50 protein-coding genes and 1 tRNA gene (2 of these 51 cut by a window edge) are annotated in these 57,518 nt (G+C 71.3%); 25 read left to right on the top strand and 26 right to left on the bottom strand.

All coding sequences use genetic code 11. The features are described 5' to 3' along the window. Together ABZ865_RS20750 and ABZ865_RS20745 are read right to left on the bottom strand one after the other, a co-directional pair. Positions 1-1,996 carry the 5' portion of an FtsX-like permease family protein gene (locus ABZ865_RS20750; protein WP_361232015.1) on the bottom strand. The gene continues 590 nt to the left of window position 1, outside the view, so 1,996 of the gene's 2,586 nt are visible here — the first part of the coding sequence; the start codon lies at positions 1,994-1,996; its stop codon lies off the left edge, out of view. Continuing rightward, entirely contained in the window at positions 1,993-2,781 is a 789-nt protein-coding gene (locus ABZ865_RS20745; RefSeq protein ID WP_361232013.1) for an ABC transporter ATP-binding protein, read from the bottom strand. The genes ABZ865_RS20750 and ABZ865_RS20745 overlap by 4 nt, the downstream gene beginning before the upstream one ends. 467 nt (positions 2,782-3,248) lie before the next feature. Between ABZ865_RS20745 and ABZ865_RS20740 the strand changes: the two genes are divergently transcribed. From ABZ865_RS20740 to ABZ865_RS20730, 3 genes are all read left to right on the top strand, one after another. Next, on the top strand, positions 3,249-4,760 hold the full coding sequence (locus tag ABZ865_RS20740; protein WP_361232011.1) for an MFS transporter: 1,512 nt from the start codon (positions 3,249-3,251) through the stop codon (positions 4,758-4,760). 252 nt (positions 4,761-5,012) lie between these two features. Further along, positions 5,013-5,537, top strand: coding sequence for a DUF485 domain-containing protein (locus ABZ865_RS20735; RefSeq protein ID WP_361232009.1), 525 nt, complete (start codon positions 5,013-5,015; stop codon positions 5,535-5,537). A 146-nt stretch (positions 5,538-5,683) separates the two neighbouring features. Further along, positions 5,684-7,264, top strand: a complete 1,581-nt coding sequence (locus ABZ865_RS20730) for a cation acetate symporter (RefSeq protein ID WP_361232298.1) — start codon at positions 5,684-5,686, stop codon at positions 7,262-7,264. A gap of 66 nt (positions 7,265-7,330) precedes the next feature. Here ABZ865_RS20730 and ABZ865_RS20725 read toward each other — a convergent pair whose 3' ends face one another. The 5 genes from ABZ865_RS20725 to ABZ865_RS20705 all read right to left on the bottom strand — a co-directional run bounded on the left by ABZ865_RS20725 (position 7,331) and on the right by ABZ865_RS20705 (position 14,184). Continuing rightward, positions 7,331-8,221 (bottom strand): cellulose-binding protein, encoded by an 891-nt coding sequence (locus tag ABZ865_RS20725; protein ID WP_361232007.1) that lies wholly within the window; start codon positions 8,219-8,221, stop codon positions 7,331-7,333. 233 nt (positions 8,222-8,454) lie between these two features. Further along, positions 8,455-9,015 (bottom strand): dihydrofolate reductase family protein, encoded by a 561-nt coding sequence (locus tag ABZ865_RS20720; protein WP_361232005.1) that lies wholly within the window; start codon positions 9,013-9,015, stop codon positions 8,455-8,457. A gap of 118 nt (positions 9,016-9,133) precedes the next feature. Beyond that, entirely contained in the window at positions 9,134-10,219 is a 1,086-nt protein-coding gene (locus tag ABZ865_RS20715; protein ID WP_361232295.1) for an RNA polymerase subunit sigma-70, read from the bottom strand. Beyond that, on the bottom strand, positions 10,119-13,178 hold the full coding sequence (locus tag ABZ865_RS20710; RefSeq protein WP_361232003.1) for an SUKH-4 family immunity protein: 3,060 nt from the start codon (positions 13,176-13,178) through the stop codon (positions 10,119-10,121). Before ABZ865_RS20710 ends, ABZ865_RS20715 begins: the two co-directional genes overlap by 101 nt. Positions 13,179-13,188: 10 nt before the next feature. Further along, entirely contained in the window at positions 13,189-14,184 is a 996-nt protein-coding gene (locus ABZ865_RS20705) for an SMI1/KNR4 family protein (protein ID WP_361232001.1), read from the bottom strand. A 348-nt stretch (positions 14,185-14,532) separates the two neighbouring features. Here ABZ865_RS20705 and ABZ865_RS20700 point away from each other — a divergent pair, with 348 nt between their 5' ends. Both ABZ865_RS20700 and ABZ865_RS20695 read left to right on the top strand, forming a co-directional pair. Beyond that, positions 14,533-15,048, top strand: coding sequence for a YwqJ-related putative deaminase (locus tag ABZ865_RS20700; protein WP_361231999.1), 516 nt, complete (start codon positions 14,533-14,535; stop codon positions 15,046-15,048). 128 nt (positions 15,049-15,176) lie between these two features. Beyond that, complete coding sequence (locus tag ABZ865_RS20695) at positions 15,177-15,671, top strand: SUKH-3 domain-containing protein (protein ID WP_361231997.1); 495 nt, start codon at positions 15,177-15,179, stop codon at positions 15,669-15,671. A 69-nt stretch (positions 15,672-15,740) separates the two neighbouring features. On the opposite strand, the gene ABZ865_RS20690 is transcribed toward ABZ865_RS20695, so the two are convergent. Then, the gene (locus ABZ865_RS20690) at positions 15,741-17,063 is read right to left on the bottom strand and encodes a histidine kinase (RefSeq protein ID WP_361231995.1); all 1,323 of its coding nucleotides are present in this window, start codon (positions 17,061-17,063) and stop codon (positions 15,741-15,743) included. A 168-nt stretch (positions 17,064-17,231) separates the two neighbouring features. Here ABZ865_RS20690 and ABZ865_RS20685 point away from each other — a divergent pair, with 168 nt between their 5' ends. From ABZ865_RS20685 to ABZ865_RS20650, 8 genes are all read left to right on the top strand, one after another. Next, on the top strand, positions 17,232-18,092 hold the full coding sequence (locus ABZ865_RS20685) for a hypothetical protein (RefSeq protein WP_361231993.1): 861 nt from the start codon (positions 17,232-17,234) through the stop codon (positions 18,090-18,092). Between the two features lie 14 nt (positions 18,093-18,106). Continuing rightward, positions 18,107-18,179, top strand: a tRNA-Gln gene (locus tag ABZ865_RS20680). 128 nt (positions 18,180-18,307) lie between these two features. Further along, entirely contained in the window at positions 18,308-19,756 is a 1,449-nt protein-coding gene (glmU, locus tag ABZ865_RS20675) for a bifunctional UDP-N-acetylglucosamine diphosphorylase/glucosamine-1-phosphate N-acetyltransferase GlmU (RefSeq protein ID WP_361231991.1), read from the top strand. A 139-nt stretch (positions 19,757-19,895) separates the two neighbouring features. Further along, on the top strand, positions 19,896-20,876 hold the full coding sequence (locus tag ABZ865_RS20670; RefSeq protein ID WP_361231989.1) for a ribose-phosphate diphosphokinase: 981 nt from the start codon (positions 19,896-19,898) through the stop codon (positions 20,874-20,876). Between the two features lie 208 nt (positions 20,877-21,084). Next, positions 21,085-21,684 carry a 50S ribosomal protein L25/general stress protein Ctc gene (locus tag ABZ865_RS20665; protein WP_361231987.1) on the top strand — a complete coding sequence of 200 codons (600 nt, stop codon included), beginning with the start codon at positions 21,085-21,087 and terminating at the stop codon, positions 21,682-21,684. A gap of 92 nt (positions 21,685-21,776) precedes the next feature. Beyond that, positions 21,777-22,379 (top strand): aminoacyl-tRNA hydrolase, encoded by a 603-nt coding sequence (pth, locus tag ABZ865_RS20660; RefSeq protein ID WP_361231985.1) that lies wholly within the window; start codon positions 21,777-21,779, stop codon positions 22,377-22,379. 52 nt (positions 22,380-22,431) lie between these two features. Beyond that, on the top strand, positions 22,432-22,935 hold the full coding sequence (locus ABZ865_RS20655; protein ID WP_361231983.1) for a hypothetical protein: 504 nt from the start codon (positions 22,432-22,434) through the stop codon (positions 22,933-22,935). A gap of 137 nt (positions 22,936-23,072) precedes the next feature. Then, positions 23,073-23,759 (top strand): LPXTG cell wall anchor domain-containing protein, encoded by a 687-nt coding sequence (locus ABZ865_RS20650; protein ID WP_361231981.1) that lies wholly within the window; start codon positions 23,073-23,075, stop codon positions 23,757-23,759. Between the two features lie 69 nt (positions 23,760-23,828). Here ABZ865_RS20650 and ppc read toward each other — a convergent pair whose 3' ends face one another. Further along, positions 23,829-26,561 carry a phosphoenolpyruvate carboxylase gene (gene ppc / locus ABZ865_RS20645; protein ID WP_361231979.1) on the bottom strand — a complete coding sequence of 911 codons (2,733 nt, stop codon included), beginning with the start codon at positions 26,559-26,561 and terminating at the stop codon, positions 23,829-23,831. A 307-nt stretch (positions 26,562-26,868) separates the two neighbouring features. Between ppc and ABZ865_RS20640 the strand changes: the two genes are divergently transcribed. Then, positions 26,869-27,876, top strand: a complete 1,008-nt coding sequence (locus ABZ865_RS20640; protein WP_361231977.1) for a fatty acid desaturase — start codon at positions 26,869-26,871, stop codon at positions 27,874-27,876. Continuing rightward, positions 27,873-28,550 carry a TetR/AcrR family transcriptional regulator gene (locus ABZ865_RS20635; RefSeq protein ID WP_361231975.1) on the top strand — a complete coding sequence of 226 codons (678 nt, stop codon included), beginning with the start codon at positions 27,873-27,875 and terminating at the stop codon, positions 28,548-28,550. Before ABZ865_RS20640 ends, ABZ865_RS20635 begins: the two co-directional genes overlap by 4 nt. Here the strand turns inward: ABZ865_RS20635 and ABZ865_RS20630 are convergent. Together ABZ865_RS20630 and ABZ865_RS20625 are read right to left on the bottom strand one after the other, a co-directional pair. After that, positions 28,547-28,909 carry a glyoxalase gene (locus ABZ865_RS20630; RefSeq protein ID WP_361231973.1) on the bottom strand — a complete coding sequence of 121 codons (363 nt, stop codon included), beginning with the start codon at positions 28,907-28,909 and terminating at the stop codon, positions 28,547-28,549. The genes ABZ865_RS20635 and ABZ865_RS20630 overlap by 4 nt on opposite strands. A 2-nt stretch (positions 28,910-28,911) precedes the next feature. After that, positions 28,912-29,724 (bottom strand): trans-aconitate 2-methyltransferase, encoded by an 813-nt coding sequence (locus tag ABZ865_RS20625; RefSeq protein ID WP_361231971.1) that lies wholly within the window; start codon positions 29,722-29,724, stop codon positions 28,912-28,914. Positions 29,725-29,828: 104 nt separating this feature from the next. Here ABZ865_RS20625 and tamR point away from each other — a divergent pair, with 104 nt between their 5' ends. Continuing rightward, entirely contained in the window at positions 29,829-30,326 is a 498-nt protein-coding gene (tamR, locus tag ABZ865_RS20620) for a MarR family transcriptional regulator TamR (RefSeq protein ID WP_361231969.1), read from the top strand. On the opposite strand, the gene ABZ865_RS20615 is transcribed toward tamR, so the two are convergent. Next, positions 30,285-31,058, bottom strand: a complete 774-nt coding sequence (locus ABZ865_RS20615) for a response regulator transcription factor (RefSeq protein WP_361231967.1) — start codon at positions 31,056-31,058, stop codon at positions 30,285-30,287. The genes tamR and ABZ865_RS20615 overlap by 42 nt on opposite strands. A gap of 240 nt (positions 31,059-31,298) precedes the next feature. Here ABZ865_RS20615 and ABZ865_RS20610 point away from each other — a divergent pair, with 240 nt between their 5' ends. Continuing rightward, complete coding sequence (locus ABZ865_RS20610) at positions 31,299-31,754, top strand: N-acetyltransferase (protein WP_361231965.1); 456 nt, start codon at positions 31,299-31,301, stop codon at positions 31,752-31,754. Between the two features lie 7 nt (positions 31,755-31,761). On the opposite strand, the gene galK is transcribed toward ABZ865_RS20610, so the two are convergent. Genes galK through galT form a run of 3 tightly spaced genes read right to left on the bottom strand, consistent with a single transcriptional unit; the run spans position 31,762 to position 34,936 of the window. Next, complete coding sequence (gene galK, locus ABZ865_RS20605) at positions 31,762-32,916, bottom strand: galactokinase (RefSeq protein ID WP_361231963.1); 1,155 nt, start codon at positions 32,914-32,916, stop codon at positions 31,762-31,764. Beyond that, positions 32,916-33,878, bottom strand: a complete 963-nt coding sequence (galE, locus tag ABZ865_RS20600; RefSeq protein WP_361231960.1) for a UDP-glucose 4-epimerase GalE — start codon at positions 33,876-33,878, stop codon at positions 32,916-32,918. The genes galK and galE overlap by 1 nt, the downstream gene beginning before the upstream one ends. Then, positions 33,875-34,936, bottom strand: coding sequence for a galactose-1-phosphate uridylyltransferase (galT, locus tag ABZ865_RS20595; RefSeq protein ID WP_361231958.1), 1,062 nt, complete (start codon positions 34,934-34,936; stop codon positions 33,875-33,877). The genes galE and galT overlap by 4 nt, the downstream gene beginning before the upstream one ends. A gap of 195 nt (positions 34,937-35,131) precedes the next feature. Here galT and ABZ865_RS20590 point away from each other — a divergent pair, with 195 nt between their 5' ends. Both ABZ865_RS20590 and ABZ865_RS20585 read left to right on the top strand, forming a co-directional pair. Beyond that, the gene (locus ABZ865_RS20590; RefSeq protein WP_361231956.1) at positions 35,132-36,823 is read left to right on the top strand and encodes a sodium:solute symporter family protein; all 1,692 of its coding nucleotides are present in this window, start codon (positions 35,132-35,134) and stop codon (positions 36,821-36,823) included. 21 nt (positions 36,824-36,844) lie between these two features. Then, positions 36,845-37,183 (top strand): hypothetical protein, encoded by a 339-nt coding sequence (locus ABZ865_RS20585; protein WP_361231954.1) that lies wholly within the window; start codon positions 36,845-36,847, stop codon positions 37,181-37,183. A gap of 12 nt (positions 37,184-37,195) precedes the next feature. On the opposite strand, the gene ABZ865_RS20580 is transcribed toward ABZ865_RS20585, so the two are convergent. From ABZ865_RS20580 to ABZ865_RS20565, 4 genes are all read right to left on the bottom strand, one after another. After that, positions 37,196-37,882 (bottom strand): LuxR C-terminal-related transcriptional regulator, encoded by a 687-nt coding sequence (locus ABZ865_RS20580; RefSeq protein WP_361231952.1) that lies wholly within the window; start codon positions 37,880-37,882, stop codon positions 37,196-37,198. 199 nt (positions 37,883-38,081) lie between these two features. Then, entirely contained in the window at positions 38,082-39,944 is a 1,863-nt protein-coding gene (locus tag ABZ865_RS20575; RefSeq protein WP_361231950.1) for a PQQ-binding-like beta-propeller repeat protein, read from the bottom strand. Between the two features lie 148 nt (positions 39,945-40,092). Beyond that, positions 40,093-41,892: a PQQ-binding-like beta-propeller repeat protein gene (locus ABZ865_RS20570; protein ID WP_361231948.1), complete on the bottom strand. Its 1,800-nt coding sequence runs from the start codon at positions 41,890-41,892 to the stop codon at positions 40,093-40,095. A gap of 245 nt (positions 41,893-42,137) precedes the next feature. Then, positions 42,138-43,946: an ABC-F family ATP-binding cassette domain-containing protein gene (locus ABZ865_RS20565; protein ID WP_361231946.1), complete on the bottom strand. Its 1,809-nt coding sequence runs from the start codon at positions 43,944-43,946 to the stop codon at positions 42,138-42,140. Positions 43,947-44,103: 157 nt separating this feature from the next. Between ABZ865_RS20565 and ABZ865_RS20560 the strand changes: the two genes are divergently transcribed. Then, entirely contained in the window at positions 44,104-44,697 is a 594-nt protein-coding gene (locus ABZ865_RS20560; protein WP_361232292.1) for a Uma2 family endonuclease, read from the top strand. A gap of 5 nt (positions 44,698-44,702) precedes the next feature. On the opposite strand, the gene ABZ865_RS20555 is transcribed toward ABZ865_RS20560, so the two are convergent. The 6 genes from ABZ865_RS20555 to rsmI form a co-directional block, all read right to left on the bottom strand. Next, positions 44,703-45,596: a 4-(cytidine 5'-diphospho)-2-C-methyl-D-erythritol kinase gene (locus ABZ865_RS20555; RefSeq protein ID WP_361231944.1), complete on the bottom strand. Its 894-nt coding sequence runs from the start codon at positions 45,594-45,596 to the stop codon at positions 44,703-44,705. Continuing rightward, positions 45,593-46,489: a 16S rRNA (adenine(1518)-N(6)/adenine(1519)-N(6))-dimethyltransferase RsmA gene (gene rsmA / locus ABZ865_RS20550; RefSeq protein ID WP_361231942.1), complete on the bottom strand. Its 897-nt coding sequence runs from the start codon at positions 46,487-46,489 to the stop codon at positions 45,593-45,595. The genes ABZ865_RS20555 and rsmA overlap by 4 nt, the downstream gene beginning before the upstream one ends. A gap of 76 nt (positions 46,490-46,565) precedes the next feature. Next, on the bottom strand, positions 46,566-47,972 hold the full coding sequence (locus tag ABZ865_RS20545; protein WP_361231940.1) for a ubiquitin-like domain-containing protein: 1,407 nt from the start codon (positions 47,970-47,972) through the stop codon (positions 46,566-46,568). 125 nt (positions 47,973-48,097) lie between these two features. Next, positions 48,098-48,988, bottom strand: coding sequence for a TatD family hydrolase (locus ABZ865_RS20540; protein ID WP_361231937.1), 891 nt, complete (start codon positions 48,986-48,988; stop codon positions 48,098-48,100). A gap of 75 nt (positions 48,989-49,063) precedes the next feature. Then, positions 49,064-49,465 (bottom strand): hypothetical protein, encoded by a 402-nt coding sequence (locus ABZ865_RS20535; protein ID WP_361231935.1) that lies wholly within the window; start codon positions 49,463-49,465, stop codon positions 49,064-49,066. Between the two features lie 238 nt (positions 49,466-49,703). Then, entirely contained in the window at positions 49,704-50,552 is an 849-nt protein-coding gene (gene rsmI, locus ABZ865_RS20530) for a 16S rRNA (cytidine(1402)-2'-O)-methyltransferase (RefSeq protein WP_361231933.1), read from the bottom strand. 116 nt (positions 50,553-50,668) lie between these two features. On the opposite strand from rsmI, the gene ABZ865_RS20525 reads away from it, so the two are divergent. From ABZ865_RS20525 to ABZ865_RS20515, 3 genes are all read left to right on the top strand, one after another. After that, entirely contained in the window at positions 50,669-52,411 is a 1,743-nt protein-coding gene (locus ABZ865_RS20525; RefSeq protein ID WP_361231931.1) for a phospholipid carrier-dependent glycosyltransferase, read from the top strand. Between the two features lie 132 nt (positions 52,412-52,543). Beyond that, complete coding sequence (locus ABZ865_RS20520) at positions 52,544-54,184, top strand: penicillin-binding transpeptidase domain-containing protein (RefSeq protein ID WP_361231929.1); 1,641 nt, start codon at positions 52,544-52,546, stop codon at positions 54,182-54,184. 96 nt (positions 54,185-54,280) lie between these two features. After that, complete coding sequence (locus ABZ865_RS20515) at positions 54,281-55,942, top strand: penicillin-binding transpeptidase domain-containing protein (protein WP_361231927.1); 1,662 nt, start codon at positions 54,281-54,283, stop codon at positions 55,940-55,942. Here the strand turns inward: ABZ865_RS20515 and ABZ865_RS20510 are convergent, their stop codons facing one another. Then, complete coding sequence (locus tag ABZ865_RS20510; RefSeq protein WP_361231925.1) at positions 55,943-56,287, bottom strand: SsgA family sporulation/cell division regulator; 345 nt, start codon at positions 56,285-56,287, stop codon at positions 55,943-55,945. 147 nt (positions 56,288-56,434) lie between these two features. Here ABZ865_RS20510 and ABZ865_RS20505 point away from each other — a divergent pair, with 147 nt between their 5' ends. Then, complete coding sequence (locus ABZ865_RS20505; protein ID WP_361231923.1) at positions 56,435-57,478, top strand: energy-coupling factor ABC transporter permease; 1,044 nt, start codon at positions 56,435-56,437, stop codon at positions 57,476-57,478. Position 57,479: 1 nt separating this feature from the next. Then, positions 57,480-57,518, top strand: the start of a protein-coding gene (cbiQ, locus tag ABZ865_RS20500; RefSeq protein WP_361231921.1) for a cobalt ECF transporter T component CbiQ. The gene runs 723 nt beyond the window's last position; only the first 39 of its 762 coding nucleotides appear in the window; the start codon lies at positions 57,480-57,482; its stop codon lies beyond the right edge, outside the window.

Raw genomic sequence — 57,518 nt, 5'->3', positions numbered from 1 at the left:
CGTACATCGCGCCCTTGTCGATGACCACGTCGTCGCTGGTGATCGCGCGGACGGTCAGCTTGGCCGTCCTGCCGTCCTTGAAGCCGACCGTGACGGTGGAGCCGAGTTTGATGCCGTGGTCGTTTGCGAAGCCCTCGGGGACGGACATCGAGTCGGGCTTGTAGGCGTCGGCGAGGTTGCCGGCGGCCGTCTTGGTGCGGACATCCTGTGCGTAGGTCGGGTCGGCCGCGTTGATCGTCTCCTTCTTGGCGACCTTGCCGTCCGGGGTGCCGAGGGTGACGTCCAGGAGCTTGTACTCGGTGACCCGCTCCAGGCCCGGCGTGTCCTTGACGGCCTGGACCGCCTGCTTGTTGATGACGTCGCCATTGTCGTTGTCGGCGGCGACGATGAAGTCCGTGCCGACGGTCTTGTCGAGCTGGCTGGTGGCGGAGGCCACCATGGAGGAGCCGACCACCGACAGGCAGGCCACCAGGGCCAGGCCGATCATCAGGGCCGCGCCGGTGGCGCCGGTGCGGCGCGGGTTGCGCAGGGCGTTGCGCTCGGCCATGCGGCCGACGGGGCCGAAGATCCGCAGGACGACCGCGCCGAGGACGCGGACCACGCCGCCGGCCAGCAGCGGGCCGATGACGACGAAGCCGATCAGGGTCAGCACCACGCCCAGACCCAGCCACGAGGAGCCGTCCTTGGCCTTGTCGGCGTGGGCGGCGGCGTACAGGCTCGCGGTGCCGGCGCCGGTGAGGGCCAGGCCGATCAGGGCCCGTACGATCCCGGCCTTGGCGTCGGCCGGGGTGCCCGCGTCGCGCAGGGCGGCCATCGGGGAGATCTTGCCGGCGCGGCGGGCGGGCAGGTAGGCGGACAGGACGGTGACGATCACGCCGAGCAGCAGGCCCACCGCGGGGGTGGTCCAGGCGACGGTCAGGTCGTCGGTGGACAGGTGCATGCCCATCTGGCCCATGAGCTTCATCAGGCCGACGGCGATGCCGATGCCCGCGCCGACGCCGAGCACGGAGCCGATCACGCCGAGCAGCAGCGCCTCGACGAGCACGGACCGGTTGACCTGCCTGCGGGAGGAGCCGATGGCGCGCATCAGGCCGATCTCCCGGGTGCGCTGGGCGACCAGCATGGAGAAGGTGTTGATGATCAGGAAGATGCCGACGAGGAAGGCGATCCCGGCGAAGCCGAGCATCGCGTACTTCATGACGTCCAGGAAGGACTTGACGTCCTTCTGGTTGGCGTCGGCGACCTCCTTGGCGGTCTGCACCTTGTAGGCGTGGCCGAGTTCGGCGGTCACGTTCGCCTTCAGCCGCGCGTCGGTCACGCCCTTGGCGGCGGTGACGTTGACGTTGGTGTACACACCGGTGCGGCCGACCAGGGTCTTCTGGGCGGTCTTCGTGTCCAGGTAGAAGATCGCCGCGCCGGGGTTGGTGACGGTGAAGGTGGCGATGCCGGACACGCGCGCGTGGAACGTGCCGACGGCGCTGATCATGCCGATCTCGTCGCCGAGCTCGAGGTGGTGCTTGTCGGCGGTGTCCGCGTCGACCATGACCTGGTCGGAGCCCTGGGGCGCCCGGCCGGAGGTGATCTTCATGGTGCGGGCGTCGTTGCCGTTCCAGCTGCCGACGATGGTCGGGGCGCCGCTGCTGGGCGAGAGCTTGTCCAGGTCGTGGTCGACGACGGTCACCGAGGTGGAGAACACCGTCCCCTCGGCCTTCGCGACGCCCTCGGCCTTGCGGACCTCGCCGAGCACGGAAGCCGGCATGACCGGCGGCTTGCCCGTACGGGAGGTGGTCTGACCGGTGTCGGAGGAGCCCTTGGCGCTGACCGTCACGTCCGAGGCCGTGGCCTGGAAGAGCTTGTCGAAGGTGGTGTTCATCGTGTCGGTGAACACCAGGGTGCCGCACACGAAGGCGACCGACAGCAGTACGGCGACCGCCGACAGCGCCATGCGGCCCTTGTGCGCGAAGAAGCTGCGCATCGAGGTCTTCATGACGGTCATGACGTGCGCCCCCGGGCGTCGAAGTCCTTCATGCGGTCCAGGACCTGATCGGCCGTCGGCTGGTACATCTCGTCCACGATCCGGCCGTCGGCGAGGTAGAGCACACGGTCGGCGTAGGAGGCGGCGACCGGGTCGTGGGTGACCATCACGATGGTCTGGCCCAGCTCGTCCACCGAGCGGCGCAGGAAGCCGAGGACTTCGGCTCCCGCGCGCGAGTCGAGGTTTCCGGTCGGCTCGTCACCGAAGATGATCTCCGGGCGGGCGGCGAGCGCGCGGGCCACGGCGACGCGCTGCTGCTGGCCGCCGGAGAGCTGGGTGGGCCGGTGCTTGAGCCGGCCGGCCAGCCCGACGGTCTCCACGACCCGGTCCAGCCACGCCTTGTCCGGCTTGCGCCCGGCGATGTCCATGGGGAGCGTGATGTTCTCGATCGCGTTCAGCGTCGGCAGCAGGTTGAACGCCTGGAAGATGAAGCCGATCCGGTCCCGGCGCAGCTGGGTGAGCTTCTTGTCCTTCAGGCCGGTGATCTCGGTCTCGTCCAGGTAGATCTGACCGCCCGTCACGGTGTCGAGACCGGCGAGGCAGTGCATCAGCGTGGACTTGCCGGAGCCCGAGGGGCCCATGATCGCGGTGAACTGGCCGCGTGCGATGTCCACGTCGACGTGGTCGAGGGCGACGACACGGGTCTCGCCGGACCCGTACGCCTTCACGACCTGCCGCGCCCGCGCGGCAACGGCCGTAGGCCCTCCAGTACCCCCGTGCCTGGGAATGGTCACAGCCGATGTCACGGTATGTCTCCTATGTCGGTTGACGAGTCTGCGGATGGCACCGGCAGACCGGTGTGTTCGTTCGGGTACGACGACGAGTCTGGCGGGAGGGGAGGGTGCCGCGCGCTGGTGCGGAGCCCCCTCTTGAAGGGGGGTAAACCCCACCCTCACTGGTGCCGTCAGCCGCCCCCCAGCGGCGTAAAGCCAGGTTAAGGACGACCCGGGGCCGGTCTCGTCCTCCGGGGGGACGAACCCTCCCCGAGCCGTAGTACGGAGAGACCCCTAGGGGAGGTCCACCGCCGGGTGGACGCTCCCTCAGGGTCGGCTCCACCCACCGGCCCAGCCAGCCTCCACCCTCCCGTCGCGTCAGGGTCAAGTCGCGCCCCTCGTGGGAAGCTGTCGTACCGGGATACGTGCATGGGGCATGGGCCGGGGCGGGGGTGTGACGCGCTCGCCCTGGCGGCGAGGAGCACGGGAGGGGATTTCCGGTGGGGAGTACGACACCCGCGATACGCGGCGACGCCACGACACGGCAGGACCCCCGCAAAAGAGGCGCGGTCGTCGCCGCGCTGATGCTCGCGATGGCGCTGGCCGCACTCGACGCCACCATCGTCTCCACCGCCGTACCGCAGATCGTCGGCGACCTCGGCGGGTTCTCCGTCTTCTCCTGGCTGTTCTCCGGCTATCTGCTCGCCGTCACCGTCACCCTGCCCGTCTACGGCAAGCTCTCCGACACCTTCGGCCGCAAGCCGGTCCTGGTCGCGGGCGCCGCCGTGTTCCTGCTGGGCTCGCTGCTGTGCGCCGGCGCCTGGAACATGGCGGCGCTGATCGCGTTCCGGGTCGTACAGGGGCTGGGCGGCGGGGCGTTGCAGGGAACGGTGCAGACGCTGGCCGCCGACCTGTACCCGCTCGCGGAGCGCCCGAGGATCCAGGCCAGGCTGTCCACGGTGTGGGCGGTGTCGGCGGTGGCCGGTCCGGGCCTCGGCGGAGTGCTGGCCGCGTACGCCGACTGGCGCTGGATCTTCCTGGTCAACCTGCCGATCGGCGCGGCCGCGCTGTGGCTGATCGTGCGCCACCTGCACGAACCCGAGCGCGAAAAGGCCGCACGCGCGCGCGTGGACTGGGCGGGCGCGCTCGCGGTGTTCGCGTGCGGCGGGGCCCTGCTGACCGCGCTCGTGCAGGGCGGGGTGGCCTGGGCCTGGCTGTCGGCCCCCTCGCTCGCCCTGTTCGGCGCCGGACTCGCCCTGGCGGGCGCGGTGGTGTGGGTGGAGCGGCGGGCGGCGGATCCGATCATCCCCGGGTGGGTGTGGCGGCGCCGTACGATCGCGGCCGTCAATCTGGCGTTCGGCGCGCTGGGGCTGCTGATGGTGGCCCCGTCGGTGTTCCTGCCGACGTACGCCCAGTCGGTGCTCGGGCTCGGGCCCGCGGCCGCCGGCCTGGTGCTGTGCGTGTGGACGCTGACCTGGTCGGGGTCGGCGGCCGTCAGCCAGCACGTGTACCGGCGCATCGGCTTCCGCGACACCGCGCTGCTCGGCATCGGCATGGGCGCGCTGATCCTGCTCGCCTTCCCGTTCCTGCCGTATCCCGGGTCCTGGTGGCAGCCGACGCTGCTGATGCTCGCGCTGGGCGCGGTGCTCGGGCTGTTCCAGCTGCCCCTCATCATCGGGGTGCAGTCGACCGTGGGCTGGTCGGAGCGGGGCACGACGACCGCTTCGGTCCTGTTCTGCCGGCAGACCGGGCAGACCGTGGGCGCCTCCGTGTTCGGCGCCGTCGCCAACGGGGTGCTGGCCGCGCGGCTGGGCGGGACGGGCGACCTGGAGTCCGTCACGCGCGCGCTGGACGCTGGTACGGCCCCGGAGGCGACGCGGCGGGCGATCGCGGCGGCCGTGCACGCGGTGTACTTCGGCGCGGCGTGCGCGGCGGCACTGGCCTTTCTAGTGCTGCTCGTGGTCGCACCGCGGAGGTTTCCGGTGCGGCAGGAGCAGGGGCGGCAGGAGTAGAGGGCCGGGAGGAGCGGGGGACCGCCCGGGTACGGGTCCCGCCCCGTGGCGCTCCGCCCCAGGTTAACGCGGGTAACACCCGGCGTCGGGGCCTCCGTCGACCCCTTTTCCGACTAGTAAGCGCATACCGACCGGCCAGTTGGGCGAAAACGCCGCGCGGCACCGACCCCGCGAGTAGCGTGCGTGACTCCGCATACCCCCCACTCCCTGCGGTCCGCCGCCACGGACCCGAGCCGCGCAAGGAGCACCGGGATGTCCTACAACCTGCCCTACGACCCACCACACCCCTCGTACTCATCACCCCCCTCGCGCCCCTCGCCCCCCTCCTACTCATCGCACCCGTCGCACCCACCGCAGCCACCCTCGTCCCCCTCCCCCGCCCACCACGCCTACCCCGGCCACCCCACCTACCCCTGGCAGCCGCCGCCCCCGGCGCCGTCCGTCCCGAACCCGGCGCCGGTGCGCGAACCCCTCGGGCACCACAGCGATTTGCGCCTGCTGCGCCGCGCGTACCGCTGGCAGCGGCGCACCGCCACGCTCACCGCGCTCGGCTACTTCACGCTGTTCCTGATCCTGTCCGCGTTCGCCCCGCACGTCATGACGGGCACGGTCGCCGACGGCATCCCCGCCGGGCTGCTGCTGGCCCTGATCCAACTCCCGGTCACCTGGCTGGCGATCGCCCTGTACGAGCACACCGCGCGCCGCCACGTCGACCCGCTCGCGGACCGCATCCGCAAGGAGGCCGAACTGGACGCACGGCGAGGAGCCGCCCGATGACCGGCCTCCCGACCCTCGCCGCCCTGGCCGCCGGCTCCCCCGACGCACCCGGCGCTGCCGGCCCTTCCAGCTCTTCCGGCTCTTCCGGTTCTCCCGGTCTGACGGACCTGACCGGCTTCACCGGCTTCAGCGGCACGGCGCAGGCGATGTCACTGGTCGCCTTCACCACCGTGGCCACCGTCACCCTGCTGCTGTGCGTGATGACCGGCCCGGACCGCGACGACCTCGACGAGTTCTACACCGGCTACGGATCCCTCTCCCCGATGCGCAACGGCCTGGCCATCGCCGGCGACTACATCTCCGCGGCCAGCGTCCTCGGCACGGGCGGGGTGATCGCCCTGTGCGGCTACGACGGTGTCGTCCTCGCCCTCAGTACGGCCCTGTCGCTCATGCTGCTGATGTTCCTGCTGGCCGAACCGCTGCGCAACGCGGGCCGGTTCACCATGGGCGACGCGCTCGCCCGCCGGCTGCCGGGCCGCGGGGTGCGCATCGCGGCCTGTGTCGTGACGATCGCCGCGCTGCTGCCGTTGATGCTGGTCCAACTGGCCGCCACCGGGCAACTGATGGCGTTCGTGCTCGGCTTCTCGAGCGAGGCGCTGGAGACCGGCTGTGTCGTGGGACTCGGCGCGCTGATGATCAGTTACGCGGCGATCGGCGGCATGAAGGGCACCGCGCTCATCCAGATCCTGAAGATCGTGATCCTCCTCGGGTCGGGCGCTGTGATCGCAGCCCTGGTGCTGAACCGCTTCGACTGGGACCCGGGCGCCCTGTTCGACGCGGCGGCGCGGCAGAGCGGGGCCGGACCGGCCTTCCTGCGCTCCGGGCTGGAGTTCGGTACCGGCACCCGCTCCCGCCTGGACATGATCGCCTCGGAGCTGACCGTCGTGCTCGGCGGCGCCTGTCTGCCGCACGTCACCATGCGCATGTACACCGCCTCCAGCGCCCGCCAGGTGCGCCGCTCGATGTCCTGGGCGGTGTCGATCGTGGCCCTGTTCGTGCTGGTCCTCATGGTGGTGGGGTTCGGCGCCACGGCCCTGGTCGGCCGTACGGCGATCGCGGCGGCCGACCCGCAGGGCAACACGGCGTATCTGCTGGGCTCGCGGGCGGTGTTCGGCGCCGAGGTGTCGACGGCGGAGACGTTCCTGTTCACCCTGGTCACCACGGCGATCTTCCTGACCATGCTCGCCTCGGTGGCCGGGATGATCCTCGCCTGCGCCAACTCCCTGGCCCACGACGTGTTCGCCGCCCGGGTGCAGGAGATGCCGGCCCCCCGGGAGATGGCCCTGGCCCGCGTCTCGGCGCTCGCCGTGGGCGTGCCGACGATCCTGCTGGCCACCCTGGTGCAGCATCACAGCCTGCAGCCCCTGGTGACCCTCTCCTTCTGCCTGGGCGCCTCCGCGCTGGCGCCCGCCCTGGTGTACGGCCTGTTCTGGCGCCGCTACACGCGCAGCGGGCTGATGGGCACGCTCATCGGGGGCTCGCTGACCGTGCTGCTGCTCATGCCGGGCACCAATCTCGTCTCCGGCTCGCCGGTCTCGGCGTTCCCGCAGGCCGACTTCAACTGGTTCCCGTTCACCACGACCGGCATCGTCTCCATTCCGGCCGGCTTCTTCTTCGGCTGGCTGGGCACGGTCCTGTCGGGCCGGCGGAAGGCGGAGGAACAGCGGCACCAGTACGAGGCGGTGGAGGGGTGGATCCTGGCGGGGGCGGTACGCAGGGGGAGTTGAGAGCGGCCGCTCTGCGAGGGGTCCCCGCGCCAAGGTCTCCTGCGCCGGGGGCGCCGCGCCCGTCGGCTATTCCAGCGCCGCCGCCTTGCCGCTCAGCGTGATGATCCGGTGCCGTACCTGGTCCATCTGGGCCTGGACGTGGTCCCAGGTCTCGCTGTGCTCGCGCAGCACGCGTTCCGTCTCCTGGGCCGTGCGGTCCGCGTGGTGGCGGGCTTCGGTGCCGATCTCGGCGGCACGCGCGTGTGCCTCCTCCTCGAGGCGGCGCGCGGACTCCTCGGCCTCGCCGAACGCCCGCTCCGCCTCCGCCAGGGCGGCCTGCGCGCGGGAGAGCCGTTCGGCGTTCCGGGCCTCGAACGCGGCCTCCCGTGCGGCCTCCTCGCGCTCGGCGGCGGCCCAGCGCTCGGCCTGTTCCCCGGCCTGCGCGGTGAGGACGGTGGTGGTGTGCTGTCGTACCTCGCGCAGTACGACGAGCGCCTCCCCGCGCCCCTGCTTCACCTCGCGCCGGGCCTCGATGCGCAGGGCGTCCGCCTCGGCGCGCGCTGCGATCAGCCGCCGGCGGGCGTGTTCCGCGGCCTCCGCGCGGAGCGCGTCCGCGGCTTCCTCCGCCGCCCGGCGCACGCCGAGGGCCTCGACCTCCGCCTGCGCGACCTGCTCCCGCGCCGCGCGCCGGGCCTTCTCACGCACCTCCGCGGCCTCCTCCAGCGCGAGGTGGAAGAGCCGTTGTGCGCGCTCCCCGAGCGTCTCGTACGCCTGCGGCGCGAGCCCTGCGACGACCTCGCGCAGCCGCACGGCCTCCGCCTCCATGTCCTTGGCGAGGACGGTCAGCCGGGCGGCGCGCTCCCACGCGGCGTCCCGGTCCCGCGACAGCGCCTGCGTGTAGGCGTCGACCTGGTCGGGGCGGTAGCCGCGCCCCCGGACGGTCACGAAGCCGTGCGGCGTATTCGATGCGCTGCTCACCCTGGGAACCCCTCTCCACCGGACATACACGACAGGACGATTTCGCGCATATCTTGATGGATAGGGCATAAGTGTTCACAACGCGACACTCCGCAGGCATGTCACGGTCGGCATCGGACTTCATCTGCCCGGAACGCGCACGCCGTGAGCACGCCGTGACCGACCCGGCGACCCCGCACCCGGCGAGGGCCGCCGTCAGCACCTCTCCCGCACATCACCCCCGAGGGTGATGCTCATGCTGCGGACGGCCTCAGGTACCGGGTGAGGACGGCGGCGCCGACCCGCTCCGCCGACACACACTCCAGATCGGCGGGCGGACCCCCCGCCGGGAACAGCCGCCGGCCCTCCCCCAGCACGACCGGGAACGTCAGCAGCCGGTACTCGTCGACCAGGCCGGCCCCCATCAGCGCCTGCACCACCGAGAGGCTCCCGGTGACGACCACGTCCCGCCGCTCGGCCCGTACGGCCTCCACGAGATCGCTCTCCACCAGGCGCGAGGGAGACCACTTCGACACGTCGGGCGCGGTACGGGAGACGACCAGCTTCGGTACGGCGTTCATCCGCGCGGAGAACGGGTCCTCCCGCCCCGGCCACAGCCCCGCGAACAGCTCCCAGGTCGTACGGCCCAGCAGCAGGACCCCCTCGTCCAGCACCCTGCCGAGGCGGAACTTGTCCCCGGCCACGGCCTCGGGGCCGTGCCGGAACGCCCAGCCTCCGTACGGCGTTCCCGCGGACCCGTCCGGGTCGGACACGATCCCGTCCAGGGTGATGAACTCGATGACGACGACACTCACGGCACTGGTCCCTTCGCTCGGCTGCTTCACCGGTACGTACCGGCGGCACCCCACGGACTCATCGCGCCCGGCGGAAAGTCGAGGAAAAAACCCCGGCGGGGTCCGACAGACCGAGCCGTCACCCCAAGGGGACCTGCGGGAACGCGGCCAGTACGCGTGGGTCCGCGAACACGACGTTGCGCGCGACACGGCCACCCGTGACCGTCAGGAGCTGGAGGGTGTGCAGACGGTGGCCGCCGCCGGGCTCGGGAGCGTACGCCGCGAGCGCCGCCTGCGTGTTGGCCGCCACGCGCTCCATCCGCCAGCCCGTGCCGCGCAGCGCGAACACCCGCTCCATGAACCGGCCGTAGTCGCGACGGCCCCGGTACCACAGCGGCACCGGCGGCATCTCCAGGACCGCGTCCTCGGTGAGCAGCCGTACGAGCGCCGGGACGTCGGCCGCCTCGAAGGCGCGCACGTACCGCTGGACGACGGCCCGCACCTCGGGATCGCCCGGCTCGGTCACCTCGCCGGCCCCGCCGGCCCCGCCCTCGCGCGCGAGCGCCGAACGGGCCCGTTGCAGCGCGCTGTTGACCGCGGCCACCGACGTCCCCAGCTGATCGGCGACCTCGGCGGCGGAGAACTCCAGCACCTCGCGCAGCACCAGCACGGCCCGCTGCCGCGCCGGCAGCAGCTGCAGCGCCGCCACCAGCGCGAGCCTCAGGTCCGCGCGCGCCTCCAGGTCGAACCGCGCCTCGGGGAACGGCTCCAGCCACGGCACGTCGAGCGCCGGCGTGAGCGGTGCCCCCGGATCCTCGCTCGGCGCCCCGAGCCCCGACGGCAGCGGGCGGCGGGCCCGGCCCTCGAGCGCGGTCAGGCAGGCGTTGGTCGCGATCCGGTACAGCCAGGTCCGCACGGACGCGCGCGCGGGGTCGTACCGGTCCCTGGCCTTCCAGGCCCGCAGCATCGTCTCCTGCGTCAGGTCCTCGGCCTCGTGGAAGGAGCCCAGCATGCGGTAGCAGTACGCCACCAACTCGCCCCGGAACGGCTCCAAGTCCACCCGCCCATCTTGCCCTCCACGCGCGCGTGAAGGGCAAGATGTGACCCGATTCCTGGGACGCGGACTACAGCAGTCCGTCCCACATCTGCTCCAGCAGCACCGACCACCAGCTCTCCGGCGAGCCGAGCGCCGCCGGGTCCAGGGCGGCCAGCTGCGCCTGGAAATCGACGGTCCAGCGGCCCGCCTGCTCCTGGTTCAGCCCGAACCGCAGCCGCCACATCCGGCCCAGCAGCGCGAGACAGCGCACGAACTCCGGCAGCCCGGTGTTCACGAACTGCGGCGGCACCGGAGCACCGCCCGGACCCGCCTCCACCGGTACGGCGACGATGTTCGCGGTGCCGTACTGCACACAGATCGCCCGGCCGAAGTCCGTACCCATGACCAGGTACGAGCCCGCGTCCGCGGCCGGCTGCACACCGCGCTCGGCCGCCAGCTCCGCCAGCGTCGGCACCGGACGGCCCGGCTGCGCCTGCGCCCAGAAGAACGGGCCCATGTCCACCGGCAGACCGGCCACCACCAGCGTGTGCGCCACGACCGGCGGCACGCCCTGGCGCGACACCGCCTGCTGCTCGAACCGGAAGACCCCCGGCCCGAACACCGCGGCCAGCTCCGGCCCGATGGCCTCCGGCGGGACCGGCGGCGCCGCCTGCACCGGAGGCAGCGGCGCCCGCACCGGCCCGGGCCGCGCGGGACCGTCCGCCACCTGGTGCAGCTCACCCTGGTGCGCGAGCAGTTGCTGCATGCCCTGCTGACGGCTCGCGTGGTCCGTGCCGTACGGCGCGATGCTCGTGATCCGCGCCTGCGGCCACTGCTCCCGGATCATCCGCGCGCAGTACGCGCCCGGCAGCTCGCACGACTCCAGCTCCGTGTGCAGCTCCAGCACCTGGTCCGGCGGCACGTTCATCGAGCGCAGCTCGTGGAAGATCTGCCACTCCGGGTGCGGCGTGCCCGGCGCCGAACGCCGGATCAGCTGCTGCTCCGAGCCGTCCTGCGCGCGGTAGCGCAGCACGGCCTGATAGCCCGGTCCCACCGTCGGCTGCCCCTGCTGCGGGTAGCCGTACGCCGGGGGCTGACCCGGCATCGCCCCACCCGGCGGCGGCATCGCGCCCGGCGGCATCCCGCCCGGCGGCATCGGCTGCGGGGCGCCCGGGAAGCCGGGGGCGCTGGGCGCGCCCGGCATACCCGGGGCGCCGGGAGCGCCGGGGCCGGGCGGCGGGGGCGGAGGCATGCCAGGACCGCCCACGGGGGGCGCGGCCAGCATGGTCTCGGCGTGGTGCACGGCACCCTGCCCGACACCCTGCCCGGCTCCCGGAACACCGGGGACGCCAGGCGCACCGGGAGCACCAGGCACGCCCGGTGCCGCCGGAGGCTGGGGTGCGCCGGGGGCGGCAGGAGGCTGCGGCGCGCCGGGGGCGTGCGGCACGCCCGGGGCGCCCGGAGCCACGGGGGCGCCGGGCGGGTTCGGCATACCCGGGGCGCCCGGAGACTGCGGCGAGCCCCCTCCCATCTGACTCGGGTCGGCCAGCATCGTGGCCGCGTGGTGCACACCGCCCGGAGGCGTGCCACCAGGAGCACCCGGCGCACCGGGCGGGTTCGGGGCACCGGGCGGGTTCGGGGCACCCGGAGCATGCGGCGCGTCCGGCGCCCCGGGCCCGTCCGGCCCGAGGGACGACACCAGTTGCGTCGGCACGTAAGCGCCCGCGGGCGCACCAGGCGCACCAGGCGGAGGCGGAGTGGCCGTGCCCCCCGGGCGCGCGCCCGGCGCACCGGGGGCGCCCGGCGGCGGAGGCGGCGTACCCAGCCCACCGCGCCCCTTGCGGGGCGGCGGCGCGGCCTTGCTCGTCGCGGCGTCGGCGATGTCCCCCGCGTTCGGCGCGAGCGGCCGGCCCGCGGCACCCGGCCCGGTCGGCGGCTGCGACGCGTCCGGCGCACCGCCCGGCCCCGGCGGATAGCCGTACCCGGGAGCACCCTGCGGACCGCCCGGGACACCCGGCTGCGCACCGGGACCCTGCGGATAGCCGTACGTCGGCCCAGCGGGCGCGGGCGGAGGCGTACTTCCCTGCGGCACACCGGGAACAGCCGGGGGCACACCCGGAGTTCCGGGCGCGGCGGGGTACGCGGGAGCGCCCGGCGGAGGCGTACTTCCCTGCGGCACACCGGGAACGGCCGGAGGCGCACCCGGAGTTCCGGGCGCCGGCGAGTAGGCGGGCCCGCCCTGCACAGGCGCTCCCGACGCGTTCGAGGGGTCGAACGCGGGCGCGACCGCCGTGGCCGGCAGTTGGCTGCCGCCCGACATCAGCGCCGTCTTCGCGTCCGGGGCGGCCGTCGGCGGCTGCCCGGGCACGTCGTCCACATCGCTCAGCGGCGGCGCGAACACCGTCGCGGGCAACGGCACCGAACGGTCCTCGCCCGCATCCGCGTTGGTGTCCGTACCGGCCCACGGCGTGGCCCCGGCAGGCGCCTCCGGCGCACCGCTCCCGGTGCCACCGGGCGTACCCACGCCGCCCGTTCCAGCCGGCGCGGGCACCCCGGCCCGCGTCTCGGCAAGGCCACCGCCCACACCGACAGAACCGGAACCGACACCGGAACCGACACCGGGCCCAGCGCCGACATCGGCACCAGCACCCGCACCCGACGCATCCGCACCCGCGACCGAATCCGCCGCACCCGAGCCCGAGCCCACGCCGGAACCCGCACCCGAGCCCGCGTCCACACCCGAGCCCGACGTCTCACGCCGCCGGTCCGGAATCCCCAGCTTGTCCGCCGCCTCCTGCAACCACTCCGGCGGACTCAGCAGGAACGACGTCTGGTTCAGATCCACCCGGGCCGGGGCCGGCGCCGGCACCGCGTCCTCGACCTCGTCGGGGCGGCCGTACTCCTCCTCGTACCGGCGGATCACCTCACCCACCGGCAGCGCCGGCCACAGCGTGGCCTCCCCGCTGTCCCGGGCGATCACCAGCCGCTGGCCGCCCGCGTCCGAACGCGGCCCCTCCGCGCGGTCCTCGCCCCACACCACGAAGCCCAGCTCGAACTCCCGCACCCGCACCTCACGATGCTGGTACGCCGGGACGTCCCCGTTGATCCACTCCTCGGCGCGCTCCTGCGCCTGTGCAAACGTCACCATCGCCCGAAGCTCACTCCCCCACCGACGCCGTGGACACCGGGACGGCGCGCGCGAAGCCGCCGTCCACCATCAGGTTCGCCACCGTCTCCAGCTCCGGCGGATCGCCGGCCAGCCGCGACAGGAACGCGTCGAAGTCGTCACCGCACGGCAGCAACAACCGCTCCACCCGCTCCGCGGGCGACCACGACGGATCCACGTCCCGCACGTCGTCGTACGCGCAGAACCACACCGAACCGGCCCGCTCGCCGCGCACCTTCACCGCGAGCAGACCACCCTGCACGAACGCGACGCCCAGGTAATCCTTCGTCAGATGGTCACGCAGACACTTGTTCACATACACGAGGTCGTTGACCGCCGCCTCGTCCCGCACCGTGAAGAACGGCTGGTCCAGCAGCAGCCCCAACTGGGCGTCCAGCGCGGCACCCACCGGCGCGCACCCGCCCGCCGCCTTCAGGAACGTGCGGTAGGCACCCGGCAGGCGATAGCCGAGATCCTCCTCGACGCCCTGCACCTGCGACTCCGTCACCGCCACACCGGACTTCGGCAGCCCGAAGTGCGCCGGACGCGTCTCGTTCAACGGCCGCGTACCGCGCTTGGCATGGTCCACCGACGCCGTCGCCACACCGCCGTGATGCCGCAGCAACGCCTTCACCTCGACCGGAACCAGCTCCAGCCGCCGCGTGCCCGCCACGTGATGCCACGTCCAGCCGTGCGGCGTCGCCACATCCGGCACCGTGTCCCACAACTCGTGACCCGACGCCGCCAGCGCCGCGTTCGCGGACACGTAGTCCGTCAGCCGCAACTCGTCGACGCCGAAACCCTCCGGCGGCTCGGCGATCTCCGCCGCCGCGCGCGCGTAGGGCGCGAAATCGGGGTAACCGCGCTCGTCGACCCGTACCCCTCTGGGGTGACGCGCCGCCCGCACCGGATCCGGGAAATGCACGACCTGCCCGGCATAGGCCGCGTTCGGCGGCGCGGCTTGCTGCCCGAGCCGACCTGTCGTCATGGCGGTTGCCCCCTGCGGCACTCTGTACGAGCCGACACCGCGCCCTGTCCGGCGCGCCCCGACCCGTATCCGACTGTCTCTCCAACGTCACCGACGCATTGACCGCGCCCATCGCGGTGCCGACAGCCTATGCGGTACGCGCACCCCGGTCACCGGCCCACCGGCCCCCTCCCCACGTCCACCCCACCTCCACCCTCTCTCCACTCCACCCCCTCCGTGACCAGCCGTCACCCCACCGTGACAGCCAGCTCGGACCCTGGCGTGTCGCACCGCCCCAGCTTCCGCACCAGCCACGGCATTTGGCACTCTGTGTCCTTCGGGGGGATGCCCGGGGAGGGGAAGACGATCATGAACACGATGCAGACCGGAGGTAGTGACGTGCGGGCCGGCGACCCTCGCATCGGCTGGAGCGGCACCGACACAGCCCCCGCCCCGACCCTGCTGCACCGCCGCGACGGCATCCTGCCCACCGTCGCCGCCGCCCTCTCCGTCCGCGGCGCCACCCTCACCGGCACCGCCGCCCGCGGCGACCACCCCCCGCCGCTGCACCCCCTCGTCCAGGACTTCCTCGACACCCTCACCAGCACGCAACGCGACCGCTTCACCGGCCGCTGCGCCGAGACCATCCTCATCTCCCGGCACATCGCCGCCGCCGACGCCGCCCGCAGCAAACGTGCCGCCCGCAAACCCATGACCAACGGCGAGGCGCGCAAAACTCTCAAACAGGCCAAGCTCACCGCCCGCCGTATACGCGAGGACGGCGACCCGCTGCACGGCAGCTTCGCCACGCCCTGCCGGGCCTGCACCGCCCTCAGCGCCCACTTCGGCGTCCGCATCGTCGACCCCGCCACAGCCGACGACTAGCACCCCGGCCGACCCGGCTCCCCCTCCGGCGTCTGGTCCCGCCAGGACCCCGGCCCGCCAGGACCCGTATCCGGATCCCCGAACCACCCAGTCACCACGAATCACGACGATCGACGATCGAAGGGCAGATGCACCCCGACCGCGCCTCGACCACCCGCTTCCCCGTCCCCGTCGACGCCGCCCTGCGCGCAGCCGGCTGGCAACCAGGACGCTGGGACATAAAGCAGGCCGAAATCTGGGCCGACACCCTCCGCGAGCACACCTCACCGGCCGGGCACCGCCACACCGTCTTCCCCGCCGCCGTCGAGGCCTGGGCCGAATTCGGCGGCCTGCGCGTCACCCCCACCGGCACCGGCCGTCAGGTCGCCCCCGCTGCCCTCCACCTCGACCCGCTGCACGGACTCCACCTCGCCCGCACCCTGGGCGACCTCGGCCGCGCCCTCGGCACCGAGATCAGCCCCCTCGGCGAGGAGACCGACACCGCCGCCCTCCTCGCCATCGACAGCGAGGGCCGCGTCTACACCGTCGACCACACCGGCGACTGGTACGTCGGCCCCACCATCGACCACGCCCTGACCAGCCTCATCGCCGGCACCGAACCCGTACGCCTCACCGTGGCCTGACCCACCGCCCCGCCTGACCCACCGCCTGGCCTGACCCACCGCCCCGGCCTGCGCCGACGGAATCACCGCCTACGCCGCCGGAATCACCGCCGACACCCGGAAACCCCCCGCATCCGTCGGCCCCGACACGAACACACCGCCCAGCGCCACGACCCGCTCCCGCATCCCCACCAGGCCATTGCCGCCCGACGGCAACCGCGCCGCCGACGCCGACCCCGGCTCCTGCGGCGGCTCGTTCTCCACCTGCATCGCGATCTCCGCCCGCCGATGCGCCAGCCGCACATGCGTCTTCGCACCCGCCGCGTGCTTGTGGACGTTCGTCAGCGCCTCCTGCACCACCCGGTACGCCGTCTGCTCGACCGCCGCCGCGTACGAACGCACCTCACCCTCGACCGTCAGACGCACGACCATTCCGGCCGCCTCCGACTGCCCGATCAGCTCCTCCAGCTCCGACAGACACGGCCCGTCCGCGCCCGCCTCGGCCGCCTCCTCGGCATCCGCCCGCGACGCCGCCTCGGCCGCAGCCAGCCCCACCGCGGCCAACGGCACCGACGCCGAACGCCGGTCCACACCGTCCCCCGCCCGCAGCACGCCGAGCATCTCCCGCAGCTCGGTCAACGCCTGCCGGCCCATGTCCCCCACCAGCGCCGCGTTCTTCACGGCCTTCTCGGGGTCCTTCCGCGCCACCGCCTGCAACGCCGCCGCGTGCACCACCATCAGGCTCACCCGATGCGCGACCACGTCGTGCATCTCACGCGCGATCCGCGTCCGCTCCTCGTTCCGCGCCCACTCGGCACGCTCCTCCGCCCGCTCCGCGAGCAACTGGAGCTCCCGCTCCAGACTGTCCGCCCGCTCCCGCAGGCTCTCCATCAGCCGGCGCCGCGCACCCACGTACAGACCGAGCAGCAACGGCGGAGCCGTCAGTCCGAGGGACGTCGTGATCGAAGCGAAGGGGACGAACCAGTCGCCGAGGGTCAAGTCCCCCCGCGCCATGTCCTGCCGCACCCGCACGAACGTCACGATCATCGTGCCCAGCAACGACATCCCCGCGAGCGCCACGATGATCCGCCGCGGCAGCTCGCACGCCGCCAGCGTGTACAGGCCGACGATGCCCATCAGGAAGCCCATCTGGGCCGGCGTGATCGCGATGGCGACCAGCACGACGGCGATCGGCCACTTCCGGCGCAGCAGCAGCATCGAACCGGCGATCAGCCCGAAGACGATCCCCAGGGACACCGGAATACCCGCGTCCCGGGCGAACGGAATGCCCTCCGCTCCGCACTCCACGGCGGACACCAGCGCGAGGCTCCCGTCGAGCACCGCACTGCGCCACCTGGCCCACCACCACGGGCCGGTCAGGCCCCTGGCATGGTCTTCCCCCGTCGTGGTCATGCCCTCCAGCGTACGGGCGCGGGCAACGGCATTTCCGGTGACTTTCGCCTACTGGCCTGGACCACACTCCGTAACCGGACGAACTCGAAACCCACCGGAATCCCTCGAACTGCTGAACCCCCTCCCGTTCGACCCTGGAACGCGGCGTTCCGGCCGGACGGTATGCGTATGACACATGCACCTGGCAAATACGCCGACTTCGAGGGCCTACGGAAGCAGGCGGTCGCCCTGCGCCGGGCCGGCTACAGCCTCCGGCAGATCCGGGACGAACTGAAGATCTTCAACAACGACATCCTCAACCAGCTGGTGAAGGGGGAACCGCCACCTGAGTGGACCAAGCGGCCGAGGGCCAAGGACGATCTGCGGGAGAGGGCACGGGAGCTGCGGCTGCAGGGATGGACGTACGACCAGATCGAGGCGGAGCTGGGCTGCTCACGAAGCTCGGTGTCGCTGTGGGTGCGGGATCTGCCGAGGCCCGAACCTCGGTACACGCCGGAAGAGCAGCGAGCACTCATGCATGAGGGGCTTGCAAAGCGCCGCGCTGCAGAGCACGAGAAGCGCAAGGAGTCGAAGATCGCAGCCCTCAAGGACATCGGAGAACTGACGGACCGCGAACTGTTCATGGCGGGGGTCGCGCTCTATTGGGCGGAAGGCTCGAAGAGCAAGCCGTACGACCGACGCGAGCGAGCGGTCTTCGTGAACAGCGACCCGGGCGTGATCCGTACCTACCTCGCATGGCTGGACCTGCTCGATGTGGACCGGAAGCGCCTGACCTTCCGCGTACTCATCCATGAGTCGGCGGACGTCGAGGCAGCCCACCGCTACTGGGCCGCCGTCGCCGACGTGGATGTGTCGGTCTTCGCCAAACCGACCCTGAAGAGGCACAACCCCAAAACAGTCCGCAAGAACACCGGTGACGACTACCACGGTTGCCTGGTCATCGTCGTCTCCCGGAGTGCCCACTTGTACAACCGCATCGAAGGCTGGTGGAGCGGAATCGTGGCCCAGGCGCAGGCACGTCTCGGGTAAGGTCTGAAGCGCTGTCCCCCGTGGTGTAACTGGCAGCACACTGGTTTTTGGTACCAGCAGGACAAGGTTCGAATCCTTGCGGGGGAGCCCACAGCACACAAGAGCCAGGCTCGGGCCCTGACCTCACCGTCAGGGCCCGCACTCATACCGCCCGAAACTCCCCCCGGTATCCTTCGGCTGTCACCCCCACCCATCCAGAGCCGAAGGGCAACCCCGTGAGCGCCATTCGCCCGGCAGCCGTCGTCGTTCTTGCAGCGGGTGAGGGCACCCGTATGAAGTCGGCCACACCGAAGGTCCTGCACGAGATCTGCGGCCGTTCCCTGGTCGGTCATGTGCTGGCCTCGGCCCGTGAGTTGGACCCCGCGAACCTGGTGGTCGTGGTGGGCCACGCCCGGGAGCAGGTCACCGAGCACCTGACGGCGATCGACCCGGGTGTGCGCACGGCCGTGCAGGCGCAGCAGAACGGGACGGGGCACGCCGTTCGGATGGCGCTGGAGGAGCTGGGCGGGTCCGTCGACGGGACCGTGGTGGTCGTGTGCGGTGACACCCCCCTCCTCACCGGGGAGACGCTCGCGCACCTCGCCGCCACCCATCACGCCGACGGCAACGCCGTGACCGTCCTCACCGCCGAGGTTCCGGACGCCACCGGGTACGGCCGGATCGTGCGGGACGAGGCGACCGGTGCCGTGACGGCGATCGTGGAGCACAAGGACGCGACGGACGTGCAGCGGGCGATCCGGGAGATCAACAGCGGGGTGTTCGCGTTCGACGGGCAGTTGCTGGCGGACGCGCTGAAGAAGGTGCGGACGGACAACAGCCAGGGTGAGGAGTACCTGACGGACGTGCTCGGGATCCTGCGGGAGGCCGGGCACCGGGTGGGTGCTTCCGTGGCCGCCGACCACCGGGAGATCGCGGGGATCAACAACCGGGTGCAGCTGGCCGAGGCGCGGCGCACCCTCAACGACCGGCTTCTCACGCGCGCGATGCTCGACGGCGTGACCGTGGTCGACCCGGCCTCCACCTGGGTGGATGTGACGGTGACGTTCGAGCAGGACGCCGTGGTGCATCCGAACACGCTGCTGACGGGGTCGACGCAGCTGGGTGAGGGTGCCGAGGTGGGTCCGAACTGCCGGCTGAAGGACACCCGGGTGGGTGCGGGGGCGCGGGTGGACAACACGGTGTCGGACGGGGCGCGGATCGGTGAGCGGGCGTCCGTGGGGCCGTTCGCGTATCTGCGGCCCGGTACGCGGCTCGGGGTCAAGTCCAAGGTCGGTACGTACGTGGAGACGAAGAACGCGTCGATCGGCGAGGGCACGAAGGTTCCGCATCTGTCGTACGTGGGGGACGCCACGATCGGCGAATACTCGAACATCGGTGCGGCGAGTGTGTTCGTGAACTACGACGGCCAGGAGAAGCACCACACGACGATCGGGTCGCACTGCCGGACCGGTTCGGACAACATGTTTGTGGCTCCTGTCACGGTCGGGGACGGTGCGTACACCGCCGCCGGGTCCGTGATCACGAAGGACGTACCGCCCGGTTCGCTGGCCGTGGCCCGTGGTCAGCAGCGGAATATCGAGGGTTGGGTGGCTCGGAAGCGCCCTGGGAGTGCGGCCGCGAAGGCGGCCGAGGCGGCGTCCGGGCAGGGCGGGAGCGAGGGCTGATCGGAAACGGGTGCGCCAAACACGGCGTACCGTGATAAGTGCACACCCGCACCCCTACCAGCTGATACGGCCTCTCATGCCCAGCCGAGAGGTCGCCGAGCAGCCGGCTTGGCTGAGACACCTCTGAGGAGACAGTGCTGTGACCGGGATCAAGACGACCGGCGAGAAGAAGTTGATGTTCTTCTCCGGCCGCGCCCACCCCGAGCTTGCCGAGGAGGTCGCCCAGCAGCTGGGTGTCGGGGTCGTCCCGACGAAGGCCTTCGACTTCGCGAACGGCGAGATCTACGTCCGGTATCAGGAGTCGGCGCGTGGTGCCGACTGTTTCGTGATCCAGAGCCACACGGCTCCGATCAACCAGTGGATCATGGAGCAGCTGATCATGATCGACGCGCTGAAGCGTGCGTCGGCCCGCTCCATCACGGTGATTGTGCCGTTCTACGGTTACGCGCGGCAGGACAAGAAGCACCGTGGTCGTGAACCGATTTCGGCGCGTCTGATCGCGGATCTGATGAAGACCGCGGGTGCGGACCGGATCCTGACGGTGGATCTGCACACGGATCAGATCCAGGGCTTCTTCGACGGCCCGGTGGATCACCTGTTCGCGCTGCCGCTGCTGGCGGACTATGTGGGCGCGAAGGTGGACCGGGACAAGCTGACGGTGGTGTCTCCGGACGCGGGGCGTGTGCGGGTGGCGGACCGGTGGTGCGACCGGCTCGGTGCGCCGCTGGCGATCGTGCACAAGCGGCGCGACAAGGACGTGGCGAACCAGGTGACGGTCCACGAGGTCGTGGGCGAGGTCAAGGGTCGTGTGTGTGTCCTGGTGGACGACATGATCGACACGGGTGGCACGATCTGCGCGGCGGCGGACGCGCTGTTCGCGCACGGTGCGGAGGACGTCATCGTCACGGCCACGCACGGTGTGCTGTCCGGCCCGGCCGCGGACCGGCTGAAGAACTCGCGGGTGAGTGAGTTCGTGTTCACGAACACGCTGCCGACGCCGGGTGAGCTGGCTGCGGATCTGGACAAGATCAAGGTGCTGTCGATCGCTCCGACGATCGCGAGCGCGGTGCGTGAGGTGTTCGAGGACGGTTCGGTGACGAGCCTGTTCGACGAGCAGTGAGGTTTCTGCGGCCCCGCCGGCCTGGTTCGGTGCGGTAGCCGAAGATCCTTTTGAGTGCGGCCTCCCGGTCCGAGTAGACTGCTTCAGTTGCTCGGCGAGGGAGGCCGTACGCGTGTGTACGGCGGTCCGTTATCGACGCGCTCTTCGTAGCAGGCCGTTCGTGGCCGGGTGACCACGTCCGTTCGAGTTTCTACGAGGAGTGATCCACATGTCCGAGGTGAAGATCAGCGCCGAGTCGCGCACCGAGTTCGGCAAGGGTGCCGCCCGTCGTATCCGCCGTGAGAACAAGGTTCCCGGTGTGCTGTACGGCCACGGTTCCGAGCCGCTGCACCTGACCCTGCCGGGCCACGACCTGCTGCTGGCGCTGCGCACGCCGAACGTCCTGATCTCCCTGGACATCGACGGCAAGACCAACGAGCTGGCGATCCCGAAGGCCGTGCAGCGCGACGCCATCAAGGGCTTCCTCGAGCACGTCGACCTGCTGCTGGTCAAGCGCGGCGAGAAGGTCACGGTCGAGGTTCCGGTCGTCGCCGAGGGCGAGCTGGCCCCGGGCGGCAACCTGCTGGAGCACGTCCTGAACGCGCTGCCGGTCGAGGCCGAGGCCACGCACATCCCCGAGGCGTTCACGGTGTCCGTGGAGGGCCTGGCGGCCGGTGCCTCCGTCCTCGCCAAGGACGTCGCGCTGCCGTCCGGTGTCTCGCTGGCCGTCGAGGAGGACGCGGTCGTCCTTCAGGTCCTGCAGGCGCAGGTCGAGGAGGCCGTGGAGGGCGAAGCGGCCGCCGAGGGCGAAGAGGCCGCCGAGGCCTGATCCTCGTCGTCATCGTTTGGTCAGCCGCTGTTCCCGTCCGGGGCAGCGGCTGGCGCATATCAAGGACGCCTGTCAGGGCGTATCAAGGAGACATGGACGTGACCACCCCCGCAAGCGCACCCTGGCTCGTCGTCGGGCTCGGCAACCCCGGGCCGGAGTACGCCATGAACCGGCACAATGTCGGGTTCATGGTGGTGGATCTGCTCGCGGAGCGGATCGGGGGGAAGTTCAAGCGGGCCGGGAAGGCTCAGGCGCAGGTGCTGGAGGGCCGGATCGGTCCCGTGGGTCCCGCGAACCGTCGTGTCGTCCTCGCGAAGCCGATGTCGTACATGAACCTGTCCGGCGGTCCGGTGAACGCGCTGCGGGACTTCTACAAGGTGCCGGTGGCGAACATCGTGGCGATCCATGACGAGCTGGACATCGACTACGGCACGCTGCGGCTGAAGCTGGGCGGCGGTGACAACGGGCACAACGGTCTGAAGTCGATGACGAAGGCGATGGGCGCGGACTACCACCGGGTGCGGTTCGGGATCGGCCGGCCGCCGGGGCGGATGCAGGTCGCGGACTTCGTGCTGAAGGACTTCTCGTCGGCGGAGCGCAAGGAGCTGGACTACTTCGTGGACCGGGCGGCGGACGCGGTGGAGTGTCTGGTGTCGGAGGGGCTGGAGCGGGCGCAGAGCGCGTACAACTCCTGACTTGTCCGCCCATGCGGTGCACCGGAGTTGACCGGCCCGGCCGGGATGGCCAATGATCCCGGCCATGCCTGCCACAGCCACCACTGCTCGCCAGGCCTCCGTGACCGCGTTGCGGTTCGGGCGGGTCGCGGCGATGGGTGCGGTCGCCGCGTTGATCCTGTTCGCCGGGGTGTGGGGTTCCTGGGGGACCGCGCAGCACGTGATGCTGACCAAGGGGCGTGAGCGCGGCATGGTCCGGGTGACGGACTGTACGCACGAGGTGTGCAGCGGGCCGTTCACGCCGGGGTCCGAGGGGGCGCGGGCGCGCGGGCGGGTGGAGATCGCGAAGACGGTCGCGGTGCGCGAGGGTCAGACGTACGACGTGGTCCTGAAGCCCGGCACGGCGGACGCGGTGCGTTCGGGGCCGGCCGGGATCCTGTACGCGTGGCTGCCGCTGGCCGGCGCGCTGGTGCTGGCCTCGGTGGTGGTCGCGGGCGGGATGCGGTTGTCGCGGGTGGCGTGGGTGCTGGCGGTGTCGGGGGTTGCGCTGCTGACGGCGGCTTTCGTGACTCTGTGAGGGGTTGGGGCGTTCTTCACGTCTGTGAGGGGTCAGGGTGTTGCCTGTTCGTGATTGACCGGCGACCTGGCGGAGCTCGAAGCTGTAGCGCCCCCTCCACATCTTCCCCGTTCGCCACTCGAAGATGGACCAACCCCATGCGTACCCTCTTCCGCGCCGGCGCGCTGACCGCCGGTGTTTCGGCGGCGCTGCTGTGTGCCCCCGTCGCTCATGCGACGGCTCCCGGCGACAACGGCACCGTCAAGATCCACGATGCCCGAACCGGCGAGGAACTGCGCCGGAACGAGCCGCACGTGTGCACGTTCTACCTGGACGCCTTCGGCTTCGACGGCGGGCAGCAGGTCGACTGGCACATCGAGGCCTGGGCGCCGACGGCCGCCACGAAGGGTGAGACCGTGAAGTCCGGTGCTCTCACCCTGGACGCGGACGGCCATGGCCGTACCGAGGACATGTCGCTGTCGGACGGACACTACAAGCTGTTCTGGAACTTCGAGGGCGAGAAGGGCGCCGCCAAGCACAAGGTGTTCTGGACGGACTGCTCGGACTCGCAGGGCGGAGGTGGCGGCTCGGAGTCCTCCGCGCCGTCCGCTTCGGAGTCGGCCTCCCCGTCGTCCCCGTCCTCTTCGTCGCCCTCGTCCGGTACGGCGCCCAGCGCGGCCGTCTCGCAGACTCCGGGCTCCTCCCCGTCCGCTCAGGGAGAGGGCGGCGACCTCGCCGAGACCGGCAACGGTGCTCCGGTGGGCCTGCTGTCGGCCGGGGCTGCGGCGCTGGTCGGCGTGGGCGGCTACCTGGTGGCCCGCCGCCGGAAGGCCCAGCGCGGCTGAGGCCGGCGCGTACGCGAGGGTGCCCCCGGGGTCGTGGACCCCGGGGGCACCTTTGTTGTGTCGTGGCTGTCAGCCGGTGTTGCGCAGGCCCGCCGCGACGCCGTTGACGGTCAGGAGCAGCGCGCGGGAGAGCAGCGGGTCCGGCTCGGCGCCCGCGACGGCCTCGTCGCGCTGGCGCTTGAGGAGGGTGACCTGGAGGTAGGAGATGGGGTCCAGGTAGGCGTCGCGGATGGTGAAGGTCTGCTTGAGGTCGGGCTGGGCGTCCAGCAGTTCCTTCTCGCCGGTGACGCGCAGCACCTCGCGGACGGTCAGCTCGTGCTCGGCCTTGATGGTGTCGAAGACGTGCTTGAGCTCGTCGGGGACGAGGGTGTCGACGTAGTGCTGGGCGATGCGCAGGTCGGTCTTCGCGAGGGTCATCTCGACGTTGGAGATGAAGTTGCGGAAGAAGTGCCACTGTTCGTGCATCTCGGCGAGGACCGTGTCCAGGCCCGCCTCGCGCAGGGCCTTGAGGCCGGAGCCGACGCCGAACCAGCCGGGGACGATCTGCCGGGACTGGGTCCAGCCGAACACCCACGGGATGGCGCGCAGGCCGTCGAGGCCGGCGCCGGAGTCGGGCCGGCGCGAGGGCCGGGAGCCGAGGTGCAGGTCGGCGAGCTGGTCCACCGGCGTGGAGGCGAAGAAGTACGACGGCAGGTCGGGGTCCTCGACGAGCCTGCGGTAGGCGGAGTGGGCGGCGTCGGAGACGACGTCCATGGCGGCGTCCCAGCGGGCGAGGGCCTCGTCGGACTGGCGGGGGGCGGTGTGCAGGGCGGAGGCCTGCAGAGTGGCCGCGACGGTCAGTTCGAGGTTCTCCCGGGCGAGGGACGGGATGAGGTACTTGTCGGAGATGACCTCGCCCTGTTCGGTGACCTTGATCTCGCCCTCCAGTGTGCCCCAGGGCTGGGCGAGGATGGCGTCGTGGGAGGGGCCGCCGCCGCGGCCGACAGTGCCGCCGCGGCCGTGGAAGAGGCGCAGCCGGACGCCGTAGCGGTGGGCGACGTCGCGCAGGCGGCGCTGGGCGCGGTGGATCTCCCACTGGCTGGTGGTGATGCCGCCGAACTTGGAGGAGTCGCTGTAGCCGAGCATGACCTCCTGGACGTCGCCGCGCAGCGCGACGAGGCGCCGGTAGGACGGGTCGGAGAGCATGTCCTCGAGGATGGTGTCGGCGGCGCGCAGTTCGTCGGTGGTCTCCAGCAGGGGGACGATGCCGATCCTGGCCCAGCCGGCGTGGAGGTCGACGAGGCCGGCCTCGCGGGCGAGGACGGTGGCGGCGAAGACGTCGTCGGCGCCCTGGCACATGGAGATGATGTACGACTCGATGACCTCGGGGCCGAAGACCTCCAGGGCCTTCTTGACCGTCTGGAAGACGCCGAGGGTCTTGGCGCCGGCCGCGTCGACGGGTGCGGGGGTGGGGGCGAGCGGCCTGCGGGAGCGCAGCTCCTTGGCGAGGAGCTTGGCCCGGTACGCGCGGGGCATGTCGGCGTAGCACCAGGATTCCTCGCCGAGGCGGTCGAAGAGCTGGCCGAGGGCGTGGTGGTGGGCGTCGGCGTGTTCGCGGACGTCCATGGTGGCGAGCTGGAGGCCGAAGGCGGCCAGCGTGCGGATGGTGCGGGCGAGGCGGCCGTCGGCGAGGAGGGCGCCGCGGTGTTCGCGCAGGGAGGTCTGGATGATCCGCAGGTCGCCGAGGAGCTCGCTGGTGCCGAGGTAGTCGCGGCCTGCCTCGTGCGGGGTGCCCGTGGCGAGGCGCTGCTTGGTGTTGACCAGCTTCTGCCGGATGCAGGTGGCCTTGAGCCGGTAGGGCTCCTCGGCGTTGAGGCGCTTGTAGCGGGGGCTGATCTCCGGGAGGCGTTCCAGGTCGTCCTGGAGGGACTGCAGGAGTTCGACGGTGGCGCCGGTGTAGCGGATGGAGTTGGAGAGCAGTCCGCGCAGTTCGTCGATCATCTCCAGGGCGTCGTTGATGCCGTGTTCGTGCTGGAGGATGAGGACGTCCCAGGTGACCTGGGGGGTGACGTTGGGGTTGCCGTCGCGGTCGCCGCCGATCCAGGTGCCGAAGGTGAGGGGGCGGGTGTCGTCGGGGAGCTTGACGCCGACGCGCTCGAGTTCGGCGGTGAGGTCCTCCAGGACGTCGCCGACGGCTTCGGCGTGGAGTTCGTCGAGGTAGTAGATGGCGTTGCGGGCCTCGTCGGCGGGTTCGGGGCGGACGACGCGGAGTTCGTCGGTCTGCCAGACGAGGTCGATGTTCTCGGCGAGGCGGACGTCGTGGCGACGGCGGTCGGAGGTGAGGACGGGGGCTTCCAGGAGCGCGGCGATGCGCCGGAGCTTGTTGAGGACGGACCGGCGCGCGGCCTCGGTGGGGTGTGCCGTGAACACCGGTCGAACGTTGAGGTGGCGGACGGCCTGCCGGAGGTGTTCGGGGTCGGCGTCCTTGAGGCGGTCGGCGGTGCGCGCGAGGAGGCCGCCCTCGGCGGCGCGGCGGGCCCGCAGCTCGCGGCCTCGGTGCACCTGCTCGGTGACGTTGGCCAGGTGGAAGTAGGTGGAGAAGGCGCGGACCAGCTTGGCGGCGGTCTCCAGCTCCGTGCCGCGCAGCAGTTCGGCGGCGGCCTCGCCGTCCTCGCGGGTGAGACGGCGGACCTTCTCGACGAGGTCGAGGAGCTCGGGGCCTTCCTGCCGTACGAGGGTCTCGCCCAGGAGGTCGCCGAGGCGTCGGATGTCGGCGCGCAGCTCGCTGCTGGTCGTGGTGGTCTGGTCGTCGGCACTGCTCACAGGTGCGGCTCCTTGCAGTGTTGAAGCTCGTCTGGGAGGGAACCCGACGCACCATCCGTCACGCGGTTGGTGCCGCATGCGGGCCGGAGCGTCCGGGAAGGATTCAGAGCGGACCGCGCTGTCCGACCGACTTCAAGGATAGGTGTCCGGGTGGACGCGCAGGTTCTCGGGCTCTTGCCGCGGGACGACACGCTGCCATACTTACGACGCCGTAGGTTACGGAGCCGTAGGGAAGTACCGTTCGACTCCCGCCCGGTCCCGGCGGCCCGGCACCCCGCCCCGACCCTCGACCCCACAGGGGACGCGCATGACCTCCAGTTCCAATGTGATCGACGAAGCCCGTAAGGCCCCCGACACAGCCGCTCCCTCCGCCACGCTGGGCGGCGAGCAGAAGGGTTCGATCGAACAGATCACCCTGCTCCTGTTCATCGTCGTGCCGTTCCTGGCGCTGGTGGCGGCCGTGCCGCTGGCCTGGGGCTGGGGGGTGAGCTGGCTCGACATGGGCCTGCTGGTGTTCTTCTACTTCCTCGGCTGCCATGGCATCACGATCGGTTTCCACCGGTACTTCACCCATGGTTCGTTCAAGGCGAAGCGGCCTTTGCGGATCGCGTTGGCGATCATGGGGTCGCTGGCGGTCGAGGGGCCGCTGGTGCGCTGGGTGGCCGATCACCGCAAGCACCACAAGTTCTCCGACGCGGAGGGCGACCCGCACTCGCCGTGGCGGTTCGGGGAGACGGTGCCGGCGCTGATGAAGGGCCTGTGGTGGGCCCATATCGGCTGGATGTTCGACGAGGAGCAGACTCCACAGGACAAGTACGCCCCGGATCTGATCAAGGACCCGGCGATCCGGGCGATCTCCCGGCAGTTCGTGCTGTGGACGGCCCTGTCGCTGGCGCTGCCGCCGCTGATCGGTGGTCTGGTGACGATGTCCTGGTGGGGCGCGTTCACCGCGTTCTTCTGGGGTTCACTCGTACGAGTGGCACTGCTGCACCATGTGACGTGGTCGATCAACTCGATCTGTCACGCGGTGGGCAAGCGGCCGTTCAAGTCGCGGGACCGTTCGGGCAATGTGTGGTGGCTGGCGGTGCTGTCCTGCGGGGAGTCCTGGCACAACCTGCACCACGCCGACCCGACGTCCGCGCGGCACGGTGTGGAGCGCGGGCAGATCGACTCCTCGGCGCGGTTCATCCGCTGGTTCGAGATGCTCGGCTGGGCGTACGACGTGCGCTGGCCGTCACGCTCGCGTATCGATTCGCGCCGCAACACCGGTGAAGGCGACTCCCGGAGCGGGAAGGCGGCCGCCGAGGCGGCATGATTGACGCCGTGGCGACCGACTCCAGCAGCACTCCGAGCAACGACAAGCAGCGGCGGACCCGCCGGACCCGTATGACCGGCGCCGAGCGCCGCCAGCAGTTGCTGGAGATCGGTCGCACCCTCTTCGCGGCGAAGGGCTTCGAGGGCACCTCGGTGGAGGAGATCGCGGCGAAGGCCGGGGTCTCCAAGCCGGTGGTGTACGAGCACTTCGGCGGCAAGGAAGGGCTGTACGCGGTGGTGGTGGACCGCGAGATGCGCCGCCTGCTGGACATGGTCACCAGCTCGCTGACGGCCGGCCACCCGCGGGAGCTGTGCGAGCAGGCCGCCTTCGCTCTCCTGGACTACATCGAGGAGTACACGGACGGTTTCCGCATCCTGGTCCGTGACTCGCCCATCCCCCAGTCGACGGGGTCCTTCGCCTCGCTCATCTCGGACATCGCCACCCAGGTGGAGGACATCCTGGGCCGTGAGTTCAAGTCGCGCGGCTTCGACCCGAAGCTGGCCCCCCTGTACGCCCAGGCCCTGGTCGGCATGGTCGCGCTGACCGGCCAGTGGTGGCTGGACGTGCGCCGCCCGAAGAAGGCGGAGGTCGCCGCCCATCTGGTGAACCTGGCGTGGCACGGCCTGGACGGCCTGGAGCAGAAGCCGCGGCTGATAGGGCACCGGAAGTCCTAGGGGGTGGGCTCCAGGAACTCCAGGCGGTTGCCGACCGGGTCCTCGGAGTAGAAGCGCAGGTGACCGGGGAGATTGTCGTCCCAGGTGACCTTCGCGCCCTTCGCGGTGAGCCGGGCGGCGTACGCCTCGATCCCCGTCACCCGCAGCCCGGGGTGGGCCTTCCTCGCCGGACGGAAGTCTTGCTCGATCCCCAGGTGCAGCTGGACGGGTCCGGCCTGGAACCAGCAGCCGCCGCGTGCGGCAAGCACGGGTGGCTTGGGGATCTCGGTCATCCCCAGGACGTCGACGTAGTACGACCGCAGCGCGTCCTCCGAGCCGGGCGGGGCCGCCAGCTGGACGTGGTCGACGGCGGCGAGCATCCTCAGGCCTCCTTCACGGCGACGGCGAACAGCCGGCGGAAGGGCATGACCGTGCCGTAGGGGGCGCTCGAGTAGGCCTCGCGGAGCAGGTCCCGGTATTCGGTGAGGAACGCGTCCCGCGCCTCGGGGTCGTCGGCGAGCGCGGTCAGGGCGGGCCGCAGGCCGGTGCCCTTCACCCAGTCGAGGACCGGGTCCTCGCCCTCCAGGACGTGGAAGTACGTCGTCTGCCACACATCGGTGGCGCAGCCGAGGCGGGCGAGACGGTCCAGGTAGGCGCCGGGGGTGTGGACGGAGTCCGTGCGACGCAGGACGTCGGCGAGGCGGGACTTCCAGCGGGGGGTGACCGCGAGGTCGCGCATCAGGGCGTGCAGCGGGGCGTCGATGTTGTCGGGGACCTGGAAGGCGAGGGTGCCGCCGGGCTTGAGGGCGGCGATCCAGTCCGGGAAGCGGTCGGCGTGGCCCGGTACCCACTGGAGGGTGGCGTTGGAGACGATCAGGTCGTGCGGCTCGTCGGGGGTCCAGGTGCGGGCGTCGGCGTGGGCGAAGTCGAGGCGGCCGCCGCCCGCCGTGGGGCCCTCGTGCTCGACGTGGGCCTTGTCGAGCATCTCGGGCGAGTTGTCGTAGCCGGTGATGTGGGCGGTGGGCCAGCGTGCGGCGAGCAGGACGGTGACGTTGCCGGGGCCGCAGCCGAGGTCGGCGATGCGCGGCCGGTCGCCGGGGAGGCCGGGGACGCGGGCGAGGAGGTCGGCGAAGGGGCGGGCGCGGTGGCCGGCGTGGCGGAGGTACTGGGCGGGGTCCCAGGTGGGTGTCGTCATGTCAGGTACTTTCCCCGCCCAATTATCTCGATGTCAAGAGACTTGAGAGCGAGAGACTTGAAATCAAGAGACTTCATGTCGACACAACCACTACACTGATCTCCATGGAGGACGAGGTCGATCGGCTGGTCGCAGCATGGCGCCGGGAGCGCCCGGACCTCGACGTGGAGCCGCTCGAGGTGCTCAGCCGGGTGAGCAGGCTGGCCCGGCACCTCGACCGCGCACGCCGGCTCGCCTTTGCCGAGCACCAGCTCGAACCCTGGGAGTTCGACGTACTGACCGCGCTGCGGCGCGCGGGAACGCCGTACCAGCTCTCCCCCGGACAGCTGCTCACCCAGACCCTGGTCACCTCGGGCACCATGACCAACCGGATCGACCGGCTCGCGAAGAAGGGCCTGGTCGAGCGGCTGCCCGACCCGAGCGACCGGCGGGGCGTGCTGGTCCGGCTGACCGACACCGGCCGGGACCGCGCGGACCAGGCGCTGGCCGGTCTGCTGGAGCAGGAGCGGGCGATCCTCGCCGAGCTGTCCCGCGCCCAGCGGACCGAACTGGCCGCGCTGCTACGCCAGTTGACCGCCCCGTTCGACAACATCCCCGGCTAGCGGCAGGTCCGCCGGACCCACCCCGGCCCGCCGGGCGAGCGCCACGGCCGCGAGCGTCGAGTGGACGCCCAGCTTGCCGAGGACGTTCTGCATGTGGGTGCGCACGGTGTGCGGGGACAGGTACAGCCGCTCGGCGACGGCCTTGCGGCCCAGGCCCGCGACCATGCAGCGCAGCACCTCCAGCTCGCGCGGGGTCAGCGACTCCACCAGCCGCTCGCTCTCGGTGCGGTGCTTGCGCGCGGCCGTCAGCTCCTTGAGGACGCCGGTGAGCAGCGCGGGCGGCAGATGGGTCTCGTCGCGCAGCACGCCCCGGATCACGGTCAGCAGCCGGGACAGCGAGCAGTCCTTGGCGACCCAGCCGGAGGCGCCGGCGCCCAGCGCGAGGGCCGCGCGCCGGGGGTCGTCCTTCTCGGCGAGCACCACGGTCCGCACCCCGGGCTGGGCCGCGCGCACGCCCGCGACCAGCGAGATCCCGTCGACCAGACCCTCCTCGTTGCCCTCCTGGACGGGCACGGCCGGCCGTATGCCGGGCAGGGTGCCGCCCAGGTCGGCGTCGACGAGGAGCACGTCGTAGCGGCGGCCCTCGGCGGCGGCGCGCTCCAGGCAGCGCAGCGCGGCCGGGCCGCTGCCCGCGGCGGAGACGTCGACGTCGGGCTCGGCCGCCAGGGCGGCGGCGAGCGACTCGGCGAAGATGCGGTGGTCGTCGACGACCAGGACTCGGATACGAACCACGAAACCCCCACTGGTCCGGTGAGCGGAGATCCGGCACAGGTACGACGCCCAGGGGTGGCCGGAACCGCACGGCCGCCGCCATGCAGAGACTGCTACCCCCACCGCGGGCGTCGTACCCGACTGTCTCGCCCCCTGATCAGTACCGGCCCCCACCGGTACTGCCCCTCAGAGTACGGCTGGGCGCCGACAGCGGAAGGCTCTTTGCAGAACTGGCCGTTCGACACGTTTAAGGTGTGGCGCATGTTTCGTATCGAGGCAGAAGTCGACAAGGAACGACGCGATCTTCTCCGTTCCCGTCTCCGCGACACGAACACCGCGGCGTCCCCGGTCCTGCGCGCCCTGCGCGGCACCCCGGGCGAACGGGAACTCCCCCTCCATGTCTGGGCGTCCGACGAGTCCGGTGCGCTGGCCGGCGGCCTGGTCGGTCACACCTGGGCGACCTGGCTGCACGTGACCTACCTCTGGGTCGACCCCCGCCACCGCGGCACGGGCCTCGGCTCGGCCCTCCTCACCCACGCCGAACACCTGGCCCACACCGAACGCGGCTGCCTCGCCGCCCGCCTGGAGACCTGGGACTTCCAAGCCCCGGAGTTCTACCGCAAGCAGGGCTACGACGTGGTGTGCGTGATCCCCGACTACCCGCCGGGAATCACGGAGTACACACTGACGAAGCGGTTCGGCGGACCGAGGGGCTGACGGAGAATCAGCCGACCCGCCGCGCCCCCGCCGCGGGCACCGCCTCGAACACCCGCGGCGCCGTGAAGCCGGCTGTGGTGAAGGCTTCTTCGAGGGCTTTGGTGAGGGTGTCGACGTCGGTGGTCTCGGTGAGGACGATGGCCGAGCCGCCGAAGCCGCCGCCGGTCATGCGGGCGCCGAGGGCGCCGTTCGCCAGGGCGGTGTCGACGACCAGGTCCAGCTCGGGGCAGGAGATGCGGAAGTCGTCGCGCAGGGAGGCGTGGCCCTCGGTGAGGACCGGGCCGATCGCGCGGGTCTCGCCTGCGTGGAGGAGGGACACGACCCGCTCCACCCGCTGGTCCTCCGTCACGACGTGCCGGACCAGGCGGACGACCTCCTCCTCGTCGCCGAGGCGGGCGAGGGCGGCGTCCAGGTCGGCGTAGGGGATGTCCCGAAGGGCGTCGACGCCGAGCAGGGCCGCGCCCTTCTCGCAGCCGGCCCGGCGCTTGCCGTACTCGCCGCCGCTGTGGGCGTGCTTGACCTGGGTGTCGACGACCAGCAGGCGCAGGCCCTCGGCAGCGAGGTCGAAGGGGATCTGCCGCTGGGACAGGTCCCGGGTGTCGAGGAACAGCGCGTGGCCGTCCTCGCAGCAGGCCGAGGCGGTCTGGTCCATGATCCCGGTGGGGGCGCCGACGTAGACGTTCTCGGCGCGCTGGCACAGCCGGGCCAGCTGCCAGCGCTGCAGACCGAGGTCGTACAGGTCGTTCAGGGCGAGCGCGACGACGACCTCCAGGGCCGCCGAGGAGGACAGGCCGGCGCCGGTCGGGACCGTGGAGGACAGGTGGATGTCCGCGCCGGTGATCGCGTGCCCGGCCTCGCGCAGGCCCCAGACCACGCCCGCCGGGTAGGCCGTCCAGTCCGGGTCGCTCCCCGGGGCGAGCGCGTCGAGCGCCAGCTCGACGACCGGGCCCGGGGCGTCCGCCGAGTGCAGGCGCAGGACGCCGTCGGCGCGGCGGGAGACCGCCGCCGTCACCCGGTGCGGCAGCGCGAACGGCATGACGAAGCCGTCGTTGTAGTCGGTGTGCTCGCCGATGAGGTTGACGCGACCGGGTGCCGCCCAGACGCCCTCCGGTTCGGCCCCGTACAGCTCGGTGAAGCGCTCCCGGACCTGCTGTGCCCCCACTACTGCTCCCTTGCGATGCTCTGCGCGAACTCCCACGCGTCCGCGACGATCCCGGCGAGGTCCGCGCGGGACGGGTTCCAGCCCAGTTTCTCGCGGGCCGTGTCCGCCGAGGCGACCAGGACCGCGGGGTCGCCGCCGCGGCGCGGGGCGACGACCTCGGGGATCGGGTGCCCGGTGACCTGTCGGACGGTCTCGACGACCTCGCGGACGGAGAAGCCGTTGCCGTTGCCGAGGTTGCAGATCAGGTGCTCGCCCCGCCGGGCGGCCGTCAGGGCCAGCAGGTGGGCCTCGGCCAGGTCCGCGACGTGAATGTAGTCGCGGACGCAGGTGCCGTCCGGGGTCGGGTAGTCGTCGCCGTAGACGGAGATCGCGTCGCGGCGGCCCTGGGCGACCTGGAGGACGAGCGGGATGAGGTGCGACTCGGGGTCGTGGCGCTCGCCGTAGGCGCCGTACGCACCCGCCACGTTGAAGTAGCGCAGGGAGACCGCGGCCAGGCCGTGGGCGTTCGCCTCGCTGGTGATCATGTGGTCGACGGCCAGCTTGGAGGCGCCGTAGGGGTTGGTGGGCCGGGTCGGGGCGCTCTCCACGATCGGGACCTGCTCCGGCTCGCCGTAGGTGGCCGCCGTGGAGGAGAAGACCAGCGTGCGCACACCCGCCTCGCGCATGGCGCCGAGCAGGGCCATGGTGCCGGCGACGTTGTTGTCCCAGTACTTCTCCGGCTTCACGACCGACTCCCCGACCTGGGAGGAGGCGGCGAAGTGCAGCACGCCGTCGTAGGAGGAGTCGAGCCACTTGGCGGCGTCACGGATGTCGCCCTCGACGAACGCGGCACCGGCGGGCACGCCCGCGCGGAAGCCGGTGGAGAGGTTGTCGAGGACGGTGACCTCGTGCCCGGCCTCCAGCAGATGCTGGGCCACGACACTGCCGACGTAACCCGCGCCACCCGTCACCAGGTACTTCATGAACTCGCTACCTCTCGCAGTCGCTCGGCCGCGCGCTCCGGCGGCACGTCGTTGATGAACACACTCATGCCGGACTCGGAACCCGCGAGGAACTTCAGCTTGCCGGAAGTGCGGCGGATGGTGAAAAGCTCGAGGTGGAGCGCGAAGTCGTCGCGCGTGACACCGTCGAACTCCTCCAGCGCGCCGAACGGGGCCTGATGCCAGCCCGCGATGTACGGCGTCGGCGGCTCACCCGTGCCGAAGATCCGGTCGAAGCGCCTCAAGAGTTCCAGATAGACCTTGGGGAACTCTGTGCGCGCCGCCTCGTCGAGGGCGAGCAGATCCGGCACCCGGCGCTTCGGGTACAGGTGGACCTCGTACGGCCAGTGCGCGGCGTACGGCACGAAGGCCGCCCAGTGTTCACCCTCAAGGACGACCCGCTCGCCGGCGAGTTCACGCTCCAGGACGGCGTCGAACAGGTTCTCCCCGCCGGAGGCCTCCTGATGGGCGGCGAGCGAGCGGAGCATCAGCGCGGTGCGGGGAGTGGTGAAGGGGTACGCGTAGATCTGACCGTGGGGGTGCCCCAGGGTCACGCCGATCTCCTCGCCCCGGTTCTCGAAACAGAACACCTGTTTGACGGAGGGCAGATGCGACAGCTCCGACGTCCGGTCCGTCCACGCGTCCAGGACGAGCCGTGCCTGTTCCTCCGAGAGATCGGCGAAGGACGCGTCATGGTCGGAGGTGAAGCAGACGACCTCGCAGCGGCCGAGATCGCCGGCGAGGGAGGGGAAGCGGTTCTCGAAGACGACGACGTCGTACGAGGATTCCGGGATCTCGCTGAGTCGCTCGCCCCCGCTCGGGCACAGCGGGCACTCGTCGGCGGGCGGGTGGTAGGTGCGGCCCTGGCGGTGGGAGGCGACGGCGACCGAGTCGCCGAGCAGCACGTCGTGGCGGATCTCGGCCGTGGTGACCGTGGGCTCCAGCGGGCGTCGGTCGACGGCGTCGCGCACGGTGTCGTCCCGCAGGTCGTAGTAGATCAGCTCACGACCGTCGGCCAGTCGGGTCGAGGTCTTCTTCACGGAGGACTCCTTGTTCAGCCCCTAGAGGCGTGTCCCGCACCTGGTCGCTCAACACAACCAAACATAACAAACCACAACTCGACAACACTCGGTACGATCACAATCAAACAAAGAACACCATCAGAAGTGTTCAATTACTGAACGCGGAGGCGTAGGTTCCGCTCTGGATCAGTTCGCGCAACGAAGCGAGTTCTCATGCAAACCCACCCAACCGGCTCCCTCCCCCTGGCGGCGGAGCTACGGCTCCCCACCAACGGGCTGGACTACGCGATCCTGGCGATCTACTTCGTCGTCGTCCTCGGCATCGGCTTCGCGGCCCGCCGCTCGGTGAAGACCAGCCTCGACTTCTTCCTGTCCGGACGCTCGCTGCCCGCGTGGATCACCGGCCTCGCCTTCATCTCGGCGAACCTGGCGGCCACCGAGATCCTGGGCATGGCCGCGAACAGCGCGCAGTACGGCGCCTACACCGTGCACTGGTACTGGGTCGGCGCCATCCCCGCCATGGTCTTCCTGGGCCTGGTGATGATGCCCTTCTACTACGGCAGCAAGGTCCGCTCGGTCCCCGAGTTCCTGCTGCTGCGCTTCGACCGGGGCGCCCACCTGCTCAGTTCGATCCTGTTCGCCTTCGCCGCCATCCTGATCGCCGGCGTCAACCTCTACGCCCTCGCGATCGTCGTCGAGGCACTGCTGGGCTGGCCGCAGTGGGTGGCCATCGTGGTCGCCGGCGCGTTCGTGCTCGCGTACATCACGCTGGGCGGCCTGTCCTCCGCGATCTACAACGAGGTCCTGCAGTTCTTCGTGATCCTGGCCGCCCTCATCCCGATCACCGTCCTCGGCCTGAAGAAGGTCGGCGGCTGGGGCGGGCTGACCGACAAGCTCACCGCGACGCACGGCGCGAACTTCACCACCGCCTGGGGCGGGACCGGCATCGGCCACGTCAACCCGCTCGGCGCGAACTGGCTGACCATCGTGCTCGGCCTCGGCTTCGTGCTGTCCTTCGGCTACTGGACGACCAACTTCGCCGAGGTGCAGCGCGCGCTGTCCGCGAAGAACCTCTCGGCCGGCCAGCGGACCCCGCTGATCGCCGCCTACCCGAAGATCTTCATCGTCTTCCTGGTGATGATCCCGGGCCTGGTCGCCGCCGCCCTCGTCCCGAAGATCGGCACCGCCGGCTCGGGCCTGCAGTACAACGACGCCATCCCCTACCTGATGCAGGAGCTGCTGCCCAACGGCGTGCTCGGCATCGCGGTCACCGGACTGCTGGCCGCGTTCATGGCGGGCATGGCGGCGAACGTGTCGTCCTTCAACACGGTGTTCACCAACGACATCTGGGCGAAGTACGCGGTGCAGGGCCGGGAGGACGGGTACTACGTGCGGTTCGGCCGCCTGATCACCGTGATCGGCGTGTGCGCCTCGATCGGTACGGCGTTCCTGGCCTCGTCGTTCTCGAACATCATGGCGTACCTCCAGACCCTGTTCTCCTTCTTCAACGTGCCGATGTTCGTCGTGTTCATCGTCGGCATGTTCTGGAAGCGGGCGTCCGCGAAGTCCGGGTTCTGGGGTCTGCTCGCGGGAACGACCGCGGCGATGATCAACTACTTCGTCTTCTACAAGAAGGGGATCATCTCCATCCCCACCGACCAGGGCGCCAACTTCGTCTCCGCGATCGCCGGCTTCGTCGCCGGTGCGGTCGTGATGGTCGCGGTGTCCCTGTTCACCCGGCCGAAGCCGGCGGAGGAACTCCAGGGGCTCGTCTACGGCACCCGCTCCCCCGGCATGTCCGAACCGCCCGCGCCCGGTGACGAGGCCTGGTACCGCAAGCCGGCCCTGCTGGGCTGGGGCGCGGTCGTGCTGGCCGCCGTCTGCTACATCCCGTTCTCGTTCTGACGCGGGAGGATCGAGGAAACCATGTCCGCACACCCCGAACACCCCGAGCACCCCGACCGGCACCACCACTACACCGAGCAGGAGGTGGCGCGGGAAGTCGACGAACTGGAGACCAAGTCGGCGACCGCGGCCCGCATCTTCGACCTGCGCCGCATCATCGGTGGCCTGTTCGTGGTCTACGGCGTCATCGTCACGATCACCGGCCTCACGGACTCGCAGTCCGCGATCGACAAGGCCGAGGGCGTCAACATCAACCTCTGGACCGGCATCGGCATGCTGCTCCTCGGGATCTTCTTCCTGGCCTGGCTGAAGTTGCGTCCGGCTCCGCCGCCGGTGCCTCCCGTGGACACCGACGAGTAAGGCCGTACCCCGCTACAGCTCCGGGGACTTGGTGAGTGGGCCCGCCCTGTCCAGGAGGCCCGTACGCGCGGCCAGCGCGGCCGCTTCCAGGCGGGAGCCGACGCCCAGTTTCATCAGGACGCGCTGGACGTGCGTGCGGGCGGTGCTGGGGGCGATGCCCATTCCCGCCGCGATCAGGCGGGTGTCCTCGCCGTCGGCGACCCGCACCAGGACCTCGACCTCGCGCGGCGTCAGCATCTGGAGCAGCCGCTGTCCCTCGTCGTCCGGCTGCGCGGCGGGGTTCAGCAGTTCGCTGAACGCGCCCTGGAGCAACTGCGGAGCCACCGCGGCCTCACCCGCGCGCGCCTTCATGATGGCCCGCTCGACGCCCTCGATGCGTTCGTCGTGTCGTACGTACCCCGACGCCCCGGCCGCGAAGGCCGCCGCGATGCCGCGCGGGGACGGCACCGGGCCGAGGACCAGGACCGCCACCTGCGGCCGGTCCCGTTTGATGCGGACCACCGGGTCGAACGCGCCCGGTTCGGCCGGCGCCGCCGTACCCAGCAGGCACACCTCCGGCGCCCGTGTGATCACCAGCTCGGCCGCACCCGCGGCCGGCGCCGCCGCCGCGAGCACCCGGTGCCCACGCAGCTTCAGCGCCGACGCCAACGCCTCCGCCAGCAAGCGGTGGTCGTCGACGACCATGAGCCGCACTCCCATAGAGCAACCCCCCAGTCCCCCCCCATGGATGCCCCACTATGGACGCCCACCGGTCCACAAGGACAGAGGGCCCCCCGGCACCCCGCCCTTCATGCCTCCCGGAAGCTACACGCTTGTTCGACGTCGCGCTGCCCCTATGCAGAGAAGTGCCCCGGATCGATGAAATCCGGGGCACTTCGAGGTGATTGGGGACGTCCCGTCAGCCGTCCGCGCCGTACGCGAGCACCAAGTACTCCTTGCCGTACGAGACCTTGTGCGCGAACACCGCCGACATGTACAGCCGACCCTGCCCGAAGAGGATCTCCGCGTAGTCCGGGAGCATCGTGGTCTCCGCCTCCCGCTGGTCCTGCTCGGACGGGTTCTGCAGCAGCGTGGTCGCCTTGAAGGAGGAGCCGTCGATGCTGACGACCTGGCCGCCCTTGTCGTACGGCGGGTGCTTGTAGGCGAGCAGGTTGCCGCCGTCCATGCGGAGCGGGTAGATCGTGTAGCCGTCGCCGGCCGGGGCGCGCTGGCCGGTCTGCTTGCCCGTGGTCAGGTCGAAGGCGACGATCTCGTTGGTCTTGCTGTACTGGTCGCTGCTGCCGTCGTGCTCCTCGGTCGGCACGTACAGCTTGCCGTTGCCGGCGACGATCTCCTTGCAGTCCTCGATGCGGGTGATGCCGTCGCAGCGGCCGGCGTAGGAGTCGCCGGGCGCGGAGATGCGGGTGAGCAGCTTCCCGGTCTTGTTGTCGATCGAGAAGTAGTCCGAGATGCCGCTGCCGTCGCCCGCGCTGTCGCCGACGTCGGCGGCCACCACCAGCGGGTCGGTGGAGACGACGCTGGCGTAGTCGATGCCCGGGGCCATCTTGTACTCGGAGATCACCTTGCCCGAGGTGGGGTCGATGGTCTGGATGTGCAGCGTGTGGTTGTCGTAGCTGCCGCACTTGCGCACCGCGACGAGCTTGGCGCCGCCGCCGTACCCGGCGTCGTAGCAGCCGTCGGTCGCCTTGGGCTGCCACAGCACCTTGCCGGTGGGGATGTCGAAGGCGGCGCCGCCGCTGGTGCTGCCGGCCGCGACGGTGTGCTGAGAGACCGTCACGTTCTGGAAGCTGACCGGGTAGTCACCGGTGCCGATGGACTTCGTCCACAGCTTGGTGCCCTTGTCGAGGTCGATGGCCGCGATCTGGGTGCAGCGCGCGATGTCGTTCTTCGACGGCTGGAAGGCGATCGCCGTCTTGTTGTCCGCGGTGACCCGCTTGCTGGCCGCGCAGACCGGGCCGGGCAGCGTGATGGTCCACATCTTGCTGCCGGTGGCGGGGTCGTAGCCGACGATCTCGGAGACGCCGCTCTTGGCATACACCTTGTCGGTCAGCCAGGAGCCCGAGGTGACGACGGTGTCCTTCGACTGGGGCAGCGGGACCTTGAAGAGAATCCTGGCTGCGGGGTCGGCCGGCGCCTTCTCCTTGCCGCCGGAGGACGTGCCGCCGGTGCCGTTCTTGCCGTCCGTGCTGCCCGTGCCGCCGCTGGAGGACGCCGTCTCGTGCTTCTTGCCGTCGTCCCCGGAGGACTTGGCGTACCAGATGCCGCCGCCGACGATCAGCGCGATCACGACGACCGCCGCGACGATGATGAAGAGCGCGGCGTTGTTCTTCCCGCCGCCCGGCTGCGCGGGCTGCGGCTGCGTCGGCATCTGGGGCCCGCCCGGGTAGCCGTAGCCGTACCCCTGCTGCGGGGCGTACGCGCCCGGCGGCGTGGGCTGGGCGTACGGGTTCTGCTGCGCGCCCGGGTAGCCGTAACCGGGCGCCGGGGTCTGGGGTGCCGGCGGCTGGGGCTGGCCGAAGCCAGGCTGGGGCTGGCCGAAGCCGGGCCCCGGCTGGGCCGGCTGGGGAGCCGGGGGCTGCTGCGGGTAGCCATAGCCGGGCTCCGGGGTCTTCTGGAAGCCCGGCGGCTGGTTCGGCGGCGCCGGAGGCTGCTGGGGCGGCGGGGCCGCCGGGGGCTGGGCCGCGGGCGGCTGGTCCTGGGGTGGGCCGAAACCGCCCTGCTGCGGGGGCTGGTTGGGCGGCGGCGGAGGCGGCTGGGTCATGACGGGGGTACCTCGGTGAAGCACTCGGGGCCGGACGGCCGGAGAACGACAGGGAACGACGGAGAACGGAGACGAGCCGGAGACGGCTGCCGAGACGGCGACGGCTGCGGAGACGGCTACCGGGACGGCGACGGCGTCGGGCCGGGGCTCACTTGCCGAAGGCCATCATCAGCTTCTCCTTCGAGTCGTCGTTGCCGGAGAGCCGGGTGGAGGAGATGTAGAAGGTCCCGCCGACCCAGTCGACGGCACTGTCGAAGAAGGTGTCCTCGATCTCCGCCGTGCCGGACGGGTTCTGCAGCAGCTTGGTCGTCGTGTGCGCACCACCGGCGACCGGGATCGACACGATCTGGCCGCCCGTGTCGTACGACGGCTGCACATACGCGATGAGCCGGCCGCCCTCGACCTTCAGCGGCGCCATCGACTCCTCCGTCGGGGACTTGACGCGCCAGCGCTCCTTGCCGGTGGCGAGGCTGATGGCGACGATCTCGTTCGCGCCGCTCGTGGCGTCGGTCGGCAGGAAGAGCGTGTCGGAGCCGACGGCGACGCCCTGGCAGCCCTGAAGGTCGCGTTCGAGGATCGCCCAGCCGCAGCGGGGGGAGAACTTCTCGTCCACCTTGACCTCCGAACGGAACTTGCCGTTGCTGGTGAAGGTGGAGATGTTCCAAGCCTTCTTGTCCTCGTTGGTCAGGTAGACCACGAGCGGGTCGAGGGAATAGGTCCGGGCGACCGTCCAGCCCTTCTTGACCGGCTGCGTCCACTTGACCTTGCCGGTGGCCGGGTCGAGTTCGGAGATCTCGTCGTGCTCGTTGCTGCCGGCGGCGTCGCAGGAGGCCACCTGGACCAGCTTGGCGCCGCTGCCCGCGAACGCCGTCGGGAAGCAGTCGTTGCCGTACTTCTTCTTGTCGTACAGCTTGTGGCCGGTGTTGATGTCGTACGCGGTGCCCGACTGCGAGCGGCCCACCATCAGGGTCTTGCCGCTGACGGACAGCTCCACGTTGAGCGCGCTGTCGAACAGCGCGCCGTCGGCGACCTCGGTGGTCCAGCCCTTCTTGCCGGTGTCCAGGTCGATCTGCTGGAGCTGGTTGCACTTGGCGCGGTCGCTCACGCCGCTCATGTAGGCCACGACGACCTTGCCGTCCGCCGACTTCTGCGGGGTGACGGCGCAGATCTTCTGCGGGAAGCTGATCGGTTCCCACGTCGGGTTGCCGTTGCCGACGTTGTAGGCGAAGACCTGCTTGTACGCGGCCTTCACCACCGTCTTGCCGGTGATCCACATGCCGGGTGCGTCGGCGCCGGAACCGGGGGCGTCGGGCGCCTCCTTGTACCAGAGGACCTTCGCCTCGCCGGGCTTGCGGCCGTCGTTGAGGTTCTCCGGGTCCGAACCGCCGTCGCCGCTGCCGTCGCCGGGGTTCACAGGCGTGTCGGTGGAGGTCTTCTTGCCGTCGTCGCTCTGCTGCGCGACCGGCTTCTTCTTGCCGCCGTCGTCACCGCCGCTCGTGACCGCGTAGACGGTGCCGCCGATGACGAGCAGCGCGGCCGCCGCGGCACCGATGATGAGCGCCGTCTTCTTCTTGGACGCCGCGCCCGGGCCGCCGGGCGGGGTGCCGGGCGCGCCCGGGAACTGCGGCTGCTGCGGGTAGCCGTACCCGGGCCCCGGGGCGTACGGGCCGGGCTGCTGCGGCTGGCCGTACGGGCCGGGCTGCGGGGGCCGGCCGTACGGGCCCGGGGTGCCGGTGGGCGCGGTGGGTGCGCCGTACGGACCCGGCTGGGCGTAGGGGCCGGGCTGCTGGGGGTAGCCGTAACCCGGCTGGGGCTGCGGCGGTTGGGCCGGGGGCGTGGACGGCGCCTGCGGAGGTGTGGGCGGGGCGCCGAATCCGCCGGCGTGCGGCGGCTGGTCCTGCGGTGCTCCGAAACCACCCTGCGGCGGCTGGTTGGGCGGCTGGGTCATCAGCGCTCTTCCCCCTCGTTCACTGATATTTCGCCACGCCCTGAGGTTCCCTTCACGGACCCAAGGTCGTACTCAGACAGTTGTCAGACGGCTCTTTCTATCACTCGGGGCAGACAGCACAGCGGGCCGCGCCCTCCCCTGTTCCCAAGGGAGGACCGGCCCGTGATGCCGCTGTTATGCGCCTTCACGCCCCCTTCACGAGGTGCGCGCGCCCCCTGCGTGAGATGGGCGGGATGCGTGAAAGGTCAGGCGTCCTCCGCCAGTTCCAGCCAGCGCAGCTCCAGGTCCTCACGCTCGCGGTCCAGGTCCTTCAACTGGGCATCGAGTTCTGCGACCTTGGCGAAGTCGGTGGCGTTGTCGGCGATCTGGGCGTGCAGCTTGGACTCCTTCTCGGAGATCTTGTCCAACTGGCGCTCGATCTTCTGGAGTTCCTTCTTGGCGGCACGCTGGTCGGCGGCGGTCTTCTCGGTCGTGGCCGGCTTGGGCGCCGCGGCGGCGGCACGCTCGGCGACGGCCTCCTCCATCCGCTGACGGCGCTCCAGGTACTCGTCGATGCCGCGCGGCAGCATCCGCAGGGTGCCGTCGCCGAGGAGGGCGAACACCCGGTCCGTGGTGCGCTCCACGAAGAACCGGTCGTGAGAGATGACGATCATCGAGCCGGGCCAGCCGTCGAGGACGTCCTCCAGCTGGGTGAGGGTCTCGATGTCGAGGTCGTTGGTGGGCTCGTCGAGGAAGAGGACGTTGGGCTCGTCCATGAGCAGGCGCAGCAGCTGGAGCCGCCGCCGCTCACCACCGGACAGGTCGCCCACCGGCGTCCACTGCTTCTCCTTGTTGAAGCCGAACGTCTCGCACAGCTGACCGGCGGTCATCTCCCGGCCCTTGCCCAGGTCGACGCGGTCGCGGACCCGCTGCACGGCCTCCAGGACCCGCCAGGTGGGGTCGAGTTCGGCGACCTCCTGGGAGAGGTAGGCGAGCTTGACGGTCTTGCCGACGGCGATCCGCCCGCCGACGGGCTGCACCTCGCCGTCCGAGCGCGCCGCGTCCGCCATCGCCCGCAGCAGCGAGGTCTTCCCGGCCCCGTTGACACCGACGAGACCGATGCGGTCGCCCGGACCGAGCTGCCAGGTGACGTGCTTGAGCAGCACCTTGGGCCCGGCCTGCACGGTGATGTCTTCCAGGTCGAAGACGGTCTTGCCGAGCCGCGAACTGGCGAACTTCATCAGCTCGCTGCTGTCCCGGGGCGGCGGCACGTCCGCGATCAGCTCGTTGGCGGCTTCTACGCGGAAGCGGGGCTTGGAGGTACGGGCGGGCGCGCCGCGCCGCAGCCAGGCCAGCTCCTTCCGGACCAGGTTCTGCCGCTTCGTCTCCTCGGTGGCGGCGATGCGCTCGCGCTCGGCACGGGCGAAGACGTAGTCGGAGTAGCCGCCCTCGTACTCGTAGACGGTGCCGCGCTGCACGTCCCACATGCGGGTGCACACCTGGTCCAGGAACCACCGGTCGTGCGTCACGCACACGAGCGCCGACCGCCGGTTCTGCAGGTGCCGGGCGAGCCAGGCGATTCCCTCGACGTCGAGGTGGTTGGTGGGCTCGTCCAGGACGATCAGGTCCTGCTCCTCGATGAGCAGCTTGGCGAGCGCGATACGACGCCGCTCGCCGCCGGACAGCGGCCCGATGACGGTGTCCAGCCCCTTGGGGAAGCCCGGCAGGTCGAGCCCGCCGAACAGCCCGGTCAGTACGTCCCTGACCTTGGCGTTGCCGGCCCACTCGTGGTCGGCCATGTCCCCGATGACCTCGTGCCGCACGGTCGCGGCCGGGTCGAGCGAGTCGTGCTGCGTCAGCACCCCGAGCCGCAGCCCGCCCGAGTGCGTGACGCGTCCGGTGTCGGACTCCTCCAGCTTGGCGAGCATCCGGATCAGGGTGGTCTTGCCGTCGCCGTTGCGCCCGACGACCCCGATCCGGTCCCCTTCCGACACGCCGAGCGAAACGCCGTCCAGCAGGGCACGGGTGCCGTACACCTTGCTGACGTTCTCGACATTGACCAGGTTGACGGCCATTTCACTCCTGTGCGCGGGGGTCGGTCAGCCTTCAAGCGTAGGCCCTGCGGGGGTGGGAGCGGATCGAGTGGGGGCGGTCACTCTTTGTGATGACGTGATCGGGATACGGCCGCTACCGTGGAGGGCAGGCAGCAGGATCCCGTCCATGGGAGGAACCATGACCGCCGAGTCCGCAGAGCACCGCCACCATTGGCCGGTGCCGCCCCCGGACGGCTACACCGTGGACGACCTGTTCACGCTGCCGGATCTCCCGCCGCACACCGAGCTGATCGACGGGAGCCTGGTTTTCGTGAGTGCCCAGCGGGACTTCCACAGCATTGTCATCGACCTGCTGGTGAGCGAGTTGCGCCGCACCGCGCCCAGGGAACTGAGAGTCCGCCGTGAGATGACCATCGTCATCGACCGTCGCAATGGGCCAGAGCCGGATATCTCGGTCGTCCGCGCGGAAGCCGTCAAGGGCCCGGAGCAGACCTACTACCAGGTCGCCGATGTCCTGCTCGCTGTCGAAGTCGTGTCACCGGACTCCGAGGCTCGCGACCGCGACTACAAGCCGCACAAGTACGCCGCTGCGGGCATCCCGCATTACTGGCTGGTCGACATGGCGGGCCAGGACAACCACCCGGTGGTCCAGGTCTACGAACGCGGCGAGGCCACCGGCACCTATGCACTGACCGGTATCTATCACGACCACGTCAAGGTCAGCGTCCCCTACGACATCGACATCGACCTGACCGCCATCGACAAGCTCTGAGCCGGTCAGAGCACCGTCGCCCCAGCCGCTGGGCCGGAGGCCACCCGCACCGCCCGGCACGTCCCCGACGCCCTCAGGGCCGCCGCCACCTTCTCCGCCGACTCGGCATCGCGCGTGAGGAACGCCGTCGTAGGCCCGGAACCGGAGACCAGCGCCGCAAGCGCACCCGCCCCCCGCCCCGCGTCCAGCGTGTCGGCCAGTTCGGGGAACAGGGACAGCGCGGCGGGCTGGAGGTCGTTGGAGACGGCGGCGGCCAGCGCCTGCGCGTCACCCTTCGCCAGCGCATCCAGCAGGTCCGCCGAAGCCACCGGCTCGGGAATCTCCCGCCCCTCCGCCAGCCGGTCGAACTCGCGGAAGACCGCCGGGGTGGACAGGCCGCGCTCGGCCATCGCGAAGACCCAGTGGAAGCTGCCCCCGACATCGAGGGTGGTCAACTGCTCGCCGCGCCCGACCCCGAGCGCCGCACCGCCGATGAGGCTGAACGGCACGTCGCTGCCCAGGTCGGCGCAGATGGCGAGGAGTTCGGCGCGGGAGGCGCCGGCGTTCCACAGGGTGTTGCAGGCGAGCAGCGCGCCCGCGCCGTCCGCGCTGCCGCCCGCCATGCCGCCGGCGACCGGGATGTCCTTGGCGATGTGGAGGTGCACGGCGGGCTCGATGCCGCGCCGCTCGGCCAGCGCGATCGCGGCACGCGCGGCGAGGTTGGTGTGGTCCAGGGGGACCTGGTCGGCGTCCGGGCCCTCGCAGGTGACGCGGAGTTCGTCGGCCGGGGTGACGGTGACCTCGTCGTAGAGGCCGACGGCGAGGAAGACGTTGGCGAGGTCGTGGAAGCCGTCGGGGCGGGCCGCGCCGACCGCGAGCTGGACGTTGACCTTGGCCGGGACGCGTACGGTGACGCTCACTTACCGGTCTCCCTCTGCTGCTTGGGCTCGCTGTGCTGCTTGTTCTCGGCGATCCGGGCGAACTCCTCGACCGTCAGCGCCTCCCCGCGCGCCTGCGGCGAGACACCGGCCGCGACCAGCGCCGCCTCGGCGGCCGCCGCGGAGCCGGCCCAGCCGGCGAGCGCCGCCCGCAGCGTCTTGCGGCGCTGCGCGAACGCCGCGTCGATCACCGCGAAGACCTCCCGCTTGGAGGCCGTCGTCTTGATCGGCTCGGCCCGCCGGACCAGGGAGACCAGGCCGCTGTCGACGTTCGGCGCGGGCCAGAAGACGTTGCGCCCGATGGCGCCGGCCCGCTTGACGTCGGCGTACCAGTTCGCCTTCACGGACGGAACGCCGTACACCTTGTTCCCGGGGGTGGCGGCGAGGCGGTCGGCGACCTCGGACTGCACCATCACCAGCGTCCGCTCGATGCTCGGGAACGTGTCGAGCATGTGCAGCAGCACGGGGACGGCGACGTTGTACGGCAGGTTCGCCACGAGCGCCGTCGGGGGCGGGCCGGGCAGCTCGGTGACGTGCATGGCGTCGGAGTGGACCAGCGCGAACCGGTCGGCGCGCTCCGGCATGCGGGCGGCGACGGTCGCGGGCAGCGCTGCCGCGAGTACGTCGTCGATCTCGACGGCGATGACGCGGTCGGCGGCCTCCAGCAGCGCGAGCGTGAGGGAGCCGAGCCCCGGGCCGACCTCGACGACCACGTCGTCGGGGCGGACCTCGGCGGTGCGGACGATACGACGGACCGTGTTGGCGTCGATCACGAAGTTCTGGCCGCGTTGCTTGGTGGGCCGTACGCCGAGGGCTGCCGCCAGCTCACGGATGTCGGCGGGTCCGAGAAGGGCGTCGGGGGTGGGGCTGCTCACGGGACAAGGGTACGGGGGTGAGCGTGGGGGGATCGCCAGGTGGCCCAGTGGCCTGGTGGCCTGGTGGCCTGGTGGCCTAGGAGTGCAACCGTGCCCCGCAATGCGGCCAAGGGGTCGTGCCCCGGCGTACGTACAGCTTCTTCGCTCGGTACGTCTGCTCCGCCGCCGAGGCGTCCTGGGGGCGGCCCGTGCCGCCGAGGCTGTGCCAGGTGTGGGTGTCGAACTGGTAGAGGCCGCCGTACGTGCCGGAGGGGTCGACGGCGTCGGGGCGGCCGCCGGACTCGCAGACGGCCAGGGCGTGCCAGTTGAGGTCGTCGGCGCCCCGTACGGAGCTCGGCCGGGGTTTGGTGCCCACGCGCACCACCCGCTTCCGCGGCCCGCGCACCACTTCGGAACCCTCCGGGCGCGGCTTCTCCTGGACCCCGTTTACCGTGCGCAGGAGGTAGGTGACCCGGCGCAGCCCGGGCTCACCCTGCTGGTCGACGACCTCGGTGCCCTTGAACAGGGTGGCGTCGTCGGTGCGCTCCACGTGGAACGGGATCTGCTCCTCGCGGATCTCCCGGGTGCCGGTCACCCGCAGCACGGTCACCGTCTGCCCGTCGCGCGGGAAGCTGCCGGGCGGCACGGAGAGGGTGTCCTGGCCGTGCAGGGTGATCCCGGCCTCCTCGACGGCCTCGCGGACGGTGGCCGCGTTGGTGCGGATGGTGTGGGTGCGGCCGTCCGCCATGAGCGTGACGGCGCGCTCGGTGCGCACGTCCAGCGCGAGCCCGGCGCGCCCGATGTTCCGCGAGCGCGAGGTCGAGAGGTACGCGCCCTCGGCGCGCACTCCCAGCTCCCGGAGCGCCCCGTCCACCGTGTGCGCCGTCGTCCACACCTCGCGCCGCTCGCCGTCCAGCGTGAGCCGGACGGGGCGGCCGTAGCGCACCGCGATCTCGTCGCCGCTGGCGAGCGGGGTGCCGGGGGCGGGCGCGACCATGTCGTGCGCCCCCACCCGTACGCCTTCCTCGGCGAGCAGCTCGGTCACGTCGTCGGCGAAGGTGTGCAGGGTGCGCGGTGTGCCGTCGACGTTCAGCTCGACCGCCTTGTCCTTGGCGACGAAGGCGGTGGTGCCGCCGGCGAGGAAGGCCACGACGAGCGCCTGCGGCAGCAGCCGGCGCACCGCGGACTCCGGCCGCTCCCCGGAACGCGCCCTGCGCCGGCGCGCGCCCCGCCCGCCCGGCTCCTCGGGCGCATTGGGCTCCGGGGCCACCGATTCCGGCAGGTCCGGTGCGGGTACGTCCGCTTCGGGCACATCCGGTCCGGGCGCGTCCGGCCAGCTCGTCACAGGCCTCGGCGGCGGCAGCACCGGCTCGGTGACGAAGTACGCCTCGGCCTCGTAGGCGGGCCGGTAGGTGTCCTCGTACATCCCGGGCAGCGTCTCCGCGCTGTGCACGGAGGCGTCATGGCCGTACGAGTCGTACGTCTCGAACTGCGACTTGCTCACGCCGACACGCTCCAGGGAGCCAGAGGGGTCCGGATCGGGCCACCAGAACCTAGCGGAGCGGTCGTCACTCTCCAAAGCGACGCGACTACGTACTGTTGCGCGTTCGAATGTGCGGTCAGTGGCGGTCAGTAAGCGAAGGCGCGGGCGGTGTTCGCGCCCAGCGCGGCCGCCATCGCGTCCTCGTCGATGCCGCGCACGTGGGCCATCGCGCGCACGGTGACCGGGATCAGGTAGGGGGCGTTGGGCCGGCCGCGGTACGGGGCCGGGGTCAGGAAGGGCGCGTCGGTCTCCACGAGGACCAGCTCCAGCGGGGCGACGGCGAGGGCGTCCCGCAGGTGCTGGGCGTTCTTGAAGGTGACGTTGCCGGCGAAGGACATGAAGTAGCCCTCGCGTGCGCAGATCTCGGCCATCTCGGCGTCGCCGGAGTAGCAGTGGAAGACGGTGCGCTCGGGGGCGCCCTCCTCCTTCAGGACGCGCAGGACGTCGGCGTGGGCGTCGCGGTCGTGGATGACCAGGGCCTTGCCGTGCCGCTTGGCGATCTCGATGTGGGCGCGGAAGGAGCGCTCCTGGGCGGCCTTGCCCTCGGGTCCGGTGCGGAAGTAGTCCAGCCCCGTCTCGCCGACGCCCTTCACCTGGGGCAGGGCGGCCAGCCGGTCGATCTCGGCGAGCGCCTCGTCGAGGGCCGCGTCGCCGCCGGGCTCACGCGCGCCCTGCCTCGACCAGCCGTCGGGGTCGCCGTGGACGATGCGCGGGGCCTCGTTGGGGTGCAGGGCGACGGCGGCGTGGACGTTCTCGAACGCGGCCGCGGTCTCGGCGGCCCACCGCGATCCGTTGATGTCGCAGCCGACCTGGACGACGGTCGTCACGCCCACCGACGCGGCCTTCGCGAGGCCCTCCTCGACCGTGCCGGACTGCATGTCGAGATGGGTGTGGGAGTCGGCGACGGGCACCCCGAGGGGCGCCGGGAGCGGCGGTGCCGCGTTCTTGTCGCCCTTGGCGGCGGCGTTCGAAGGCATGCTCCGATCCTACGAAAAGGGCACGCCTTCGAGCGCCGGTGCTCCGCGTTGGTGCTCCGCGCCGGTGCTCCGCCCTCAGCTCGCCCTGCGCTGGAAGGGGTGCAGGAGATCGGACAGATGCCAGTGGTGCGGCTCCCCGGCCCGCTCCGGCACGTCCACGTCCGCCGGGCCCGCCTGCGCCACGGGGCGGTGCTGCCGCTCGGCCGCGCTGCGCACGGAGGACACCTGTCCCGCGCGCATGATCCGTACGACGTGGCCGTCGCAGTTCTGGCAGCGGGGACGGCTCAGCGGCGACGGCACCACCCGGCCGTCGGCCACGTACAGGACGAACTCCTGCCCGTCGGCGTCGGTGTGGTGCTCTATCTCGTACGACTGCTCCCAGCCGTGCCCGCACCTCATGCAGGCGAACGCGTACGACTCGTGAACGACGGCGGTGGCCATGCCTCGGAGGCCGGTCTGCCCTGCGATCTCACTCATGCCAGCTCCTCCCCTGAAACGGGGGACGGGTGCGTCTCTTCAACCAGTGGACGCCTTCACCAGCACGAACGCAGCACTCCTGTCGACTGTTGGACCCGTTTTGGCGGTCCCTTGCCAAAGCGCTCCGCTGGGGGGAGCCGCCCTTTGCCTTGGGCCCCTCCGCTTTGCCCCCGCATGGGGTGGCCGCTCAGTCGAGAACACCCCTGCTCAGAGGGCATGTCCCCGCCTCATCCAGGCCTCAGTCGCCCGCCTTCTTCGCAGCGACCACAGCGTCGAACACGACCCTCTTGGGCACCCCTGCCTCCACCGCCACCGCGGCGATCGCCTCCTTGCGCCGCTCGCCCGCCTCCTCGCGGACGCGAACCCGCCGCACCAGCTCCTCCGCGTCGAGTTCCTCGGGCCCGGCCTCGGGCGCCCCCTCCACCACGACGGTGATCTCCCCGCGGACCCCCTCCGCGGCCCAGCTCGCCAGCTCCGCGAGCGGCCCCCGCCGCACCTCCTCGTACGTCTTGGTCAGCTCCCGGCACACCGCGGCCCGCCGCTGCGCGCCGAAGACCTCGGCCATGGCGGCGAGGGTGTCGTCGAGCCGGTGCGGGGCCTCGAAGTACACGAGCGTGCGCCGCTCCCCGGCGACCTCCCGCAGCCGGGACAGCCGCTCGCCCGCCTTGCGGGGCAGGAAGCCCTCGAAGCAGAACCGGTCGACGGGCAGCCCGGACAGGGCGAGCGCGGTGAGCACGGCGGACGGCCCGGGCACGGCGGTGACCTTGATGTCCTTCTCGACGGCGGCGGCGACCAGCCGGTACCCGGGGTCGGAGACCGACGGCATCCCGGCGTCCGTGACGAGCAGCACCCGCGCGCCGCCGAGCAGCTCCTCGACCAGCTCGGGCGTGCGGGCGGACTCGTTGCCCTCGAAGTACGACACCACGCGGCCCTTGGGGGTCACGCCGAGCGCCTGGGTGAGCCGGCGCAGCCGCCGCGTGTCCTCGGCGGCGACGACGTCGGCGCCCGCGAGCTCCTCGGCGAGCCGGGGCGGCGCGTCCGCGATGTCGCCGATGGGGGTACCTGCCAGGACAAGGGTTCCAGTCACGCCCCCATCCTCCCAGGGGTTCCCGGGGACACGGGACACCACCGGAATCCGGCGTCTTCCCGACCGGGTCGGCGCATGCACGGGACTCACACAGCACGGTTCCCTACGATGGCGCGGTGACCAGTACCGCGTCCTCCACGGACCTCCGGCAGGGCCAGGCACCGCACCAGCAGCGGCCGTCGTGGCAGCAGCGGCTGCGCCGATTCGGCTATGCGCCGGCCACGGACGCGCCGACGGGCGACGTACGCGACCGGCTGGTGCCGCCGTACGCCGCGCCCGGCCCGCGGCTGTGGCAGGTGCTGGGCCTGCCGCCGCTTCTCGCGGACCGGCTCACGCGCTGGTCGGGGTGGGGCGGCCCGCTGCTGGTGACGCTGATGGCGGGCCTGATGCGGTTCTGGAACCTGGGCAGCCCGCGGGCGGTGATATTCGACGAGACGTACTACGCGAAGGACGCGTGGGCGCTGGTCCACCGCGGTTTCGAGGTCAACTGGGACAAGAACGCCAACGACCTGGTCCTGCAGACGCACGGGCACCTGGCCGTCCCGACGGACGCGGCGTACGTCGTGCATCCGCCGGTCGGCAAGTACGTGATCGGCCTGGGCGAGCTGATGTTCGGGTTCGACCCGTTCGGCTGGCGGTTCATGACCGCGCTGCTCGGGACCCTGTCCGTGCTGCTCCTGTGCCGGATCGGCCGCCGGCTGTTCCGCTCGACGTTCCTCGGCTGTCTGGCGGGCGCGCTGATGGCGGTGGACGGCCTGCACTTCGTGATGAGCCGGACCTCGCTGCTCGACGGCGTGCTGATGTTCTTCGTGGTGGCCGCGTTCGGCTGCCTGGTCATCGACCGGGACTACGCGCGCACCCGGCTCGCGGCCGCGTTGCCCATCGACGCGGACGGCCGTGCCCGCCCGGACGCGCACGCCACGGACAACTTCTTCCTCTTCTGGCGCCCCTGGCGCCTGGCGGCCGGTGTGCTGCTCGGTCTCGCGATCGGCACCAAGTGGAACGGCCTGTACGTCCTGGTCGCGTTCTTCGTGATGACGGTGCTCTGGGACGTCGGCGCCCGCAAGGTGGCGGGCGGCCGGCGCCCGTACCTCGCGAGCCTGGTCGACGCGGTCGTCGCCTTCGCCATGTTCCCGCTGGCGATCGCCGTGTACGTGCTGTCCTGGCTCGGCTGGATCCTGTCCCCCACCGACGGCACCGGCGGCTACTTCCGCAACTGGGCCGTGACCGACGGCAGGGGCGGCCACTGGACCTTCCTGCCGGACTGGCTGCGCAGCCTGTGGCACTACGAGCACGAGGTCTACAACTTCCACGTGCACCTGTCGTCCCCGCACACCTACCAGTCCAACCCGTGGAGCTGGCTCGTGCTGGGCCGCCCGGTGTCGTACTTCTACGAGTCCCCGGCTCCCGGCGCCGACGGCTGCCCGTCCGACGCGACCGAGAAGTGCGCCCGGGAGGTTTTGGCCATCGGCACGCCGGTGCTGTGGTGGCTGGCCTGCTTCGCGACCCTGTACGTGCTGTGGCGCTGGGCCTTCCGGCGCGACTGGCGGGCCGGCGCCATCGCCTGCGGGATCGCCGCCGGCTACCTGCCGTGGTTCATGTACCAGGAGCGGACGATCTTCCTGTTCTACGCGGTCGTCTTCCTGCCGTTCCTGTGCCTGGCGGTGGCGATGATGATCGGCGCGATCGTCGGCCCGCCGGGCTCCAGCGACACCCGTCGGGTGGTCGGCGCCTCGGCGGCGGGCGTGCTGGTGCTGCTGATCGCGTGGAACTTCGTCTACTTCTGGCCGCTGTACACCGGCACGGCCATCCCGATCGACTCCTGGCGTTCACGTATGTGGCTGGACACCTGGGTCTGATCACGGTTTTGACAACTCCCGTCACAGGAGCCCCGCAACCGCTTACAGTGCTTGCGCAGCCTGCTTTTTGAACGCGTTCAGGAAACGGGTGAGGCAGGCGCCCAACGGGGACACGGGGAGGGGACGCGCGCCATGGCCGAGGGAGTCAAGGTCGCCGTAGTCGGAAGTGTGTGCGCGGCGCTGGTGGGCGGGGCCGGTTACGGGCTCTACAACATCGCGTCCGCACTGAGCGGGGACGGCGGTACCGCGAGCGCGGACCACCCCGTGGTGAAGACCGGGCCGCCGAGCGGTTCCGAGGTCGAGGCGACCACGAAGGCGTTCTTCGCCGCCTGGGAGAAGGGTGACGCGGCCAAGGCGGCGACGTACACCAACTTCCCCGAGGCGGCGCAGGAGCTGCTGACGGCGTACAGCGGTGACGCGCACATCGCCCAGGTGCACATCACGCCCGGTACGGCCACCGGCACGACCGTGCCCTTCACCGTCAAGGCGACGGTGTCGTACGACGGGAAGTCCCGGCCGATCGGCTACGCGAGCGAGCTGACGGTCGTACGCGGCAAGTCCTCGTACCGGCCGCTGGTCGACTGGCAGCCCTCCGTCGTCCATCCGCAGCTGCGGAAGGGGGACACGCTGACGACGGGTGAGTCGGCGGCGCCCCAGATCGAGGCCCTCGACCGCAACGGCGCCGTGCTGACGAAGGAGAAGTACCCCTCCCTCGGTCCGGTCCTGGACGAGCTGCGGAAACGGTACGGCGACCGGACCGGCGGCCGGCCCGGAGTGGAGTTGGTGATCCGGCACACGGGCACGGCGGACGGGGAGGGCGCCGCCGACACCACCCTGCTCACCCTCGCCAAGGGCAGGCCGGGCAAGCTGCGCACCACGCTCAGCGCGAGCGCGCAGGCGGCGGCCGAGACGGCGGTGCGCACGTACTCGGAGTCCTCCGTGGTGGCGGTCAAGCCCAGCACCGGCGAGGTCCTGGCGGTCGCCAACCACCGTGAGGACGGCTTCAACGCGGCCTTCCTCGGCGAACTCGCCCCCGGCTCCACCATGAAGATCATCAGCGCCGCCACCCTCATCGACAGCGGCCTGACCACCGCGAGCGGCCCGGCGCCCTGCCCGCCGTCGGCGGTCTGGCAGAGCCAGACCTTCCAGAACCTCAAGGGCCTGACGCCGAACGAGCACGCCACCCTCTCCGACAGCTTCGCCCGGTCCTGCAACACGGCGTTCGTGAAGTTCGCGGACGAGGTGAAGGTGGACTCGCTGACCAAGGAGGCCCAGGACCGGTTCGGGCTCGGGCAGAACAACTGGCAGGTCGGGGTGCCCTCGTTCGACGGCCGGGTCCCCGCCTCCGGCGGCCCGGACACCGCGGCCAACCTGATCGGCCAGGGCCAGGTGCAGATGAGCCCGCTGAACATGGCCTCGGTGACGGCGACCGCGATGACCGGCGCCTTCCGGCAGCCGGTGATCGTGCCGCTGTCCCTGGACCACCGGGAACCGGCACACGCGCGCGGGCTGTCCTCGAGCACCGTCCAGCAGCTGCGCGCCATGATGAACCGCACCGCGCACAGCGGCACCGCGGCGGGCGTGATGGCCGGGCTGAGCGGCGACATCGGCGCGAAGACCGGTTCGGCGGAGGTCGACGGGCAGGCGAAGTCCAACAGCTGGTTCACCGGTTACCGTGGCGACGTCGCCGCCGCCGCGATGACCCAGGACGGCGGACACGGCATCGACGCGGCCGGGCCGATTGTCGCAAGAGTGCTACGGAGTGCGGGCTGAGATCACTCGTACAGGTCGGGACTCTAGGGTGGGTGCCGTCGTTGGGGAATGTGAGGGCTGCGGGGACCCTGGGGAAAGCGCGGAGGAACTGAGGAAGTGGGCAAGAGAAGGCGCGTCGCCGAGCGACGGAGAACCGGACCCGTCGTGCTCGGCGGGATGATCGCCCTGGTGGTCGCCGCCGCCGGGCTCGGCGCCTACGTGCTCTACGACGGCGGGGCGTCGGCCGACGAGCAGACCTCCGCCCACCACCGGAACATCCCGACCGGCCCGCCGACCGCGGCCGAGGTGCGGACGGTGTCCGCGCGCTTCCTGACGGCCTGGCGGCAGGGCCGCGTCAGCGAGGCGGCGGCCGCGACCGACGACCCGTCCGCCGCGACCGCCCTGCTCACCGGCGTCGCCAAGGACGCCCACCTCAAGAACCTCACGCTCACCCCCGGGGCGGCGACCGGCACCAAGGTGCCGTTCGCGGTGAAGGCGACGGTGTCGTACCAGGACCTCGCCAAGCCGCTGGCGTACGACAGCTCGCTGACCGTCGTGCGCCGCAAGAGCGACGGCAAGCCGCTGGTGAGCTGGCAGCCGGCCGTGGTCCAGCCCGACCTGAAGGACGACGACACGCTCGTCACCGGCGAGTCCGGCACCCCGCCCGTCAAGGCGCTGGACCGCGACGGCGGCGAGCTGACGACCGCCAAGTACCCCTCGCTGGGCACGGTCCTGGACGGGCTGCGCGAGAAGTACGGCAAGACGGCGGGCGGCAAGGCGGGCATCGAGCTGCGCGTGGTGCGCGGCAAGGCGTCGGAGAAGGCGGGCCTGTCCGACAAGACCCTGGCGGAGCTGAGCAAGGGCACGCCGGGCACGGTGCGGACCACGCTGAGCCCCGCCGTCCAGGCGGAGGCCGAGCGCCAGGTCGGCTCGCGCAAGCGCGCCTCCGTGGTCGTCCTGCGGCCGTCGACCGGCGAGATCCTCGCGGTCGCCAACAGCGAGCACGGCTTCAACGTCGCCTTCCAGGGCTCCCTCGCGCCCGGCTCCACGATGAAGATCGTGACGTCGACGATGCTCTTCGAGAAGAACCTCGTCACCCCGGGCGCCTCCCACCCCTGCCCCAAGACGTACAAGCTCGCCGGCTGGACCTTCCACAACGACGCCGACTCCGAGATCAAGAAGGGCACCTTCAAGCTGAGCTTCGGGGCCTCCTGCAACAACGCCTTCATCAACTTCGCGCCGAAGCTGTCGAACAGCGACCTGACGAAGGAGGCCCAGCAGGTCTACGGCCTCGGCATGAACAACTGGGCCATCGGTGTACCGACGTTCGACGGCGCGATCCCGGTGCAGAGCGGCGCGCAGATGGGCGCCTCGCTGATCGGGCAGGGCGGGGTGCGCATGAACCCGCTGAACATGGCCTCGGTGGCGGCGACCGTGCAGGCGGGCACCTTCCACCAGCCGTACCTGGTGTCCCCCACGGTGGACCACCGGACGCTGGCGACGGCCGCGCGCACCATGTCGGCGAAGACCAGGGCCCAGGTCAAGGAGGTCATGCAGTACACGGCGGCGTACGGCACGGCGGCCAAGGCGATGGCGGGCGTGGGCGGCGACAACGGCGCCAAGACCGGCTCGGCCGAGGTCGACGGGCAGAAGATGCCGAACGGCTGGTTCACCGCGTACCGGGGCGATCTCGCCGCGGCGGGCGTGGTCCAGGCGGGCGGCCACGGCGGCGACACGGCCGGGCCGATCGTCGCGGCACTGCTGAAGATGGGCGGCTGATCAGCTCCGGACCGGTTCGGCCGTGTAGGTCCGCCGCAGGAACCTGATCAGCGCCTTGGTGTCGAACTGCACGACCTCCACGCCGTGCGCGGAGTGGAACTCCACGACGGCCTGGACGCGCCCGCACGGCCACACCCGTACGTCGCCGCTCTCCGCCGGGGCCCGCAGCCCCCGCTCCAGCAGTGCGCGCGAGAAGGTCCACTCGTGCGGTCCGGGCAGCCCGAACCGGACCGACCGCGGGTCGGCGTCGGGATCGTATCGCAGCACGACGGGCACGGCCCCCGGGTCTTCCTCGTCCTCGTCCGTGACGATATGGGCGCGTGCGTACTGTTCGACTACAGACATCGGACCGCCCTCTCACGTTCAGTGACCTATGCGGAGGCCGAGCATCCGCTTTCCATCTAATGTCCCATATTTTCCGGTTTACACCACCGAGATGCGAGAGCCACTCTCTCTTGCAAACCCTTCGCAACAAGCCTTTAAAATCGTACGGTGCATGTACCTGACGGATTCATCAACGCTCCCACCTCCGCCGTCACCGGAGTGGTCGCCGCCGGCGCCCTCGCGGTGAGCCTGCGCGGGGCCCGCCGTGAGCTGGACGAGCGGACGGCTCCGCTCGCCGGGCTGGTGGCGGCGTTCATCTTCGCCGTACAGATGCTGAACTTCCCGGTGGCCGCCGGCACCAGCGGCCATCTGCTGGGCGGGGCGCTCGCCGCGATCCTCGTCGGGCCGTACACGGGCGTGCTGTGCGTGTCGGTCGTGCTGCTCATGCAGGGGGTGCTGTTCGCGGACGGCGGGCTGACCGCGCTCGGCGTGAACATCACCGACATGGCGATCGTCACGACCGTGGTGTCGTACGCCGTCTTCCGCGTGCTGCTCGCCGTACTGCCCCGCAAGCGGCGCTCGGTCACGGTCGCGTCCTTCGTCGCCGCGCTGGTCTCGGTGCCGGCCGCCGCCGTCGTCTTCACGCTGATCTACGCGATCGGCGGCACCACCGACGTCGCCATCGGCAAGGTGGCGACCGCGATGATCGGGGTCCATGTGCTGATCGGCATCGGCGAGGCCGTGATCACCGCACTCACCGTGGGCGCCGTCATCGCCGTACGCCCCGACCTGGTGCACGGAGCGCGCGGCCTCCGGCAGCGCCTGAAGCTGCGTGTGAACGGCGCGCTGGTGGACGCTCCCGCGCCCGCGACGCCCGTGGCGGCGCGCACCTCCCGGCGCACGCTGTGGATCACCGGCCTGGTCGCCTCCCTGGTGCTCGCCGGATTCGTCAGCTTCTACGCCTCGGCCAGCCCCGACGGCCTGGAGAAGGTCGCGCACGACCAGGGCATCGACAAGAAGACCGGGAAGCACGCCTCGGAGGACTCCCCGCTCGCGGGCTACGGCGTCAAGAGCGTCTCCGACGCCCGGCTGTCCGGCGGCCTCGCGGGCGTGATCGGCGTCGGGGTCACGGTCGTGGCGGGCAGCGCGGTGTTCTGGGCCCTCCGCCGGCGCCGCGGCACGGACGTCTCCCCCGCGAACACGGGGCTCTGACATGGGAGCGGGACACGCGCACCGGCTCTACCGGCACGGG

This window comes from Streptomyces sp. NPDC047085, from assembly GCF_040643735.1.
GTDB lineage: Bacteria > Actinomycetota > Actinomycetes > Streptomycetales > Streptomycetaceae > Streptomyces.
The sequence above is the reverse complement of the archived record's forward strand: the minus strand, read 5'-3'. Positions and strand labels throughout refer to the sequence as shown.

Bases quoted from the DNA above. Each gene is read 5' to 3' on its own strand.
- ABZ865_RS20735 (WP_361232009.1), top strand. From the start codon at position 5,013: ATGTCCTACAACCTGCCCTACGACCCACCACACCCCTCGTACTCATCA.
- ABZ865_RS20730 (WP_361232298.1), top strand. From the start codon at position 5,684: ATGTCACTGGTCGCCTTCACCACCGTGGCCACCGTCACCCTGCTGCTG.
- ABZ865_RS20710 (WP_361232003.1), bottom strand. From the start codon at position 13,178: ATGGTGACGTTTGCACAGGCGCAGGAGCGCGCCGAGGAGTGGATCAAC.
- ABZ865_RS20705 (WP_361232001.1), bottom strand. From the start codon at position 14,184: ATGACGACAGGTCGGCTCGGGCAGCAAGCCGCGCCGCCGAACGCGGCC.
- ABZ865_RS20700 (WP_361231999.1), top strand. From the start codon at position 14,533: ATGAACACGATGCAGACCGGAGGTAGTGACGTGCGGGCCGGCGACCCT.
- ABZ865_RS20695 (WP_361231997.1), top strand. From the start codon at position 15,177: ATGCACCCCGACCGCGCCTCGACCACCCGCTTCCCCGTCCCCGTCGAC.
- ABZ865_RS20690 (WP_361231995.1), bottom strand. From the start codon at position 17,063: ATGACCACGACGGGGGAAGACCATGCCAGGGGCCTGACCGGCCCGTGG.
- ABZ865_RS20685 (WP_361231993.1), top strand. From the start codon at position 17,232: ATGACACATGCACCTGGCAAATACGCCGACTTCGAGGGCCTACGGAAG.
- ABZ865_RS20665 (WP_361231987.1), top strand. From the start codon at position 21,085: ATGTCCGAGGTGAAGATCAGCGCCGAGTCGCGCACCGAGTTCGGCAAG.
- pth (WP_361231985.1), top strand. From the start codon at position 21,777: ATGGACGTGACCACCCCCGCAAGCGCACCCTGGCTCGTCGTCGGGCTC.
- ABZ865_RS20655 (WP_361231983.1), top strand. From the start codon at position 22,432: ATGATCCCGGCCATGCCTGCCACAGCCACCACTGCTCGCCAGGCCTCC.
- ABZ865_RS20650 (WP_361231981.1), top strand. From the start codon at position 23,073: ATGCGTACCCTCTTCCGCGCCGGCGCGCTGACCGCCGGTGTTTCGGCG.
- ABZ865_RS20640 (WP_361231977.1), top strand. From the start codon at position 26,869: ATGACCTCCAGTTCCAATGTGATCGACGAAGCCCGTAAGGCCCCCGAC.
- ABZ865_RS20635 (WP_361231975.1), top strand. From the start codon at position 27,873: ATGATTGACGCCGTGGCGACCGACTCCAGCAGCACTCCGAGCAACGAC.
- ABZ865_RS20630 (WP_361231973.1), bottom strand. From the start codon at position 28,909: ATGCTCGCCGCCGTCGACCACGTCCAGCTGGCGGCCCCGCCCGGCTCG.
- ABZ865_RS20625 (WP_361231971.1), bottom strand. From the start codon at position 29,724: ATGACGACACCCACCTGGGACCCCGCCCAGTACCTCCGCCACGCCGGC.
- tamR (WP_361231969.1), top strand. From the start codon at position 29,829: ATGGAGGACGAGGTCGATCGGCTGGTCGCAGCATGGCGCCGGGAGCGC.
- ABZ865_RS20610 (WP_361231965.1), top strand. From the start codon at position 31,299: ATGTTTCGTATCGAGGCAGAAGTCGACAAGGAACGACGCGATCTTCTC.
- galE (WP_361231960.1), bottom strand. From the start codon at position 33,878: ATGAAGTACCTGGTGACGGGTGGCGCGGGTTACGTCGGCAGTGTCGTG.
- ABZ865_RS20590 (WP_361231956.1), top strand. From the start codon at position 35,132: ATGCAAACCCACCCAACCGGCTCCCTCCCCCTGGCGGCGGAGCTACGG.
- ABZ865_RS20585 (WP_361231954.1), top strand. From the start codon at position 36,845: ATGTCCGCACACCCCGAACACCCCGAGCACCCCGACCGGCACCACCAC.
- ABZ865_RS20580 (WP_361231952.1), bottom strand. From the start codon at position 37,882: ATGGGAGTGCGGCTCATGGTCGTCGACGACCACCGCTTGCTGGCGGAG.
- ABZ865_RS20575 (WP_361231950.1), bottom strand. From the start codon at position 39,944: ATGACCCAGCCGCCTCCGCCGCCGCCCAACCAGCCCCCGCAGCAGGGC.
- ABZ865_RS20570 (WP_361231948.1), bottom strand. From the start codon at position 41,892: ATGACCCAGCCGCCCAACCAGCCGCCGCAGGGTGGTTTCGGAGCACCG.
- ABZ865_RS20565 (WP_361231946.1), bottom strand. From the start codon at position 43,946: ATGGCCGTCAACCTGGTCAATGTCGAGAACGTCAGCAAGGTGTACGGC.
- ABZ865_RS20560 (WP_361232292.1), top strand. From the start codon at position 44,104: ATGACCGCCGAGTCCGCAGAGCACCGCCACCATTGGCCGGTGCCGCCC.
- ABZ865_RS20540 (WP_361231937.1), bottom strand. From the start codon at position 48,988: ATGCCTTCGAACGCCGCCGCCAAGGGCGACAAGAACGCGGCACCGCCG.
- ABZ865_RS20535 (WP_361231935.1), bottom strand. From the start codon at position 49,465: ATGAGTGAGATCGCAGGGCAGACCGGCCTCCGAGGCATGGCCACCGCC.
- ABZ865_RS20520 (WP_361231929.1), top strand. From the start codon at position 52,544: ATGGCCGAGGGAGTCAAGGTCGCCGTAGTCGGAAGTGTGTGCGCGGCG.
- ABZ865_RS20510 (WP_361231925.1), bottom strand. From the start codon at position 56,287: ATGTCTGTAGTCGAACAGTACGCACGCGCCCATATCGTCACGGACGAG.